Source organism: Brachybacterium ginsengisoli, assembly GCF_002407065.1.
Classification (GTDB): domain Bacteria; phylum Actinomycetota; class Actinomycetes; order Actinomycetales; family Dermabacteraceae; genus Brachybacterium; species Brachybacterium ginsengisoli.
Window position 1 is genome coordinate 623571 of sequence record NZ_CP023564.1, and the last position, 57671, is coordinate 681241.

The 57671-nt window shown below is 72.5% G+C and carries 42 protein-coding genes and 1 riboswitch (2 of these 43 cut by a window edge); of the genes, 23 read left to right on the top strand and 19 right to left on the bottom strand.

What is annotated here, in order from left to right; genetic code table 11:
• A protein-coding gene (locus tag CFK41_RS02690) for an MFS transporter (protein WP_227873274.1) crosses the window boundary here: on the top strand, positions 1-1088 show its 3' portion. 154 nt of this gene lie to the left of the window's left edge; only the last 1088 of its 1242 coding nucleotides appear in the window; its start codon lies off the left edge, out of view; it ends in the stop codon at positions 1086-1088.
• An 87-nt stretch (positions 1089-1175) separates the two neighbouring features.
• Here the strand turns inward: CFK41_RS02690 and CFK41_RS02695 are convergent, their stop codons facing one another.
• Positions 1176-2507, bottom strand: a complete 1332-nt coding sequence (locus CFK41_RS02695; protein ID WP_096798286.1) for an LPXTG cell wall anchor domain-containing protein — start codon at positions 2505-2507, stop codon at positions 1176-1178.
• Positions 2508-2641: 134 nt separating this feature from the next.
• On the opposite strand from CFK41_RS02695, the gene CFK41_RS02700 reads away from it, so the two are divergent.
• Genes CFK41_RS02700 through CFK41_RS02710 form a run of 3 tightly spaced genes read left to right on the top strand, consistent with a single transcriptional unit; the run spans position 2642 to position 7787 of the window.
• Positions 2642-3682 (top strand): AAA family ATPase, encoded by a 1041-nt coding sequence (locus CFK41_RS02700; RefSeq protein ID WP_096798287.1) that lies wholly within the window; start codon positions 2642-2644, stop codon positions 3680-3682.
• The gene (locus CFK41_RS02705; protein WP_096798288.1) at positions 3679-5034 is read left to right on the top strand and encodes a DUF58 domain-containing protein; all 1356 of its coding nucleotides are present in this window, start codon (positions 3679-3681) and stop codon (positions 5032-5034) included. Before CFK41_RS02700 ends, CFK41_RS02705 begins: the two co-directional genes overlap by 4 nt.
• On the top strand, positions 5031-7787 hold the full coding sequence (locus tag CFK41_RS02710) for a transglutaminase family protein (RefSeq protein WP_096798289.1): 2757 nt from the start codon (positions 5031-5033) through the stop codon (positions 7785-7787). The genes CFK41_RS02705 and CFK41_RS02710 overlap by 4 nt, the downstream gene beginning before the upstream one ends.
• 52 nt (positions 7788-7839) lie before the next feature.
• On the opposite strand, the gene CFK41_RS02715 is transcribed toward CFK41_RS02710, so the two are convergent.
• The 7 genes from CFK41_RS02715 to CFK41_RS02745 all read right to left on the bottom strand — a co-directional run bounded on the left by CFK41_RS02715 (position 7840) and on the right by CFK41_RS02745 (position 16960).
• Positions 7840-8952 (bottom strand): ROK family transcriptional regulator, encoded by a 1113-nt coding sequence (locus tag CFK41_RS02715; RefSeq protein ID WP_169928778.1) that lies wholly within the window; start codon positions 8950-8952, stop codon positions 7840-7842.
• A 259-nt stretch (positions 8953-9211) separates the two neighbouring features.
• Positions 9212-10822, bottom strand: coding sequence for an extracellular solute-binding protein (locus CFK41_RS02720; protein WP_096798291.1), 1611 nt, complete (start codon positions 10820-10822; stop codon positions 9212-9214).
• Entirely contained in the window at positions 10819-11580 is a 762-nt protein-coding gene (locus CFK41_RS02725) for a DUF624 domain-containing protein (RefSeq protein ID WP_096798292.1), read from the bottom strand. Before CFK41_RS02725 ends, CFK41_RS02720 begins: the two co-directional genes overlap by 4 nt.
• Entirely contained in the window at positions 11577-12545 is a 969-nt protein-coding gene (locus CFK41_RS02730; RefSeq protein WP_096798293.1) for a carbohydrate ABC transporter permease, read from the bottom strand. The genes CFK41_RS02725 and CFK41_RS02730 overlap by 4 nt, the downstream gene beginning before the upstream one ends.
• Positions 12546-12549: 4 nt before the next feature.
• Complete coding sequence (locus CFK41_RS02735; RefSeq protein WP_096798294.1) at positions 12550-13542, bottom strand: ABC transporter permease; 993 nt, start codon at positions 13540-13542, stop codon at positions 12550-12552.
• On the bottom strand, positions 13542-14768 hold the full coding sequence (locus CFK41_RS02740; protein ID WP_096798295.1) for a Gfo/Idh/MocA family protein: 1227 nt from the start codon (positions 14766-14768) through the stop codon (positions 13542-13544). Before CFK41_RS02740 ends, CFK41_RS02735 begins: the two co-directional genes overlap by 1 nt.
• Before the next feature lie 746 nt (positions 14769-15514).
• On the bottom strand, positions 15515-16960 hold the full coding sequence (locus CFK41_RS02745) for an NAD(P)/FAD-dependent oxidoreductase (RefSeq protein WP_151904810.1): 1446 nt from the start codon (positions 16958-16960) through the stop codon (positions 15515-15517).
• 596 nt (positions 16961-17556) lie between these two features.
• Between CFK41_RS02745 and CFK41_RS02750 the strand changes: the two genes are divergently transcribed.
• The 5 genes from CFK41_RS02750 to CFK41_RS02770 all read left to right on the top strand — a co-directional run bounded on the left by CFK41_RS02750 (position 17557) and on the right by CFK41_RS02770 (position 25756).
• Complete coding sequence (locus tag CFK41_RS02750; protein WP_169928779.1) at positions 17557-20034, top strand: bifunctional metallophosphatase/5'-nucleotidase; 2478 nt, start codon at positions 17557-17559, stop codon at positions 20032-20034.
• Between the two features lie 193 nt (positions 20035-20227).
• Entirely contained in the window at positions 20228-22975 is a 2748-nt protein-coding gene (locus CFK41_RS02755; protein ID WP_169928780.1) for an ExeM/NucH family extracellular endonuclease, read from the top strand.
• Positions 22976-23060: 85 nt separating this feature from the next.
• Positions 23061-24425 carry an APC family permease gene (locus CFK41_RS02760; protein ID WP_096798298.1) on the top strand — a complete coding sequence of 455 codons (1365 nt, stop codon included), beginning with the start codon at positions 23061-23063 and terminating at the stop codon, positions 24423-24425.
• Positions 24426-24690: 265 nt separating this feature from the next.
• Positions 24691-25089, top strand: coding sequence for an ArsR/SmtB family transcription factor (locus CFK41_RS02765; RefSeq protein WP_096798299.1), 399 nt, complete (start codon positions 24691-24693; stop codon positions 25087-25089).
• Between the two features lies 1 nt (position 25090).
• Complete coding sequence (locus CFK41_RS02770; protein WP_096798300.1) at positions 25091-25756, top strand: SRPBCC domain-containing protein; 666 nt, start codon at positions 25091-25093, stop codon at positions 25754-25756.
• Positions 25757-25773: 17 nt separating this feature from the next.
• Here CFK41_RS02770 and CFK41_RS02775 read toward each other — a convergent pair whose 3' ends face one another.
• From CFK41_RS02775 to CFK41_RS02790, 4 genes are all read right to left on the bottom strand, one after another.
• Positions 25774-26535, bottom strand: a complete 762-nt coding sequence (locus CFK41_RS02775; protein ID WP_096798301.1) for a class I SAM-dependent methyltransferase — start codon at positions 26533-26535, stop codon at positions 25774-25776.
• A gap of 80 nt (positions 26536-26615) precedes the next feature.
• Positions 26616-27311, bottom strand: a complete 696-nt coding sequence (locus CFK41_RS02780; RefSeq protein ID WP_096798302.1) for a hypothetical protein — start codon at positions 27309-27311, stop codon at positions 26616-26618.
• Positions 27312-27485: 174 nt separating this feature from the next.
• Positions 27486-28994 (bottom strand): dihydrolipoyl dehydrogenase family protein, encoded by a 1509-nt coding sequence (locus CFK41_RS02785; protein WP_096798303.1) that lies wholly within the window; start codon positions 28992-28994, stop codon positions 27486-27488.
• 74 nt (positions 28995-29068) lie between these two features.
• Positions 29069-30538, bottom strand: coding sequence for an NAD-dependent succinate-semialdehyde dehydrogenase (locus CFK41_RS02790; protein ID WP_096798304.1), 1470 nt, complete (start codon positions 30536-30538; stop codon positions 29069-29071).
• A gap of 394 nt (positions 30539-30932) precedes the next feature.
• Here CFK41_RS02790 and CFK41_RS02795 point away from each other — a divergent pair, with 394 nt between their 5' ends.
• Positions 30933-32645, top strand: coding sequence for an HNH endonuclease signature motif containing protein (locus CFK41_RS02795; RefSeq protein ID WP_151904652.1), 1713 nt, complete (start codon positions 30933-30935; stop codon positions 32643-32645).
• 68 nt (positions 32646-32713) lie between these two features.
• On the opposite strand, the gene CFK41_RS02800 is transcribed toward CFK41_RS02795, so the two are convergent.
• The 4 genes from CFK41_RS02800 to CFK41_RS02815 form a co-directional block, all read right to left on the bottom strand.
• Positions 32714-33361, bottom strand: a complete 648-nt coding sequence (locus CFK41_RS02800) for a thiamine phosphate synthase (RefSeq protein WP_096798306.1) — start codon at positions 33359-33361, stop codon at positions 32714-32716.
• Entirely contained in the window at positions 33358-34134 is a 777-nt protein-coding gene (gene thiM, locus CFK41_RS02805) for a hydroxyethylthiazole kinase (RefSeq protein ID WP_096798307.1), read from the bottom strand. The genes CFK41_RS02800 and thiM overlap by 4 nt, the downstream gene beginning before the upstream one ends.
• Positions 34131-35483 (bottom strand): MFS transporter, encoded by a 1353-nt coding sequence (locus CFK41_RS02810; RefSeq protein WP_096798308.1) that lies wholly within the window; start codon positions 35481-35483, stop codon positions 34131-34133. Before CFK41_RS02810 ends, thiM begins: the two co-directional genes overlap by 4 nt.
• Entirely contained in the window at positions 35480-37141 is a 1662-nt protein-coding gene (locus CFK41_RS02815; RefSeq protein WP_096798309.1) for a bifunctional hydroxymethylpyrimidine kinase/phosphomethylpyrimidine kinase, read from the bottom strand. The genes CFK41_RS02810 and CFK41_RS02815 overlap by 4 nt, the downstream gene beginning before the upstream one ends.
• Positions 37132-37224: riboswitch (TPP riboswitch) on the bottom strand. It overlaps the preceding gene by 10 nt.
• Before the next feature lie 135 nt (positions 37225-37359).
• Between CFK41_RS02815 and CFK41_RS02820 the strand changes: the two genes are divergently transcribed.
• From CFK41_RS02820 to CFK41_RS02835, 4 genes are all read left to right on the top strand, one after another.
• On the top strand, positions 37360-38112 hold the full coding sequence (locus CFK41_RS02820; protein WP_096798310.1) for an alpha/beta hydrolase family protein: 753 nt from the start codon (positions 37360-37362) through the stop codon (positions 38110-38112).
• Between the two features lie 59 nt (positions 38113-38171).
• A complete protein-coding gene (locus CFK41_RS02825; protein WP_096798311.1) occupies positions 38172-39335 on the top strand; it encodes an exonuclease SbcCD subunit D in 1164 nt (387 codons plus the stop codon).
• A complete protein-coding gene (locus CFK41_RS02830; protein WP_096798312.1) occupies positions 39332-42400 on the top strand; it encodes an AAA family ATPase in 3069 nt (1022 codons plus the stop codon). The genes CFK41_RS02825 and CFK41_RS02830 overlap by 4 nt, the downstream gene beginning before the upstream one ends.
• Positions 42401-42562: 162 nt before the next feature.
• Positions 42563-43543: a beta-ketoacyl-ACP synthase III gene (locus tag CFK41_RS02835; protein ID WP_096798313.1), complete on the top strand. Its 981-nt coding sequence runs from the start codon at positions 42563-42565 to the stop codon at positions 43541-43543.
• 40 nt (positions 43544-43583) lie between these two features.
• On the opposite strand, the gene CFK41_RS02840 is transcribed toward CFK41_RS02835, so the two are convergent.
• The gene (locus CFK41_RS02840) at positions 43584-44258 is read right to left on the bottom strand and encodes a VanZ family protein (protein WP_096798314.1); all 675 of its coding nucleotides are present in this window, start codon (positions 44256-44258) and stop codon (positions 43584-43586) included.
• A 277-nt stretch (positions 44259-44535) separates the two neighbouring features.
• On the opposite strand from CFK41_RS02840, the gene CFK41_RS02845 reads away from it, so the two are divergent.
• Genes CFK41_RS02845 through CFK41_RS02860 form a run of 4 tightly spaced genes read left to right on the top strand, consistent with a single transcriptional unit; the run spans position 44536 to position 49866 of the window.
• Positions 44536-45045, top strand: a complete 510-nt coding sequence (locus tag CFK41_RS02845; protein ID WP_096798315.1) for a DUF456 domain-containing protein — start codon at positions 44536-44538, stop codon at positions 45043-45045.
• Complete coding sequence (locus tag CFK41_RS02850) at positions 45042-47165, top strand: ABC transporter ATP-binding protein (protein ID WP_096798316.1); 2124 nt, start codon at positions 45042-45044, stop codon at positions 47163-47165. The genes CFK41_RS02845 and CFK41_RS02850 overlap by 4 nt, the downstream gene beginning before the upstream one ends.
• Positions 47162-49054 carry an ABC transporter ATP-binding protein gene (locus CFK41_RS02855; RefSeq protein WP_096798317.1) on the top strand — a complete coding sequence of 631 codons (1893 nt, stop codon included), beginning with the start codon at positions 47162-47164 and terminating at the stop codon, positions 49052-49054. The genes CFK41_RS02850 and CFK41_RS02855 overlap by 4 nt, the downstream gene beginning before the upstream one ends.
• Positions 49051-49866 (top strand): class I SAM-dependent methyltransferase, encoded by an 816-nt coding sequence (locus tag CFK41_RS02860; RefSeq protein WP_096798318.1) that lies wholly within the window; start codon positions 49051-49053, stop codon positions 49864-49866. Before CFK41_RS02855 ends, CFK41_RS02860 begins: the two co-directional genes overlap by 4 nt.
• Before the next feature lie 6 nt (positions 49867-49872).
• On the opposite strand, the gene CFK41_RS02865 is transcribed toward CFK41_RS02860, so the two are convergent.
• Entirely contained in the window at positions 49873-50553 is a 681-nt protein-coding gene (locus tag CFK41_RS02865; RefSeq protein ID WP_151904653.1) for a DUF6318 family protein, read from the bottom strand.
• Between the two features lie 141 nt (positions 50554-50694).
• On the opposite strand from CFK41_RS02865, the gene CFK41_RS02870 reads away from it, so the two are divergent.
• The 5 genes from CFK41_RS02870 (at position 50695) to CFK41_RS02890 (ending at position 57288) form a co-directional block, all read left to right on the top strand.
• Positions 50695-52431, top strand: coding sequence for an ABC transporter ATP-binding protein (locus tag CFK41_RS02870; protein ID WP_096798320.1), 1737 nt, complete (start codon positions 50695-50697; stop codon positions 52429-52431).
• Positions 52431-54503 (top strand): ABC transporter ATP-binding protein, encoded by a 2073-nt coding sequence (locus CFK41_RS02875; protein WP_096798321.1) that lies wholly within the window; start codon positions 52431-52433, stop codon positions 54501-54503. Before CFK41_RS02870 ends, CFK41_RS02875 begins: the two co-directional genes overlap by 1 nt.
• 72 nt (positions 54504-54575) lie before the next feature.
• Positions 54576-55508, top strand: a complete 933-nt coding sequence (locus tag CFK41_RS02880; protein ID WP_096798322.1) for an ABC transporter substrate-binding protein — start codon at positions 54576-54578, stop codon at positions 55506-55508.
• The gene (locus CFK41_RS02885; RefSeq protein WP_096798323.1) at positions 55505-56497 is read left to right on the top strand and encodes an amino acid ABC transporter permease; all 993 of its coding nucleotides are present in this window, start codon (positions 55505-55507) and stop codon (positions 56495-56497) included. Before CFK41_RS02880 ends, CFK41_RS02885 begins: the two co-directional genes overlap by 4 nt.
• On the top strand, positions 56497-57288 hold the full coding sequence (locus CFK41_RS02890; RefSeq protein ID WP_096798324.1) for an amino acid ABC transporter ATP-binding protein: 792 nt from the start codon (positions 56497-56499) through the stop codon (positions 57286-57288). The genes CFK41_RS02885 and CFK41_RS02890 overlap by 1 nt, the downstream gene beginning before the upstream one ends.
• A gap of 37 nt (positions 57289-57325) precedes the next feature.
• Here the strand turns inward: CFK41_RS02890 and CFK41_RS02895 are convergent, their stop codons facing one another.
• On the bottom strand, positions 57326-57671 hold the 3' portion of the coding sequence (locus tag CFK41_RS02895) for a hypothetical protein (protein ID WP_096798325.1). 338 nt of this gene lie beyond the right edge of the window; the window shows 346 of its 684 coding nt (coding positions 339-684); its start codon lies beyond the right edge, outside the window; its stop codon occupies positions 57326-57328.

The following is a 57671-nucleotide window of genomic DNA, read 5'->3' on the forward strand; positions in this document are numbered from 1 at the left end:
TCCAGGTGATCAGCCACTGGCTGCCGTTCCTGCTGTTCTCGGTGCTGTTCGGCGGCCTGGCCGAGAAGTACGACTGCCGCCGCATCATCCAGGTCGCCCAGTGCCTGTTCGCGTTCGTGTCGCTGAGCTGGGGGCTGCTGCTCCTCACCGGGACGCTGGAGATGTGGAGCGCGTGCGTGCTGCTGGTGCTGCACGGCATGGCGGGCGCACTGTGGGGTCCGGCGGAGCAGCTGATGCTCCACGACTTCGCCGAACCGGCCGAGCTGCCCAGCGCCGTGCGCCTGAACGCCACCTTCAAGAGCCTCGGCGTGCTCGCCGGGCCGGTGGTGGGCTCGGTGCTGCTGCTCGCGCTCGGGCCGACGGGCGGGATCTTCGCGAACGTCCTGTTCTACCTGCCGATGACCCTGCTCATGCTCCGCACCCCGTTCACTGGCCACGTGCGTAGCGGCCATGTGCGCCGGGAGCGGGTCTCGATCCTGGACACCCCGCGGGTGCTGCGCACCGTCGGCGGGGACAAGGTGCTGGTGGGGATGATCGCGCTGGCCGGCCTGATCGCGGTGTGCGTCGGGGCCTCGCTCCAGGTCGCGATGCCGAACTTCGCCGAGGTGCTCGGTGCGGGCGAGGAGGGCGGGATCGGCTACGGCGCCCTGCTGTTCGCCAACGGGGTCGGGGGAGTGGTGGGCGGCTTCCTGCTCGAGGCCACCGGGATCCTCCGGGCCGACGTGCGCGGCGCGGTGGTCGCCGCGGTGATGTTCGGGCTGACCTCGCTGGTCGTGGCCACCACCACGCACTATCCGGTCGCTCTGATCGCGCTCGTGATCGGCGGGGTCGCGAACCTCGCCGCCACCTCGATCGGCCAGGCGCTGGTGCAGCTGCGCGCCCCCGCGGACCAGCGCGGCCGCGTGGTGGGCGTCTACTCGATGATCGGCAGCGGCATGCGCACCGGCAACGGCATCACGCTCGCCTGGCTCGGGGCCCTGCTCGGGGTGAGCGGCGCGGTCGCGGTGGGCGGGCTCGCGCTCGCCGTCGGAGCGCTGCTCATCGGACTGCTCATCGCGCTGCAGACCCGGCGGGGCCTGGCGGCCTGAGCGGGCGCGTGCCTGCGGGCGGAGGCCGCCTCGCGCTCAGTCCTGCCGGCTGCTGAGTCCTACCTGCTGCTGAGTCCTGCCGGTTGCTCAGTCCTGTCGGCGCCGGTGGTGCCAGAGCAGCCCGGCACCGCTGAGCAGCGCGATCCCGGCGAGACCGGCGGGGACGCTGACATCCGTGCCGGTCTCGGCGAGCTCGCCGCCGCCGTCGGACGCGGCGCCGACACCGGAGGCATCGCCGCCCTCGGAGGCTCCGCCGCTCGAGGAGCCGTCGCCCGTGCTGTCGTCGCCCGACGTCCCGGCGTCGGACGCGGCGGGAGCGGTCCCCACCGCGCCGCCGGAGACGCCGTGGGCGAACTCGGAGGCGACCAGGACCGCGAGCGCGGCCTGCTTCTTCTGCGCGGCGGCGTGCTTGGGCGGTGCCGGCGGGAAGTCGGAGGTCCCGGGGGAGGAGGGCACGGAGGTCTCGGAGTCCGGGACCGAGGGGCTCGGACGGTCGGCGGCCGACGGATCCGGCTCGTCCTCGTCCTGCGCCTCGTCCCCCGTCTCGGAGGAGGGGGAGTCGGGGGAGGAGGTCGAGGAGTCCTGGCCGTCACCGGGCCGGGTGCTGCCTGTGTCTCCGCCGTCAGGGGCGTCGGTGCTGCTGTCGGAGCCGTCGTCACCACCCGTGCCGGGGCCCGTGCCGTCGCTGCCGGTGTCGTCGTTCCCGGTGTCGTCGTTCCCGGTGTCGTCGTTCCCGGTGTCGTCGTTCCCGGTGCCGCCACCGGTGCTGGAATCGTCGCCGGGGTCGGTGCCGTCCCCGTCGCCGGAGTCGCTGTCGTCGTCTTCGGTGCTGTCGCCGGCGCCGGGCTCATCGGTGGTGTCGTCGCCCTCGTCGGGCGGCGGGGTGCTCGGCTCCTCGGAGGCCGGAGGAGTGCTGGGCTCCTCGGTCGGCTCGGTGGTGGGGTCCTCCGTCGGCTCCTCGGTGGGCTCCGACGGCTGATCCGTCGGAGGATCGGTCGGGGGATCCTGCGGCTGCTGCGAAGGGTCGACCGTGAAGGAGGTGTCGGCCGTCTCACCGATGACGGTGATCACCGCGGTGTAGTCCCCGGCGACCTCCGGCTCGAACGAGGCGGAGACGGACTGCGAGGATTCGGTCTGCACCTGCTTGACCTGGCGCGAGGCGTCATCGCCCTGGATGAAGATCTCGATCTGACCCTGCTGGCGCGGGGGGAAGCAGTCGCCGGAGACCTCCACGGTCCCATCCAGCGTCGTCGACGTCGCGGATGCGCTCGGGGCGGCGTCGGGCGCGCAGTCGGTGACCTCTGCCGCAGCGGGCGCTGTCGGGCCCGCCAGCACGATGGCCGGCGCTCCGGCGCACGTCAGGGCGAGCGCGAGTCCGGCACCCAGACGGACGGTGGCCTGTCCACGGCGGATGGACATTCGAACTCCTCAGCACGGCAGATTTGACCCGTCATACTGTAGGAGCCATTCCCTTGATTTATCGCCTGGGCAGTTCATCAGGTGGCAAATTGTTGTTGAACACCCGTGCCGGCGTCGGATCGAAGGAGCTCGACATGACCCAGGACGACCTCGCTGTCCAGGCTCCGCAGGACCCGACCGACGCGCACTCCCGCAGTGCACCCCCGACGCTCACCGAGTCCCAGGTGCAGGAGATCGCCGCCGAGGCGGAGGGCATCATCGCGGAGATCGCCACGATCGTCGAGGGCAAGGACGAGGTGGCCCGCACCGCCGTGCTCGTCCTCCTGGCCGGCGGCCATCTCCTCATCGAGGACATCCCCGGCGTGGGCAAGACGATGCTCGCCAAGTCCTTGGCCGCCTCTCTCGGCGCCGCGCGCCACCGCATTCAGTTCACTCCCGACCTCCTGCCCGGCGATGTCACCGGTGCGAGCGTGTTCAACCAGGCCACGGGAGAGTTCGAGTTCCGACCCGGCGCGGTGTTCACCCAGATCCTGCTGGCCGACGAGATCAACCGCGCCTCCCCGAAGACCCAGTCCGCGCTGCTCGAGGCGATGGAGGAGCGGCAGGTCAGCGTCGACGGCACCACCTACCCCCTCGCCGAGCCGTTCATGGTGGTCGCCACCGCGAATCCCGTCGAGATGGAGGGGACCTATCGCCTGCCCGAGGCGCAGCGCGACCGGTTCCTCGCCCAGACCTCCATGGGCTACCCGGTCCCGGGCGCGGAGGCGCGCATGCTCGCCGCCCAGACCGGCCCGATCCGCGAGGGCGATCGCGACGTGATCGACGCCGTGGTCACCCGCACCAGCCCCGAGCGCATCGCCGCCCACATCGCTCAGGTGCGCGGGGTGTTCGCCTCCCCGCTGATCCTCGACTACGTGGTGCGGCTGGCCCAGGCCACCCGGTCCCACCCGCAGGTCACCCTCGGCGCCTCGCCGCGCGCCGCCGTGCACCTGGTGCGCGCCGCGAAGGCGAAGGCCGCCCTGGCCGGGCGAATCTTCGTCACCCCGCAGGACATCGCCGACGTGATCATGCCGGTGTGGCGCCACCGCCTGCACCTGACCCCGCAGGCCCTCTCCCGCGGCGCGAGCGCGGAGGACCTGGTCGACCAGGTGCTGCGCGGCACCCCGCAGGCATGACCGCGCGCCCGGGGACGATCCTGCGCCCCACGGGGCGCGGAGGTGTGGTGCTCGGGCTGTGCCTGGTGCTGTGGGTCCTGGGCGACCTGGCGCGCGTGAACCCCGCCCGACAGATCGCCGCCGCCCTGCTGATCATGCTGGTGATCGGCGCGATCGGGATCCTGGTCAGCAGCGTCGGGCTGCGCCCGCGCCGCTATCTGGTCGATGACGCGGTGCCCGTGGGCGGCAGCGCCCGGGTGATGCTCCTGCTGGAGGGCACCCCGTGGATCACGGTGGTGCCGCTGGGCCGCGGGATCGTGCGCGAGGACCTGCCCGTGGAGCTCGGCGACCAGGGCGACCTCCCGCTGGCGGCGCGGATGCCGCACGTCCTGCGCGTGGGCCGACGCGGGCGGCACGACCTGGGCCCCTACTCGATCATCGTCCGCGACCTGCTGGGGCTGTTCCACCTGCGGCGCACCGTGGACGACGGGCTGCATCTGACCGGGCTGCCGGTGGTGGGGACGATGGAGCCGGCCGCCGAGCAGGTCACGGGCATCAGCCGGGAGGGGGCGATCGGCGCGATCGCCTCGCAGGGCGTCGGCGAGATCAGCCCCATCCCCCGCCCGTACGCCAGCGGTGACGACATCCGTCGCATCCACTGGCGCGCGAGCGCCCGCACCGGGCAGCTGATGACCCGCGAGGACGAGCCCTCGGTCGGGCAGAGCGCCGTCATCGTGCTCGACACCTCCCAGCGCGAGAACCCCTCCGGCGAGGTCGAGGACGCCCTCGTCTCCCACGCAGCGACCGTGCTCGACGCCCTGGGCCTGAACGGCTGGGAGGTGCGCATCGTCGACGCCTCCGGCGACGAGATCACCCGTACCGGCCGCCGCCGCGGCATCCCCGGGCCCTCCCCGCTGGGCAGCGAGGCCGACGCCGTCGAGCAGCGCGCCTCCCTGCTCGCGCTCGCCGACGTCGACTTCGACGACGACGCCTCCGGCGGCATCGGCCACGACCACGCGGCCGGGCACGCCGCGCTCGCGATCGCCCTCGGACCCGACGACGGCGACCCCTTCTCCGGCCTCGAGCTGGACCGCTTCGCCGGCCGTGCCGCCCACCGCACCGCGATCGCGCTGCGACCCGCCCTCGAGGACCAGGGGGAGGTGCCTGCATCCACCCCGCCCGCCCGGCGCATCGGCCCGGGGGACGGGGAGGACTTCGGCCGCGCCCACGAGCAGCACCGCGCCGAGCTCGCGGCCGTCCGCGACCGCCACGCCCCCGTCCGCTCCCAGCTCGGCGCCTGGACGCTGGTGCGCGGCACCGCCGCCGACTCCCTCACCGCGCTGCTCACCGCCGACGAGGAGACGGCGCGATGAGCCCCCTGATCGGCCGTCCCAGCCTCGAGGGCACCCATCTCGCCGGCCGGGCCCTGCTGCTCCTGGTGGCCCTGCTGCTGGCCGCGGCCCCCGCCTCCCAGCTGCTGGCCGGGTCCTCGTGGCTGATGCTGACCCTGGTCGCGGCCGCGCCCGTGATCCTCGGCGGCGTCGTGCTGCGCACCGTGATGCGCCGCCAGATGCTGGTGCCGCTGGCCCAGGCGGGCCTGCTGCTCCTGCTGCTGGTGGTGGTCGAGACCGTGCTGGGCCTCGCGCGCTGGCAGGACGGACCGGTCGCGGTGCTCGGCGAGCAGGCAGCGATCGTCTCGAGGGGGGTGCACGAGCTCGCCTCGGGCATCGCCCCGCTGACCCTCGGCGCTCCGGGGACCCTGATCCTGGTGGCGCTGATCGGCCTGGTGACCCTGCTGCTGGACCTGATGTTCCTGGACCTCGGCTGGCACACCCCCACCGCGCTCGCGATGATGAGCTCCCTGCTGATCCCCGCCCTGCAGCAGCCGGCCGGCGGCGAGTGGTGGCAGATCGCCGCCCCCGTGCTCGCCGGGGCGATGATCTTCGCGACCCGCACCATCCACGCCGACCCGCGCTACCTGCGCGGCGACCGTCGGCCGCAGGCGGGGCCTCCCGCGCACCCCGGCCGGACCCTGGGCGCCGTCACCCTGTGCCTGGTGCTGGTCGCCGCGCTGACGCCCGCGGTCGGATCCGCCCTGCCGCAGCTGGCACCGGCGCGGATCGCGCTGAACATCGACCTGCTCAGGCAGTGGCAGGACCCCGGCGGCCCGTCCCTGGGGCCGGTGATGATCGACGACGACATCTCCGTGCGCCGCTCGCTGCTCCAGCAGCAGGACACGGAGGTGCTGCGCTACACCAGCACCGCCGAGGAGCCCTCCTACCTGCGCCTGCGCACCCTGAATACCTTCGATGGCGAGGTGTTCCGCTCGGACGTGGCGGGCGAGAGCCTCGAGGGAGCCCTCCCCGCCTTCAGCGATGCGCGGGACGACGGCCTGGCCGCGAGCGGTGGCACCGACGACTTCGTCCGGACCGACGTGGAGATCCGCAGCTACGCCGGGAACCGGCTCCCGGTGCCGGAGAACGTGCGCTCCCTCCACGGGCAGGACATGTCGCTGAACCGGGCGCTGCAGGTGCTGCCCGCCAACGGAGAGGTCGCGATCGGGAACGTGCCCTCCGGCCTGCTGGGCCAGCACTACACGATCGAGTCCGAGCCGGCCACCGCCACCGCCGAGCAGCTGCGCGCGGTGAACCCGGCCCAGTTCGAGCAGCCCTTCGACAGCGGATACACCTCGAGCGACGAGGTGCCCGCCGCGGCCACCGAGCTCGCCGACCAGATCGTCCAGCAGGAGGGGACCGGGACCGGCTATGACACCGCCGTCGCCTTCCAGGACTACTTCCGCAGCACCTTCGCCTACTCGCTCACGGTGACCTCTCCGCCGGGGCAGGACCCGCTGGAGTCCTTCCTCCAGGACCGGGTGGGCTACTGCGAGCAGTTCGCCGCCGCGTTCGCGCTGATGATGACCTCGCAGGGCTATCCGACCCGGGTGGTCATCGGCTTCACCGCGGGCACCCAGGAGGGTGACGAGTGGTCGGTCACCGCCAAGAACGCCCACGCCTGGCCCGAGGTGTGGTTCGGCCCGCAGTACGGCTGGGTCCGCTTCGAACCGACGCCGGCCGCGGCCGCCAACGGCGTGAACACGCCGCAGAGGACGGAGTCGGACACCCCGGAGGAGGGCACCGCACCCACCACCGAGGCCCCGACCACGGAAGCCCCCACCACGGAGCCCTCCAGCGAGGAGGAGACCACGGAGGAGACCACCACGGAGGACCCCGCGGCCGCCCAGGCCTCCGACGGCGGCGGCATCGGCCCCTCCGAGCAGACCGTCCAGCGTGTCAAGTGGGGAGTCGTCGTGGTGATGGCGGCCGGGGGACTGCTCGCCGCCGCGGCCGCCGTGGTGGTGGTGGGCCTGCGTCGCCGACGACTGCGCGCCCGCGACGAGCGCTGGGCCGTGCTGCAGGAGGGCGCGGCGCCCGGGGCGGGCGCATCCGCGGCAGGCGGGGAGGGAGCGTCCGCGGCAGGCGGGGCGGGAGCGGGAGCCTCCGCACTGGCCGTGGAGCATCGGTACCGCGGAGCGGGGGAGCTCGCCTGGTCCGAGCTCGGCCGCGAGCTCTCCGTGCGCCGGGTCGCGATCCGCTGGCTGATGATGACCGGGGCCTGGGGAGCGACCCCCACCCCGCTGGTTCTGGACACGGCCCTGCCCCCGCATCGTGCCCTCGAGGACCTGCTGGGGCAGATCGACCGCTCGGGCATCGAGGTCACCGCCGAGCATCGCGCCGCCGCGGGCCGCATCGCCGACGCCTTCACCACCGCCCGCTACGCGGCGCCCCTGCCCGCAGCACCCACTGCCGTGCCGGCCCACGGAACCCCGTCGACCGTGTCGGAGTCACGAACAGGGGCGAATGACGCGGTGATTCCCCCCGGTTCGTCACCCTCGCAGGGTGAGGGCGGGGGCCGCACCGTGCCGGAGTCACGAACAGGGGCGAATGGGCCCGGGAATGCCCCCGGTTCGTCACTCTCGCCGGACGGGAACGGGGACGTGGTCGGGGACGGGGACGGGGACGTGGTCGGGGTCGGGGACGCCGGGTCGACGGCTCCTGAGCGCGCGCAGCACCCGCTGCGTCGGGACGCGGACCTGCTCATCACCCTGATCCGCTCCGTGCGCTGAGGCCCGGGGCAGGCACGGAGCCCCGGGGCCCGATCCCGCGCCGTTCCCGCGCTCACCCCTCGAGCGCGTACTCCTTCTCCTCGAGCGCGTCGAGGGCCAGGCGCGCCGCGCCCAGCGGCACCGCGTCATCCCCGAGCTCGGAGAGCACCACGGCGGGGACGTTGATGCACATCGTCTCCAGCTGCAGGCGCACCGCCTCGAGGAAGGGGCGACCGCCCACGGTGAGCTCTCCGGCGATCACCACGAGCTGCGGATCGAGCACCGAGACCAGCACCGAGGCCGCTCGGGCGGTGTGGTGGGCCAGGTGCGCGGCGAGGCGCGAGGCCTCCTCCTCGCCCTCGGACGCGGCGCGGAAGACGTCCTGCGCGGTGCGGCCGGCCTCGTCGAGCACCGCGGCGGCGTTCCAGGTCTGGTCCTGCAGCAGGCGGCCCAGCTCGGCCGCGGCACCGGAGCGGCCGTGGTGGGCGCGTCCACCGAGCACGATGCCCTGGCCGCTGGGCCGACCGGACAGGATCAGCGCGACGTCGTCGGCGTAGCGTGCGGCGCCCTGCCACTTCTCGCCGAGCGCCGCGAGGGTGCCGTCGTTCCCGGCGACGGCGTCGCGCCCGTACCAGCCGCGCACCGTCCCCACCAGGTCCAGGCCGGTCCAGCCCGCGATCTGGCTCGAGCGCAGCACCCGGCCCTCGGGGCCTACCACTCCGGTGGTCGCGACGCCCACGCTCCACACCGGGCCCGCCTGCGAGGTCGCCGTCTCGGCGAGGGCCCGCGCCCGGGCCAGCCGCTCCGGGGCGGGCACCGACGGCGGGACCTCGGTCCGCTCGCGCGCGACCACCTGCCCCTCGAGGTCGGTGACGACGGCGCGCACCTGGTTCGGCGTGAAGTGCAGGCCCAGGACGTAGCCCGCCGTGGCCCGGAACGCGTAGCGCCGGGCCGGACGACCCGAGCCGCCCGTGGCCGGGGCGTGCTCCTCGAGGAGCCCGCGCTCGGTGAGCTCCTCGAGGACGGCCGAGAGCGTGGCCCGGGACAGCCCGGTCAGCGATCCCAGGGTCGAGAGGGTGATGTCGGGGTGCGAGCGCAGCGTCGTCAGGACCGTCCTGCGGTTCAGGTGCCGCACCAGCGTGGTGTCGGCGCCGGCGCGCCGGGCACCCGGATCGCTGGGGGTCATGTCGTGCCTCTCCGTGGTCGATCGGGACGCCGCGAGGGGCGTCCCGGTGGGCATCCGCGCCGCCCCGTCCCGACCGGGGCGCGCCTCGACGCGGCGCGGCCCGGAGCGGGTCCGGAGGGCGGCTGGGTCCCTCCGGGCTCACGGTACCGTCGCCGGTCATGGCCTGGAGGGATCACGGTCGGCGGCGTGCGAGGCGCGCACGCCGCCGACCGCGTCGGGCCGGTCCGTCGGCCGGACGGCATCCCGCCCGGCCCGGGGCTCAGCTGCGGCGCTCGTGCGCCGTCTGGTGGGTGGCCACGTAGTCCGCCAGGCCGATCGTGTCGAAGGTCGCCAGGTGGTCGTCCCACTCGTCGAGCGAGCGCTCGCCGGTGATGAACGCGGCGACGGACTCGTCGGCATACTTCGTGATGTCGTTGCCCATGGTGGTGATGTTCTGGGACTCCTCGGCGGAGAAGGTGAACGCCGGCCAGACCTCCTTGAGCGCGAAGGGCTCGACGACCTTCGCCCCCTCGGTGGACTGCTCGGAGGTCTCCACGCCGCGGAACCAGTCGCCGGTGGCCCAGCCCGGGTACCAGCCGCCCAGGTACAGGGCGTGCTCCTGGAGCCCCTCGTCGATCGACGCGGCCTCCGTGATCGCGGGCAGCAGCTCCGCGCGGCCGTCGACCATCTCGTAGCTCTCGCCCTCGACGCCCAGGAAGAACAGCTTCGCGCCCTCCTCGCTGTACCAGAAGTCCATCCAGCGGGCCATCTCGACCGGGTGCTCGCAGTTGTCGGTCATGACGAAGTTGCCGATCGAGGACAGCTCCGAGCGCACCGCGTGCCAGGCCGGCTCATCGCCCGCGCTGCGCACCAGGGGCTTGAGGGCGGCGTAGCTCTCGCCCACCTTCCCGAAGTACCCGGCCGGCGCCTGGATGGCGCACGAGCCGAGCTTCCCGTCGGTGCCCGCGGCGGTGAAGGCCGCGAAGTCCGTCGCGAAGATGTCCTGCTGGAGCAGGCCGTCGGCGTAGAGGCCGTGGAGGAAGGTGAGCATCTCCCGGTAGCCGTCGCTGGTGGGGTAGTAGCGCACGGCGCCCGTCTCCGGATCCAGATCCACCGCGGCGCCGGCGTCGGTGCCCTGGTTCGCGATCCCGAAGGTGCCGTAGAGGCTGGCGAAGATGCTGCCGAGGCCCTGCCCGCCCAGCGGGACCGCGCCCTTCTGGGTGCCCTTGACCTCCTCGAGGAAGGCGCGGTACTCGTCGACGGTCTCGGGGGTGCTCATCCCGGCGGCGTCGAGCCAGTCCTGGCGCGCCCAGAGCTTGGTCTGGTAGCGCAGCCCCAGGGTGGTCGGGTCGTAGATGCCGGGCAGGGAGTAGATGTTCTCGTCCGGGAAGGTCAGGCCGGTGCGCAGGGCCGGGGTCTCCTCCAGACGGGCCTTGAGGTTGGGCATGTACTTCTCGATCAGGTCGTTCAGCGCGACGAACACGCCCTGCTCGCCGTACTTGGCGATGTCGCCGCCGGGGACGCCGCTGCGGTAGAAGGCCTCCGGGTAGTCGCCGCTGGTGAGCATGAGGTTGCGGCGCTCGGCCGTGGCCTCCTCGGCGACCAGTCCCCAGTCCACCTCGATGTTCGTGATCGACTGCGCCTCCTTCGCGGCGGCGATCGTGTTCCAGTCCTCGGCGGTGGTGTTCGGCCGACGGCTCATCAGCGAGATCTTCACCGGCCCGTCGACGATCGGCATGCCCTCGGTGTTGATGTTGTCGTCGGGGTTGTCGATCTTCTCGGAGGTGTCCGTGCTCTCGGAGCCGCCGCCGCAGGCCGCGAGGGCCGCGGAGGAGGCGAGGACGGCGGAGGTGGCCAGAACGGTGCGGCGGGTGAACGGGGAGATGGTCATGATGTCCTCTCGGAGACGTGCATCGGGTGGGGTGCGTGGTCGGAGTCGGTGTCGGTGTCGGTCTGGTGGTCGTGGTCGGTGTCGGTCGGTGGGAAGCGGGGAGGCGCCGACGCGCTGCGGGGCAGCACGCGCTCGAGGCACCGGGCGGAGGCGGCGAGGGGGATCGCGACGCCGAGCACGGGCAGCAGGCCCGGCCAGCCGGAGGCCAGCAGCAGCACCGGCCAGCCGATCCAGATCGTCATCAGGGCGAGGGTGAGCACGGGCCGGCTCATCCCGAGCGCGAGCCCGGCGGCGAAGAGGTGCGAGGTCCGGGTCAGGGGTGCGCCCCGGCCGTCGGTCCGCTCGATCACCAGGGCCAGATAGGGGAGCGTGGCGGCGAGCAGCAGCGCCGCCAGCAGCACCAGGCCCTGCGTGATGGCCGCCGGGATCGGGGCCTGCCCGCGGGAGAGCCACCAGGTCAGCGCCAGGGACGCCGTGAGCGCGAGCGCGAGCAGGCCGGCGGGTGCGGCGAGGCGCCGGTGCCGGTGCCAGCAGGCGGACATCGTGCCGCGCACGTCCACCTCCCGCTCGCCGCGAGCCCAGGCGCTCGCCACGGCATGGGCGCCGACGGTGGCCGGGCCGATGCCCAGCAGGATCCCGCCGCGCAGGGTGAAAAGCGTCCACCACAGGTTCAGCCACACCAGCTGCACGGCGCGACGCAGCAGGGCGTCCAGCCCGCCGACGAGGGCGCCGGCGGCGCCGCGCGTCGGGGCGCTCATCCCTTCACCGACCCGATCAGCACGCCCTGGGTGAAGAAGCGCTGGAGGAAGGGGTAGATGATCAGCAGCGGCAGCGACGCCAGGATCATCACCGCGTACTTGATCAGCCCGGCCAGGCGCACCTGCTCCACGATCGAGCCCGCGTCGCCGCCCTGCCCGGCCCCGCCTCCGGCGGAGGGGTCCTGGGAGACGATCAGCAGCTCGCGCAGCACCAGCTGCAGCGGGAACTTGTCCCGGTCGCTGAGGTAGATGAGCGCCTTGAAGTACTCGTTCCACAGGCCCACCCCGTGGAACAGGCCGAGGGTGACGATGATCGGCAGGGACAGCGGCAGGGCGATCCGCACGAAGGTCTGCAGGTCGCTCGCGCCGTCGACCTTCGCGGCCTCCCCGAGCTCCTCGGGGACCGTCTGGGTGAAGAAGGCCCGGCCCACCAGGATCGACCAGGCGCCGACGGCCCCGGGCAGGATCACCGCCCACATGGTGTCCAGCATCCCCAGGTTCCGCACCAGCAGATAGGTGGGGATGATGCCGCCGGAGAACAGCATCGTGAACAGGATGTACCAGGTCACGAGCGTGCGCCCGACCATGTGGCGGCGGGAGAGGGCGTACGCGCAGGGCAGCACGAGGGCCAGATGGACCGCCACTCCCACGACCGTGTAGACGATCGAGTTGCGGTAGCCGATCCAGATCGCCGAGTGGCCGAACACCCGCTCGTAGCCGGCCGTGGTGATCTCCACCGGCCACAGCCACACCTTCCCGGACTGCACTGCCAGGGGATCGCTGATCGAGGCGATGACCACGAACCACAAGGGGTAGCCGATCACCAGCACGATCAGCACCACGAAGACCACGTTGAGGCGGTCGAACCAGGTGTCGTCGCGGCTGCCCACCGCCTTGTGGATCACACGGGACCCGTCGAGCCGGTCGGTGGCGAGCCGGTCGCGGGGCTCTGTCGTCGTCGTCATGGGGTCACCACAGACTGTTCTCGGAGAATCTACGGGCGAGGTGGTTCACGGTGATCAGCAGCAGGATGTTGATGACCGAGTCGAACAGGCCCACGGCCGCGGCGTAGCTGTACTGGCCCTGGAGCAGGCCGGTCTCGTAGACGAAGGTCTGGATGACGTCCGCCGTCTCCGCGTTGAGGTCGTTGGTCATCAGCAGCACCTTCTCGAAGCCGACGGACATGAAGCTGCCGAAGTCGAGGATGAGCAGGATGACCACCGTGGGCATGATGGCGGGGAGGTTCACGTGGCGGATCCGTTGCAGGCGGTTGGCGCCGTCGACCTCCGCGGCCTGGTGGAGCTCGGGGTTCACGCCCGCGAGCGCGGCGAGGTAGATGATCGTGCCCCAGCCCAGCGACTGCCACACGCCGGACCACACGTACAGATGCCGGAACCAGGCCGGGCTCTGCATGAACTGGATCGGGTCGATGCCCACGAGTCCCAGAACGTGGTTGATCAGGCCGGTGTTGGGGTCGAGGAAGGCGAACAGCATGCCGACCACCACCACGGTGGAGACGAAGTGCGGCGCGTAGGTGAGGGTCTGGGTGAACTTCTTGAAGATCCGGCTGCGCAGCTCGTTGAGCGAGAGCGCCAGGATGATCGGCAGCGGGAAGAGGATCAGCTGGTAGACGCTGAGGATCAGGGTGTTGCGCAGCAGCCGCCAGAAGTAGAACGAGCTGAAGAAGCGCTCGAAGTTCTCCAGGCCCGTCCAGGGGCTGCCGGTGATCCCGCGGGTGGCGATGAACTCCTTGAACGCGATCTGCACGCCGTACATCGGCACGTAGTTGAAGACCAGGAAGAAGACCAGCGCAGGGGCGGCCAGGAGGTAAAGCTGCCAGCTCGCGGCGAAGCCCCGACGCAGGCGGCGCCGGCGCGAGGGCGGGGCGGGGCGCACCGCGGCGGTGCCCGACGGGCCCGGCGCCGTCGGCGGCGCCTCGGAGGCGGGGGATAGGGCGGACATCAGCCCACCAGCTCCCCGGCCCCGAGCACCGTCCGCCGCAGCGGGTCGATCTCGACGCCCTGGCCGGTGCGCGCCGAATCCTGGAGCGCCATCGCGCACAGCACCGCGTCGATGCCGTCCTCCAGATCGGCGCGGGGGACGACGTCCTGCCCGGCGGCGAGGCGCCAGAAGGTGTCGCAGAGGACCTCGTCGCCGCCGTGGTGGCCGCTGGCCCCGATCTCCACGCGCTCGCTCTCGGTGCTCATGCTCGATCCGCCGGCGGGATCGGGGAACGACAGCTCGATGCTCCGTGCGCTGAGATCGCCCTCGAGCAGCCCCTCGGTGCCGAAGATGCGCAGCCGACGGGTGGAGCGGGGCTGGGCCATGACGGAGGTGAAGGTGGCCATCACACCCGAGGCGAACTCGATCGTCGCGACCTGGCGATCGGGCAAGCCGGAGGGCGAGTAGGGGGAGTGCTGCATCGTCTCCTGCAGCGCCGCACGCTCCGCCTCGGTGCCGAAGTCCATCTCCGCCGTGCCGGCGGAGGGCTGGAACCGCGCCAGCTGCTCGCCCTCGGGCCGCGGGCGGAAGACGCGCGCCGAGGCCATCGACTGGACCCGCACCGGTCGGGAGTCGAGCACGTAGCCGAGCACGTCGAGGTCGTGGCAGCACTTCTCGAGCATCCAGCCGCCGGAGCGGCCGACGTCCTGCCGCCAGCCCTGATACTGGACCATCGTCAGCCCGGTCCCGAGGTTCTCGTCGGCCTGCACGGCCAGGACCTCGCCCAGGCGGCCCGAGCGGACGATCTCCCGCACCCGCTGGTAGAAGGGCGTGTACCGCAGCACGAAGCCGACGACGGTGCGGCCCGATTCCCGGGCGCGGTCCGCCCGCCACAGGGCGGTCAGGCCCTCGAGGGTGGTGGCGACCGGCTTCTCGACCAGGAGGGGCAGTCCGCGCTCCATCGCCGCGATCGCATAGGGCACGTGGCGGTCGTTCGGGGTCGCCACGATCACCGCGTCCAGCTCGCGCTCCCGGATCATCTCGACGCCGTCGTCGAGGAGCTCCGGGGTCGCGGAGAAGAGCTCGGCGAACGCCTCGCGCTGGGACCGGTGTGGATCGGCGATCGCCGCGAGTCGCACCGCGTCCATCATATCGGACGGCACATTACGTAAGTAGGAGGCCGCGCGCTGGCCGGATCCGACGAGGCCTACCCGCACGGAATCGGGCGCAAAAACAGGGCTGATCATGGGTTGAGTACCTTGCGTCGAGCATCCGCGGACGCTCCGGCGGATGTGGCGTGCCTCATTATGTGAGGACGTGCTCAAAACCTAGAAGGGGTGCTGGGGGCTGTCAACCCCCTCCGGTGCACTTCCTGGCCGTCGGCCGTGGGGAGCGAGGTGAGCGTGGGGAGATGTTCTTCCGGGCGTCACCCGGAGGTGGGTCGGCGTTCAGGGGCGACCGGGGCGTTCGGGTGTTCGGGTGTTCGGGTGTTCGGGTGTTCGGGTGTTCGGGTGTTCGGGCGTTCCGGCGTTCGGTCGCGCGAGAGCGCCCCACCTCGGCGCGGGCCGATGTTGGGCGGGGCGCGGGGAGGAGGGGCTTCGCGAGGTGGAGAGTGCCGTCGGCGGCTGGCCGAGGCCGGCGAGCTGATCCGCAGATGTCGCCGGTCGATGTGTTCCGGCCGCTCCCCGCACGAGGGTGACGAATCGGGGCGATTGGGGGCGCGATAACCCCCTGTTCGTCACTCTCGCAGCGTCAGGGGAGCCTGGACCCGGCCCGTCCCCGGGTGAGAGTGACGAATCGGGGGGGGCGATAACCCCCTGTTCGTCACTCTCGCAGCGTCAGGGGAGCCTGGACCCGGCCCGTCCCGGCGCGAGGGTGACGTATCGGGGTGCTTGGGGGCGCTATAGCCCCGTGTTCGTCACTCTCGCGGGGGCAGGCGCTCATGAGCCCACCCGCCGCGGCGAGGGGAGGGGGCCGGCTCAGCGCCGCGCGGTCAGTCCTTCGTGGGCTCCGCGACGTCGGCCGCGCCCGGGGCGTCCTTCGCCGCGGTCTTCGCGGCGGGCCCGGTCGTGCCGGCGTTCGCGCCGAACATGCGGTTCGGGGCCTGCTCCTCGAAGATCTTCGCCGCGCGCAGCGAATCCACCTCGCCCACCACGGGGTTCGGCTGATGCGTGGCGCGGGTGCCGCCGTACAGCGAGACCAGGTTCATCGCGACGGCACGCTGGTTGCGGTGCCCGAGCATCTTCATGACATGCACGCCGAGCCAGGCGGCCCAGCCTGCCGAGCCCGAGAGCCCGCCGAGGACCGGGATCTCCGCGATCGCGGCGTGACGTCCGATGGTCGCCATGGTGCCCAGATCGAGGTAGCGGAACTTCTTGCGCGGCTTGCCGGCGACCTCTGCGGCGATCGCGCGGGCGGCGGCCTGACCGGACTGGATGGCGGGCTGCGCGAGCTGGGGGAGCGGCTCGTCCTGACCGGCGATGTCGCCCGCGGCGTAGACGCCGGGGAAGCCCTTGACCTGGAGGTAGTCGTCCACGGCGAGGCGTCCGCGCTTGTCCTGGGGGAAGCCCCACTCGGACACGGACTCCGGGATCGCGACGCCGGCCGCCCAGATGGTGATGTCGGATTCGACCACCGAGTCGTCGTCGAGGATCACGTGGTCGTAGCCGACCTCCTTCACCCCGCGACCGAGCTGGAGCACCACGCCGCGGTCCCGCAGCTCGTCGGCCGCGTACTGGCGGTACTTGGTGGAGAACTCCTTGAGCAGCTCGTCGCCGCGCTGCAGCACGGTGACCTGGAGGGTGCCGGGATCCATCTCCGGGTAGAGGATGTCCAGCTCCTGCATGCGGAAGTCGGCCAGCGCCCCGGCGATCTCCACGCCCGTCGGCCCGCCGCCCACGATGCAGACGTTCAGCTTGTCGTGGGTGATGTCGCACTCGCGGCTGGAGCGCTCCAGCTCCGAGAAGATGCGGTCGCGGATCGCCAGGGCCTGGCTGCGCGTGTACATCGGCATCGCGTGCTCCTCGGCGCCCGGGGTGCCGAAGTACGTGGTGGTCGCGCCGTTGGCGACGATCAGGTAGTCGTAGGAGATCTCGTGCTGGCCCTTCTGGCCCTCGTCCAGGCGCACCACCTTGCGCTCGGGATCCACGCCCTCGACCTCGCCCTGGCGGTAGCGCATGTTCGGGACCTTGAGGGAGAGGCCGCGCAGGAACATGGTGACGTCGCCCGGGTTCAGACCGGCGGTGGCGACCTGGTACAGCAGCGGCTGGAACGTCTTGTAGACGTTGCGGTCGATGAGGGTCACACGCACCCGGGCGTCGCGGAGGGCGCCCACGGCGTGCGCGCCGGCGAAGCCGCCGCCCAGGATGACCACGTGCGGCCAGCTCGCGCCGTCCTTCGCGGGGACGGTGGGTCGACGGGAGACGAAGGGCAGCGGCATGACCATGGGGAGGACTCCTTGAGCGGCGCTTGGGCGGCCCGGCCGCGGCTGGTGGCCGTTCGGGTCGCTGTCCGCGTCTGGAAGTGGGAGGGAGCAACGGAGCGAGCGGGCTGGGGGCGGTGCCGGGTCCCCTCCGAGCCGGTGCCGAGATCGTCGGCGGGTGGCAGCGGGGCGGGGTCGAACGGACCGTCCGAAGTCCTCGCCGATGGTACCCATTCCGCGGCGACGGGGCCATGACGACGCCTCGCCGCTGGTACGAGGTCACACGGAAAGCGATGCCCCGGCCCGTCGGGTGGCGGTGGAGGGTCCGGGAGGGTCCGCCGCGGCATCTCGAGGGTGCTCCAGCGGCAGCTCGCGGACCTGCCGCCGGGTCCTCGCGCGGCGCTTCCCGGGGCCTCCGAGAGGCCCGCCCCGGATCACGGGAAGGTCACGATATCTCCTGCTGGGAGCGGGAACTGGCGCCCTGACCACCGGCGAGATGAACTGTCGATGACATATCGGTACCGGGTTGTCGAAAACTCCGGCGCATGCGGCGGAGATGGGGTGAGATGGACCCGCTCGCCTCGAGCCCTCCCCCTGCCCCCAGGAGCATCCCCATGCTGGACACCCCCGCGCGCCGGATCGCGCGCGGCGCGAGCGCCGGTCTCGGCGCCGCCGCACTCGCTGTCGCCTCCGCCGTCGTCCCGGTCGGTGCCGCCGCCGCCGAGATCGGCGACGAGGTCACCTTGATGACCATCAACGACTTCCACGGCGCCCTCGGCGGCGCCTCCGACCTCGCCTGCACCGTCGAGACCGTGCGCCAGGATGCCCAGGAGTCGTTCCTCCTCTCCGCCGGGGACAACGTGGGCGGCTCCAGCTTCGCCTCCGCCGTGCAGAACGACGAGCCCACGATCGACGTGCTCAACGCGCTGGAGGTCGACGCGAGCGCGATCGGCAACCACGAGTTCGACCAGGGCCAGGACGACCTGAAGAACCGCATCGAGGGCCGCACCGACTTCCCGGACCTCGCCGCGAACGTCTACAACGCAGACGGAACGCGTCTGATGGAGCCGTACACGGTCATCGACGACGGTGGCGTCAAGGTGGCTGTCGTCGGCGCGGTCACCACCAAGACCGTCGGCAAGGTCAGCCCCGCCGCGATCGAGGGCCTGGACTTCCGCGACCCGGTGGACGAGGTGAACAAGGCCATCGGCGAGCTGGAGGCCGACGGCGTCGAGTATGACATCCTCGTCGCCTCCTACCACGAGGGCGCCAGCGCGAACGCCGAGCCGGGCGTCGCCCCGAAGAACACCGACCCCATGTTCGACAAGATCGTCGCCGAGACCGATCCCGAGGTCGATGCGATCTTCAACGGCGACTCCCACCGCGTCTACAACTTCAACGCCGACGTCCCCGGCCAGGACGGCGAGGTCCGGCCCGTGATCCAGACCGGCTCCAGCGCCGAGAACCTCGGCGTGGTCTCCCTCGCGCTCGGCGAGGACGGCGACTGGGACGTCGTCGGCGAGCCGGAGAACCGGCCCACGGCCCAGGGTGATGCGGGCTGCGCGATCTCCACCCCCGTGACCGAGAAGGTCGACCAGATCGCGCAGGACGCGATCGCCGAGGCCGACGTCATCGGCGCCCAGCCCGTCGGCTCCGTCGCCACCGACGTCACCACCTCGTGGGACGACACCAAGGCCTCGTACGTCGACGGGGTCCGCACCGCGGACGCCCCCATCGGCAACCAGGCCACCACCAAGGGCGACAACCGCACCCGCCACTCCGCCGCGGGCGACATGCTCGCCGACTCCATGAAGTGGTACCTCGAGGACGCCGGCCTCGCCGGCGACGACGAGGTCATCGGCTTCATGAACCCCGGCGGCATCCGCGCCGAGCTCTGGTACGACGCCGCCGGCGCCGAGGGCGACGGCGTGGTCACCTACGCCGAGGCCAACTCCATGGTCCCCTTCGGCAACACGCTGAACGCCGGTGAGGTCACCGGCGACCAGTTCATCCAGATGCTCGAGGAGCAGTGGCAGCGCACCGCCGACGGCGGCGCGGTCGACGAGGGCGACGAGTCCTTCCTGGCCTTCAGCGTCTCGAACAACGTCGAGTACGTCTTCGACTCCACCCGCGAGCGCGACGACCGCATCATCGACGTGCGCATCAACGGCGAGTCGATCGACCCCGACGCGACCTACACGATCGTCACCGCGAGCTTCCTCTTCGAGGGCGGCGACAACATGTGGGCGCTCTCCGAGGCGCACAACGTGCGCGACTCCGGCGTGCTGGACCGCGATGCCTTCCTCCAGTACCTCCAGTCCGAGGACGGCCAGAACCTGGAGCCGAGCTACGCGCAGCGCCAGATCGACCTGCAGATCCTCGACGGCGGCGAGTACGACTCCGAGGCCGGCGTGGACCGCGACCCGGTGCTGCGCATCGGGAACGTCGAGTCCCAGAGCCTCGGCGCCCCGGAGATCGAGACCGTCCAGGTCGACGCCGGCGAGTACGGCACCTTCGAGGCGCCCTACACGCTCGACGAGGAGACCGGCCGGCTCTACGCCGACGTCACCCTCACCGACTGGATGTGCGTCCCCGAGGGCACCCAGGTGCCGCTGACGATCACCGCGGTCCCCGAGACCGGCACCGAGATCGTCACCGAGATCGGCTCCTTCACCTGGACCGCGGGCGGCGCCCCCGACGAGTGCGACACCGCCACGCCCCCGCCGGGCGACGACGATGACGACGAGCCGACCACGCCCCCGGCCACCGAGGAGCCCACCACCCCGGCACCGGGCGACGGCGACGACCAGGGCGATGGCCAGGGCGGCGACGACCAGGGTCAGGACCAGGGCGGCGACGACCAGGGCGAGGACGAGGCCGGCGGCCCCGCCGTCATCGCCGACGGGAACGGCGACGACGCGGACGACCCCGCCGACGTCATCCCCGCCGAGGACACCACGGCGGGCGGCTCGGACCGCTCCGACCTGGCCCGCACGGGCGTGGAGGTCGGCCCGATGGTCGCGGCGATCGGCGTCATCTCGCTCGCCGGCGTCGCGGCGCTCGGACTGCGCCGTCGCATGACGCGCCGCTGACCCGCACTCACCACCGAGGGGTCGGACCCCGCCCGGGTCCGGCCCCTCCATCATGCGGGCGCTCGCTCTGATCTGCCCGTGCCCACCTGCTCCTCCCGCCCGCCGTCCGTCCCCGACCGCTCGTCACCCCACCGTCGGCCGCAGACCCCGCGACCGTCGGCCCCACCCCCCCCCTGAGAACCCAGGAGCTCCCATGAGCAGCACCGCCCACGGACCCCGCCTCCGCTCGCGTCTCGCGCGCGTCGGCGGCGCGACCGCCGCCCTCGCCCTCGGCCTGAGCCTCGCGCCCGGCATCCTGCCCTCCGCCCTGGCGGCCGCCGTCGCCCCCGGCGACCTCCAGATCAACGAGGTCTATGGCGGCGGCGGCAACTCCGGCGCCGCCTTCCAGAACGACTTCGTCGAGCTGGTCAACACCTCCGACGCCGACATCTCGATCGACGGCTGGTCCCTCCAGTACGCCTCGAAGACCGGCGCCTTCAACAACTCCCTGAGCCTCACGGGCACCGTCCCCGCCGGCGGCACCTTCCTCGTGCAGCTCGCGGCCGGCAACGGCAACGGCGACCCGCTGCCCGCCGCGGACCTCACCGGCGGCATCAACGCCTCCGGCACCGGCGGCGTGTTCGCGCTCTCCGACGCCGAGGGGAAGCTCGCCTGCACCGGCACCACCTGCGCCGAGGACCCGGCCGTCGTGGACCTCGTGGGCTGGGGCGGCGCCTCGACCTTCTCCGGCGAGGCCCCCGCGCCCGCCACCACCAACGCGACCTCCGTTGCCCGCACCGCCGCGACCGGCGAGAACTCGACCGACTTCGCCGCCGGCGCGCCGACGCCGACCAACGCCGCGGGCGAGGGCTCCGGCGGGGAGGGCCCCGTCGATCCGGGCGACCCTGAGGAGCCGCCGGCCGACGCCGCCGAGGCGAGCATCGCCGAGATCCAGGGCACCGGCGCGGCCAGCCCGCTGGTCGGGAAGAACGTGATCACCGAGGGTGTGGTGACGGCGGTCTACGCCACCGGTGGTCTGAACGGCTACGTCATCCAGACCGGCGGCACCGGCGGGGCGCTGGACTTCTCCACCCACACCGGCTCCACCGCCGTGTTCGTCTACTCCTCTGCCACGGCCGGTCAGGTCGCGATCGGCGACTCGGTGCGCGTGACGGGTGAGGTCGCCGAGTACAACGGCTCCACCCAGATCACCGTCGGCGCGAGCGGCCTCGAGAAGCTCGAGCAGCCGCTGGAGCCCGTCGAGCCCGCCACCCTCGAGGGCGGCTTCCCCACCGAGGAGTCGCAGCGCGAGAGCCTCGAGCACATGCTGTACCTGCCGGGCGAGGGTGACTTCACCGTCACCGACATCTACAGCACCAACAAGTACGGCGAGATCACCCTCGCCATCGGCGACGAGCCGCTCCAGCAGGCCGGGGACATCATGGCCCCGGGTGCCGAGGCCACCGAGTACTTCGAGAGCCGCGAGAGCCTCAAGGTGCTGCTGGACGACGGCCGCACCACCAACTTCCAGAGCACCCCCACCTCGCCGATGAGCTGGCTGACCACGGAGGAGCCCGTGCGCGTGGGCGCCGCGGCGACCTTCACCGAGCCGGTCGTGGTCGCCTACTCCTTCGACCAGTGGCGCCTGAACACCACCACCCCGTGGACCTCCTCCGACTCCGACGGGGTCGACTTCGAGGACACCCGCCAGGACGCCCCGGACGAGGTGGGCGGCGACGTGAAGCTGTCCACCTTCAACGTGCTGAACTACTTCACCACCCTCGGCGAGGACACCCCCGGCTGCGAGCCCTACACGAACATGAACGGCGAGGGCACGAACGTGCGCGGCGGCTGCGACCTGCGCGGCGCGTGGGGCGCCGACGACCTCGAGCGCCAGCAGTCCAAGATCGTCGACGCGATCTCCGGCACCGGCGCGGACGTGGTGGGCCTGACCGAGATCGAGAACTCCGCCCGCATCGACGGCGACCCCGACGAGGCCACCGCGACGCTGGTCGCGGCCCTGAACGAGAAGGACGGCGCGGGCACCTGGGACTACATCCCCACCGACCCGGCCTACCAGGCGCTCGGCCTCACCGGCGGCCAGGACGCGATCACGAACGCGATCATCTACAAGCCGGCCGAGGTGGCGCCGCAGGGCGAGGCGCAGATCCTCGCCGGCGACCCCGCGTTCGACAACGCCCGCGAGCCGATCGGGCAGGCCTTCGTGCCGCTCGAGGGCAGCGGCGAGGAGCAGGTCCAGGGCGAGCCGTTCTTCTTCTCCATCAACCACTTCAAGTCCAAGGGCTCCGCGGACGCCGAGGACTCCGGCCTGCCGGCCGATCCGGTGCAGGGCAACTCCCGCACCTCCCGTCTGCAGCAGGCCGAGGCGCTGCTGGCCTGGAGCGAGGAGACCGCTGCGGGGCTCGGCGTCGAGGACGTCTACCTGGGCGGTGACTTCAACGCCTACACCCAGGAGGAGCCGCTGCAGATCTTCTACGACGAGGGCTTCGTGAACCTCGCCGAGACCCACGACCCCGGCAGCTGGTCCTACAGCTACGGCGGCATGGTCGGCTCGCTCGACCACGTCATCGCGAACCCCTCGGGGGCGGAGCGCGTCACCGGCGCGACCGACTGGCAGATCAACGGCGCCGAGTCCGTGATGACGCAGTACGCGCGCTACCAGAACAACATCACCGACCTCTACGAGTCCGGCCCCTTCGGCTCCTCCGACCATGACCCGATCGTGGTGGGCCTGGCCGGCGGCTTCTCCGAGGAGGAGCCCGGCAACGGCGGCGACAACGGGAGCGGGAACGGCAATGGCAACGGGAACGGGAACGGGAACGGGAACGGGAACGGGCCGCGCGAGAACGACAACCGCGGCCCGGGGAAGAACAACGGCACCCCCGGCGGCAGCAACAGCGGCATCGGCCACGGCGCCGGTGGCAAGGGCGGCAAGGGCTGATAGGTCACGTCCTGCATGATGAGGGCGTCGGCGGTGCACACCGCCGGCGCCCCGCCGTTTCCAGTTCCCGTCTGAACGGATCACGATGACCAGCACCTCCGGCGCTCTCGCGCGACGCCTCGGCCTGCGCGACGCGGTCGTCATCGGCCTCGCCTCGATGATCGGCGCGGGGGCCTTCGTGTCCCTCGGCGCCGCTTCGGACCTCGCCGGCGCTCTCGCCCCGCTCGCGGTGCTCCTCGCGGCCGGGGTCGCGCTGTGCAACGCCACCTCCACCGCGCAGCTCGCCGCCCAGCACCCGGCGTCGGGCGGCACCTACCACTACGGCCGGGAGCAGCTCGGGCCGTGGTGGGGCTTCCTCGCCGGATGGTGCTTCGTGCTCGGGAAGATCGCCTCCTGCGCCGCGATGGCGCTGGTCATCGCCGCCTACCTGGTGCCCGAGCCGGCGCAGCGGATCGTCGCCGCGCTCGTGGTCGTGGTGCTCACCGGCGTGAACCTGGTGGGCGTCACCCGCACCGCCGCCCTCGCCCGCGTGCTGGTGAGCGTCGCGCTGGTCGCGCTGGTGCTCACCGGGGCGCGGCTCGTCGGCGGCGTGCTGCTCGGGGCGGGGGGCTCGGCGGGCTCCGACGCGGCCGATGCCGGCGCGGCGATCCCCGGCCCGCTCGCGGGGTCGGCCGCGGGCCTGTGGGACGGCGGGCTGGCCGCCGTGCTCGGCGCCGGTGCGGGCGGTGCGGCCGGGATCGTGCTCGCCGTGGCCCAGGCAGCGGCGCTGATGTTCTTCGCCTTCGCGGGATACGCCCGTGTGGCGACCCTCGGCGAGGAGGTCGTCGAACCGCGTCGCACCATCCCGCGCGCGATCCTGCTGGCCCTGGCCGTCGTGGCCGCGCTGTACCTGGCACTGTCGGTGGTGCTGGTCCTCGTGGGTCCGGCGCCGGGGGCGGACGGCTGGGGACCGGCGCCGTTCCTCACGGCGCTCGATGCGGTCGGCGCCGGGGGAGCGTGGCACGCGGTCATCACCGTCGGCGCCGTCGCCGCGGCCACCGGGGCGCTGCTCGCCCTGGTCGCCGGGATATCCCGCACCGCCCTCGCGATGGCGCGCGAGCGGGACCTGCCCCCGGTGCTCGCCCCCGTCAGCCCGCGCTTCTCGGTGCCGCAGCGCGCCGAGCTCGCCGCCGGGATCGCGGTGGTGCTGCTGGTGCTGCTCGCCTCGGACGTGCTCGTCGCCATCGCCGCCTCCTCCTTCGGCGTGCTCCTCTACTACGCGATCGCGAACCTCGCCGCGCTCACCCAAGTGGGGCAGTGGCGGCTGTTCCCGAAGGCGATGCAGGTGATCGGCCTGGTCGGCTGCCTGCTGCTCGTCGCGGCCCTGCCCGGCCGCACCATCGTGGCCGGGGCGGCGCTGGTCCTCGCCGGCGTCGCGTACCGGGGCGTCGTGCTGGCCGTGCGCCGGTGAGTCCGGCCCGGGCCGGCCGCGCGCCGTCCCCGCGGCTGGCCGGCCGCCTACCTGGCCACCCGCCGGGCCGGCCGTACCCCGCCGTACCCCGCCCCAACCCGCCGCAACCCGCCGTACCCGCGGGTAAGGCGCGGTTCTGAACCAGAATCTGGATCAGGACCGCGCGTGACCGACGGGTAACCGGGTGGGACGACGGTGCTGATCCAGCACCTGCCTCTCATGCATAACCCTTGACTTATATGGATAGCGGCGGGAGGATGCGGGCATGCACGCGCTCGATGTCCTCGGCGACCCCGTGCGGCGGAGGATCCTCGAGCTCCTCGCCGACGACGGGGAGCGCGGCGCGGGCGAGATCGGCGAGGTCGTCCAGCAGGAGTTCGGGATCAGCCAGCCGGCCGTCTCCCAGCATCTGAAGGTCCTGCGCGAGCAGGGCTTCGCGACGGTGCGCGCCGAGGGCAGGCGCCGCCTCTACGCGCTCGACGCCCGCGGACCCCGCGAGGCCCGGGACTGGCTCAGCCCCTTCGAGCGCTTCTGGCTGCCGAAGCTCGACGCGCTCGGCACCGAGCTCGCCCGCGGGAAGCGCCAGCGGCGCCTCGCCGCCCCCACCGACCCCGCGCCGGGCACCCCGCCCGCCGCGACCACGAACCCCACGAAGGAGACCTGACATGGTCGACGTCCCCACCCAACTGCAGTCCGTCACCCGCACCTACCGCGTCGACGAGCGCGAGGGCGACCCCACGCACGTCCAGTCCCTCGAACAGACCTACCCGGCCGCGATCGAGGACGTCTGGGAGGCCGTCACCACCGCCGAGCGCATCCAGCGCTGGTTCCTGCCGATCAGCGGTGATCTCCGCGTCGGCGGGCGATACCAGTTCGACGGCAACGCGGGCGGCGAGATCCTCACCTGCGAGCAGCCCGCCGACGGCGTCGCCGAATACGCCGTGACCTGGGAGATGATGGGCTCGGTGTCCTGGCTGACGGTCCGACTGGCGGCCGACGGCGAGGACTCCACCCGCTTCGAGCTCGAGCACACCTCCCGCACCGCCGACATCCCCGCCGAGATGTGGGAGACCTTCGGCCCCGGCGCCACCGGCGTGGGCTGGGACGGCGGCCTGTTGGGCCTGTCCCTGCATCTCGGCGCCACCGAGGGCTCCCTCGCCCCGAGCGAGGCCGCGGAGTGGGCGGGCACCGACGAGGGCCGTTCCTTCTACCGCGGCGCGGCCGACGGCTGGGCCGTTGCCCACACCGCTTCCGGCGAGGACGCGGACGCCGCTCAGCAGCGGGCTGACGCCACCTACGGCTTCTACACAGGCACCGGCCAGGAGGGCTGACCCTCCCGGGTCGCCGCTCAGACGGCCCGGGCGAGGACCACGTACTCCCGCCCGGGCCGGTCCGGGGCGTCGCGGATCTCCTGGACCGCGAAGCCCGCAGCGGTGAGCGTGGATCGCAGCTCCGCCTCATCGCGCCAGCGCAGCGTGGAGGTGGAGAAGAGGACGGAGCCGTCCTCGAAGGTGAACTCGTCGGAGAAGGTGACCAGCGGCAGCGCCACCTCGAAGGTGCGGGGCCGCGCCACCACGCGGCCGATGCCCGGCACCTCGTGCACGGACTCGCCGTCGTCGGCCTGCCATGCCTCCCAGGCCCGGCGCTCCGGCCGGCGGCTCTCGAACACCAGCGTCCCACCCTTGCGCAGCGCGCCGCGGATCGCTCGGAGGTTCTCCGCCCACGCCTCCTCCGTGAGGAACACCTGGGCGACGTTGCCCGTCATCACGGCGGCATCGGCCGCGAGGCGGGGGAGGTCGGCGGCGGTGCCGTGGATCCAGGTCACCGCCTCCGCGCCGGGCTTGGCGCGGGCCACCTCGAGGGAGGCGAGCGCCGGGTCCGCACCGGTGACCTGCAGGCCCTCCGCCGCCAGCAGCGTGGCGAGCGATCCGGTTCCGCAGCCCACGTCGATCACGGTGCGGGCGCCGAGCTCGACGAGGATCGCGCGGTAGTGGTCGAGGTCGTCGCGCTCGCCGTCGAAGACGTCGTAGCAGGCGGCGAGGCGCGGCTCGGCGTAGATCGCGTCGGGTCCGGGCTGGTCGGCGGGTGCGGGGGAGGGGGTCTGCGGCATGCGGTCGACGGTACGGTCACGCGGCCGACGGGGCGAGCGGATTTCTGGTCCATCCCCGCCCCCACCGGACGGCGCCTCCCTCAGACCAGCGAGGTCCAGGTGGTGTCCGCGTCGATCAGCCAGTGGTTGCGCAGGGTGAGCGCCCGCTCGGTCGCCGCGAGCGCACCGGCGATCAGCAGCGAGGTGTTCGCCCAGACGGGCAGCTGGATCGGCGAGGTGAAGGTCCCGACCCGCTCGGCGACCGGATCCAGGCTCGTGACCAGCTCGAGCGTCTGCGGGACCATGAGCACCAGCCCCACCAGCAGCAGCACCACCGCGACGGAGCCGATGAGGGTGCTGGCCGCGGGGTGGCGCCGGCCGAAGCGCGCCCGGCGGCCCTCGAGGGAGCGGGGGTGGGGCCGCAGCGTGGTGCCCTTCCGTTCGCCTGTGGCGACATGGTGCATGCGGGTCAGCCCGTAGGAGCTGGTGGCCACCTCGATGACGCCACCGGGCACCTCGAAGGCGACGGGCGGGTTCGCGATGTGCACCTGGCGACCGTCGCGGTAGAGCGCGACCGGGGCATGCCGGGCGCCCTCGGCGATCTTCCCGCCCTCGAGCTCGGTGGCGAGGTGGCGCACGTCCACGGTGTAGTGGGAGGGTCGCCCCGCCTGCTCGTCGGGATCGAGGAAGAACAGGGTGCGGGTGAAGAGCTGCCACCAGCGCAGATCCTTCATCGCGCTGCCGTCTCCGGGCTTGGCGCGGCCGATCTGACGGGCGCGCCGCAGACGCTGGAACATGGTCCTCCTCAGGCGGGGCCGGTGCGGTGGCTGACCCCTCCATTGGAGCTGATCCGACGTCGCGGGGACCAGTGCGATCTGTCATCTCCTCCCTAGGGAGGACCTCACATCCGTCGGTCGTCGGCAGTCGGCGGTCGGTGGTCGCTTTCGGCCCTCGGCGGTCAGTCGTCGCTGTCAGCCACGACGCAGCTCCACCGGCAGCTCCTCGAGCAGCCGCAGCCACAGCTCGGAGACGGTGGGATAGCTCGGCACGGCGTGGCGGAGCACGTGGACCGGCACCTGGCCCACGATCGCGATGGTCGCCGCGTGGATCAGCTCGGAGGCGTCGGGCCCCACGAACGTGGCTCCGACCAGCATCGTCGTGGAACGGTCCACGACCAGCTGGGCGGTGCCGGTCACGTCGTCGCGCAGCAGCGCGGAACCGGCCGCGCCGGCGAAGGGCACTCGCGCGGTGACCACGTCGTGGCCCTCCTCCCGTGCCTGCTCCTCGGTGAGGCCGACGGAGGTGGCCTGCGGATCGGTGAACACCACCTGGGGGACCGGGACCTGCTCGGGCACCGGCTCGAGGGCCTCGCCGGTCGCGCCGGCGCGGATCGCCTGCCCGATCACGCGGGCGCGGTACTTGCCCCAGTGCGTCAGCGGCGCCTCCCCGCTCGCATCGCCCACCGCGTGCAGCCACCCGGGGAGCGGGGAGCCGGTCGCGTCACCGGCCGCGGCGTCTGCCGCGGCGTCGGAGGGGGCGCCGGCGGCGAGCACGTCCTCGGCGCTCAGCCCGATCGTCTCGAGGCCGAGGTCCCCCAGCGCGGGCCGACGTCCGGTCGCGGCCAGGACCTCGTCGGCCGAGATCTCGCGTCGTCCGCGGGAGTCCTCGACCTGCAGGGTCACCCGCCCGCCGTGGACGCGGCCCAGCCCGGTGGCGCGCGCCTCCTCCCGGGAACCGGAGACCACGGAGGTGCCGAGCTCGACGGTGACGCCCCGGTCCCGCAGCGCCTCCAGCACGTGCTCACCGGCGAAGGGTTCGAGTCCGCTGAGCAGGGAGTCGCCGCGCACGAGCAGGGTGACCTTGGTGCCGAGTGCCGCCATCCAGGTCGCGGCCTCCACCGCGACCACGCCGCCGCCGATGATCACCAGCTCGCCCGGCACCTCCTGCACGCCGGTCGCGTCGCGCGAGGTCCACGGCGCGAGATCCCGCAGCGGTCCGGGCACCACGGCCTCGGAGCCGGTCGCGATCACCACCGCGCGGCGGGCGAGGATCCGGGTGGGGCCTGCGCCTGCGGACTCGTCGGCCGCCTCGACGAGCACCTCGCGCTCGCCGACGATCCGGCCGTGCCCGCGCACCACCTGCAGCCCCGCGCCCTCGGCCCAGCTCACCTGCCCGGCGTCGTCGTAGTGGGAGACCCAGGTGTCGCGGCGCGCCAGGAGGGCGTCGCGGTCGAGGCTCGGCGCGACGAGTCCCGGCAGGTGGGCGGCGGCGTCCGCGACGGCGAGCGGGCGCAGCAGCGCCTTGGACGGCATGCAGGCGTAGTAGGAGCACTCGCCGCCCAGCAGCTCGCCCTCGACGATCGCCGCGGTGAGGTCGGTGCCCTCGATCGCGTACTGCGCGACGTTCTCGCCGACGGGGCCGCCGCCGATCACGATGACGTCGACGGTGATCTCGGCGGGGGTGGTGGTCTCGTGTGCCATGACCGTGACGCTACGCCGTCGCGCCGCCCGCGTCACTGCCTGCCGGGGCCCGATCCGCCGGGCCTCCGGACCGCTCAGAACGGGTCGGGCGTGAGGGTGTACTTCGACTGGAGGTATTCATGGATCCCCTCGGCACCGCCCTCGCGGCCCAGGCCCGACATCTTCCAGCCGCCGAAGGGTGCCGCGGCGTTGGAGACCACGCCCATGTTCAGGCCCATCATCCCCGTCTCCAGGCGTTCGATCATGCGCTGACCGCGGGCGAGATCCTGCGTGTACACGTAGGAGACCAACCCGTACTCGGTGTCGTTGGCCAGGCGCACGGCCTCGTCCTCGGTGTCGAAGGGGACGATCGCGAGCACAGGGCCGAAGATCTCCTCGCGCAGCAGCGAGCTGCCGGGCCGGACCCCGGTCAGCACCGTCGCCTCGAAGAAGGTGCCTGGTCCGTCGATCCGCGAGCCTCCGGTGGTGACCTCCGCGCCGCGCTCCACGGCATCCTCCACGAGGGAGACGGCCTTGTCGACCGCGTCCCCGTCGATGAGCGGGCCGATGCTCACGCCGTCCTCGGTGCCGCGTCCCACACCGAGCGCTGAGACCTCCTCGGTGACGCGGCGGGCGAACTCCTCGGCCAGCGAGCGGTGGACGATGAAGCGGTTCGCAGCGGTGCAGGCCTGGCCGATGTTGCGGAACTTCGCGAGCATCGCCCCCTGGACCGCGGCGTCGAGGTCCGCGTCCTCGAAGACTACGAAGGGCGCGTTGCCGCCGAGCTCCATCGAGGTGCGCAGCACGCCCGGCGCGGCCTGGGCCAGCAGCGAGCGCCCCACCTCGGTGGATCCGGTGAAGGAGAGCTTGCGCAGCCGCGGATCGGCGAGGATCGGCTCGGAGACCGCGCTCGAGGAGCGGGAGGTGACCACGTTGACCACGCCGGCGGGCAGACCCGCCTCCTCGAGGAGCTTCACGAACGCCAGGGTGGTCAGCGGCGTCAGCTGCGCGGGCTTGATGACCACGGTGCAGCCGGCCGCGAGCGCGGGGGCGATCTTCCGCGTCGCCATCGCGAGCGGGAAGTTCCACGGGGTGATGAGGTAGCAGGGGCCCACGGGGTGCTGGGAGACGATCATCCGCCCGGTGCCCTCGGGCGTCGCGCCATACCGGCCCTGGACCCGCACCGCCTCCTCGCTGAACCAGCGCAGGAATTCGCCGCCGTAGGTCACCTCGCCGCGGGACTCCGCCAGCGGCTTGCCCATCTCGAGCGTCATGAGCAGCGCGAACTCCTCGGCCCGCTCGGTGAGCAGGTCGAAGGCGCGGCGCAGCAGCTCGCCGCGCTCCCGGGCCGGGGTCGCCGCCCAGTCGGGGAAGGCGTCGGCCGCGGCGTCGATCGCGGCCTGGGCATCAGCCGCGGAGGCGGAGGCGATCGTGCTGATCACCTCGCCGGTGGCGGGGTCGCGCACATCGAGGGTCTCGTCGCCCTCCGCCGCGCGCCAGCGCCCGTCGATGAACAGCTCGCCGGGGACTCCGGCCAGCAGCTCCTGCTCACGGTTCTCGGTCATGGCACTCCTCCGGTCGTCGTGGTGCGGATGGTCGCGCGGCGGCGTCCGTCGTCGAACTCCGCCGGGCCTCCAGTGTGCTCCAGGAGGAAGATCCCGGCCATGCGACGGTCGGGAGGTCCCGTTCTGATGCCGTCCCACGCTACGCCGAGCGCGGCTCCGTCCTGCGGAACGGTGCGCGATGTGGATAACCCCTCTATGTGGAGTAAAGAATGCGCTCGGAGAACTCTTGTGGAAGCTCGGGTGCAAACACTCCGGTGTTGTCCACAATCCTCTCCGAGCCTTTCGGTCGTCGGACGCTCTCGGTAAAATCAAGGTATCGAAGGAGCGGAGATGCTCGCCGTGCACGGCCCGTCCGGGTCGTGGTCCAACGCAGGGCGGTCGGGGGTGAGAGGGAATGAGTGCAGTGGAGGAGCGGCCGACGCCGTTCGGGGACGACGGCCGCGACGACGCTGCGGCGGCCGGCGCGGAGGAGGCGTTCCTCGAGTCACTGCCTCCGCGTCTGCGCGAGGTCCGCGCGCGCCGGGAGCTGACCCGTGACGACCTGCCTCGCCGCGGGGACAGCATGGACGACCCCCAGCTCAGCGCTGCCACGCAGCGGGTATGGGATGCGGAGAGGGCCGAGGCTCGCTGCCTGGCGGAGAAGCATCGCGCCCTGGCCGATCTCTACGAGCATGAGGGTGAGTACGAGGAGATCTGCGAGGTCGACTCCGTCGATGCCGCCCGTGCGGGGCTCGCGCTGAGGGTCACCAGCGGTGCCGCGACGTGGCAGCTGCGAGACGCCTATCAGGCGGTGCACCTGTTTCCGCGCTGCCTTGATCGTCTGGAAACCGGGGGGATGCCGACGGCCTGGTTCCAGAAGATGCTGAGGACTTCCCGCCCCCTGTCGGATGATTCTCGCAGGAAACTGGATATCGCCGTCTCGTCCTGGTCGCCGGATATCAGTCCCGAACGCTTCTTCACCCTGCTCAAGGCGCTCATCGCCCTGCTCGAACAGCGCGAGAACCGGCCGGACCCCGCGGCCGGCCTCCGCCGCATGGTGGAGCTCTTGCCGAGCGTCGAACCGGGGGTGGGGACGATCCAGGTCAGCGGTCCGATCCCCGACGTCCTCGCGCAGTGGAAGAGGCTCGACGAGTGCGCCCGCGCCGTCCAGGCCGCTCAGCGCGCCGCGCTGAAGGAGGGCACCGAGATCCCCCACGACCCCGACGGACGGGTCCTGGAGACAGGGCGGGCGCTGCCCCTGCACGAGCTGCGCTTCGCGCTGCTCGCCGGCGCCGACCTGGACCTCGAAGGAGTCGCGGTGCCGGCGGGGCGGTTCCGCCTGAACGTCATGGTTCCCGCGCTCACGCTGCTCGGAGCGTCGGACGAGCCGGGCATGCTCGACGGCACGATCCCGCTGCCGCCGTCGATGGCGCGCTCGCTCGCCGGGGGCGAGGGTGCCTGGTACCGGGTCCTCACCGACCCGACCAGCGGCGCGTTCCTGCCTCTACCGGCAGACAGGTACGTCCCCACCGCGGCGATGCTCGAGCATCTCCGGATCCGCCACAGCATGTGCGCGGTCCCGGGATGCACTCGGAGCACCTCGTGGGCCTCGGAGTGCGATCACATCGAGGAGTGCCACCGGGGCAATCCGGAGGTCGGAGGCCCGACGGAGGTCGAGAACCTTCACCTGCTGTGCTGGCAGCACCACCTCGACAAGACCACCGGCCTGCTGGACCCCACCCGCCTGCCCAGCGGCCGCACCGAGCCAGGCCGCACCCGGTGGGCGATCGGCCGGCACGGGGACGCCGTCACCGTGATCGATGACCTCGACACCGCGAGCATCCGGATCGCCGAGGACCTGGCCGACGCCTGGAGCTGCTTCCTGCGCGGCATCCGTTCCGCCGAACCCTTCGCCGACTCGGGTGCTGACCCGGTCGCCGACCCCGTCGCCGGCCCTCCGCCACCAGCTCCGGAACCGGACCGCGCCGGCCGCGTGATCCCGATGACGCCACCACCCGGCGACGACAGCGGACCTCCGCCCTCTCACCCGTCGCGAGACCGACGACCCCGTGGCAGCACCGAGATCCCCGAGGGGCCCTGGGGCGAGCACGGACCCCCACCCTTCTGACCGGTCGGCGTCGACCCCGGCGCACCACGCGGTGCCCCGGGGGCATCGGCGTGCCCTCGATCAGCAGCTCACGGTTCCGCGAATCCGGTGAGGACCTCGCGCACCACGGCGGCAGGGTCCGAGGCTGCCATCACCGCGCGCACCAGGGCCACCCCCGCCACCCCGGTGCCCGCCAGTGCGGCGGAGTCGGCGGGCGTGACGTCCCCGATCGCGACGATCGGCAGCGAGGATGCCGCGACCAGGGCGACGTACCCCTCGACGCCCAGCGGCGGTCGACCGGAGTCCTTCGTGGGCGTACGCCGGAAGGGACCCGCACCCAGGTAGTCGACCTGGTCGCGCACCGCTTCCGCCGCACGGACCAGGTCGAGCGTCCCGGTGGTGAGACCGATGATCGCCTCGGGGCCGAGCAGCGCCCGGGCGTCGGCGACCGGCAGATCGTCCTGGCCCAGATGCACCCCATGCACCGGCGCACCACGCAGCCGGGCCGCGAAGGCGATGTCCGCCCGGTCGTCCACCAGCACCCGGGTGACCGGATTCGCCGCCCGGACAGCCTCGGCCACCGCGACGACCAGCCCCAGAAGCTCCCTCGCGGTGGCCTCCTTGGCGCGCACCTGGACCACCCCGGCACCCTCCGCCGCGGCCTCCGCCGCGACCTCGACCGTCCGGCGGCCCGTCCCCGAGGTGACGAGATAGCAGCGCAGATCCAGAGCGTTCATCGTCCCACCTCGTCCAGTGCGTCCAGCAGATGCATGCGGAAGCTTCCCGGCCCGGTGGCTCGCCCGGCGGCCAGCTCCCCGGCCAGGTCCATCCACACGGTCGCGGCGAGAGCCGCCTCGAACGGATCGGGATGCACCGCGGCGCAGGCCGCGGTGAGGGCACCGAGCAGGCAGCCTGTCCCGGTCACACGCGCCAGCAGCGGCGAACCGCGCTCCACACGAACCCGTCGGCCACCATCCAGGACGAGGTCCACCTGCCCGGAGACCGAGACCGCCCCGCCGGTGCGGGCGGCGATCACGCTCGCGGCGTCCTCCGCGGCGTCGGCGTCGGCCGTGGAGTCCGCACCTCGGCCACCCGGACCGGCTCCCACCAGGGCCATCACCTCGGAGGCGTTGCCCCGCACCACGGCGGGACGGGACTCCACCAGGCGCCGCGCGAGCGGGGTGCGCACCGGCGCGAGGCCGATCGCGGTGGGGTCGAGCACCCAGGGACGGCCCTCCTCCACCGCCACCTCCACCGTGGCGGGAATGCCCTCCATCGCGTCGGTGCTCAGCGTGCCGAGGTTGATGGAGAGCGCGTCCGCGAGAGTGGTCACCGTCGGCGCCTCGGCCAGGGTCTCGGTCATCATCGGCCGGGCCCCGGCGGCCAGCAGACCGTCCGCGACCAGCGACATCGACACCGTCGCGGTGAGGCAGTGCACCAGCGGCGCCCGCTCCCGCACCGCGGCAAGGACCTCGGCGACCGGCGCGAGATCCCGGTCCTGCCCGGTCATCGCGCACTTCCCGCGGCGACCGTGTCGAGATCCGCATCCAGCTTCCGCGGAGCGAGGCGGGGACCGGCCGCGGCGCCGCCCATCAGCAGCAGCCCGCCCAGCACGATGAGCGCCAGCACCGTGCCGTGGCGCCCCAGCACCGGCTCGAGCAGCGGCACGTAGAAGGGGTAGAGCGCCGGCAGCACCAGCGAGAGGCTGTACCCCGCGCCGTAGCCGGTCGAACGCAGCGAGGTGGGGAACCGCTCGGAGAGATAGGCGGCGATCGGGCCGTACGCGGAGACGGTCACCACCTGCAGCAGCGCAGCGCAGGCCGCGGCGGTCACCAGGGTGGGCGCGGTGACGGCGAGCCACCACAGCAGCGGTCCCGCGACCGTCGCGGCCCCTCCCCAGAGGATCAGAAGACGGCGTCGCCCCACCAGGGTGGACAGATGTCCGGCCACCGCCATCACCACGGCCTGCGCCACGGAGGCCAGCCCCATCACCACCGGCACCGCGATCGGGGCCAGCGGGGCATCGGTGGTGAGACGCTCGGTGAGCAGCAGCACCGTGGTGTAGGTGAGCAGCCACAGCCCCGTCATCAGGGCGAACACCTGCCAGAACACGCGCGACCAGGAGCCGGAGAGCAGGCTGCGCAGGCCAGGGTCGGCACCGTCGGCAGGAGCGCTCGGCCGCCGACGGAACAGCGGCGCATCGACCACCTGGCGCCGGTAGTACAGCAGCATCCCCAGCGAGAGCAGCGACCCGAGCGCGAACAGCACCCGCCAGCCCCAGGCCGCGTAGTGCTCCGGGCCCAGCAGCGCGAGCAGGCCCGCGACCGCGAAGGCCACGAGCGCCTGCGCCCACGGCGCCATCGACAGGATCAGACCGCTCATCAGGCCGCGCCGCCGCGGCGCCGACCACTCCATGGCCAGAGGGATCGCAGCCGAGTACTCCCCGGCCACGAAGATCCCGCACAGGAAGCGCAGCAGCAGGATCAGGGCGACCGTGCCGGCGCCCAGCAGCTGATGCGTGGGGACGGCGGCGATCGCGAGGGCGCACAGCGCGGTGCCGGCGATCGCGATCCTGGTGGTGCGCGTGCGGCCCAGACGGTCCGAGATCCGCCCGAACACCACGCCGCCGACGGGCCTGCCCATCAGCATCGCGATGATGATCAGCGCCCCGGTGGACGCCGTCGCACCGGGTCCCGCGATGACGAGCATCGCCGGGGCCAGCGCCGTGACCGGCAGGAACACGTGGATGTTGTCGACCAGGTTCCCGGCCACCCCGGCACGCAGCGCGGCCCGGCCCTCCGGCGGCAGGGCACGATCGACGGAGCGGTCGGAGGCGACGGATGCGGCGGGGAGGCTCATCGGGACACCCCCGCCGTCTGGAGCGCCGGTGCGTCGGCCCAGGCACCGCCGGGATCCACCCGCCGTGCCTGCTCGAAGAACTCCAGCTCATGGCGGCAGGCGAGCAGGAAGGCGCGGGCCGCCTCTGCCCGGACCTCGGGCGCGGCGGTATCGAGCTCCTGCTCCACCACGGCCAGCGCGCCGCGCACCCCCGCGACGAAATCCGGGTCGCGATAGGTCAGCAGCCAGGCCGCATAGGGGTGATCCGGCGCGACATCCGGCAGATCCGCCCCCACCTGGGCGTAGAGCCAGAAGCAGGGCAGCGCCGCGGCGGCGGCCACGACGCTCGGGGAACCGAGCGCGTGGGCGAGCAGGAAGTCGGTGTAGGCGCTGGTCACGGGGCCGACGGGAATGGTCGCCGCCTCGCTGCGACCGGCCGACCAGTCACGGTGCAGCTCCATCTCCACGGCCAGGCAGTTCCGGGAGGAGGCGGCCCAGAACTCGCGGGCCTCGGTGCGGGCGGAGGTCTCGGCGAGGGCGGCCAGTGCGCGGGAGTAGCGCACCAGGTAGTGCGCATCCTGCGCGAGGTAGAAGGAGAACTGCGCCTCGGGGAGGCAGCCGTCCACCAGTGCCCGCACGAACCCGGACTCGGAGATCTGCTGCGCCAGCGGCGCTCCCGCTGCCCACAGCGCCTCTGTCCAGGGGCCGACGGGCGCGACCGCCGCCGGGGTGGCGGGACCGTCGGCCGGTGCCACCAGCAGCTCCGGGACCTCCCAGCGCTCCGCGACGGCGTCGGCCGGGAGCCAGGGCGCGGCGGAGCCCGCCGCGGAGAGCCGACGGGAGCGGTGGGAGTGGTCGACCGGGCCATGCCCGCCGCCCACCTGCAGCGCCGCGCCATGGTCGACGGCCTCGTGCAGCCAGTCGGTCACCCAGGCCAGCGCCGCGGCGGGGGAGTGCCCACCGCCCAGGCGCGTGGCGAGAGCGGCGGCGAGGGAGCAGCCCGTGCCGTGGGTGCTGGTGGTGTCCACCCGGGTCGAGGGCACGCGGTGGCGGGAGCCGTCGGCGCCCACCCAGGTGTTCGCGACCTCGCGGTCCTCGAGATGGCCCGTCTTCACGATCACGCTCACGCCGGTGCGCTCCGCCCACTGCGAGGCCTGATCGAGGGCTTCGCGCTCGGTGCGGGCGCGGGGCGCTCCGGTGAGCACCGCGAGCTCGTCGATGTTCGGGGTGACCACGGTGGCCAGGGCGCAGAAGCGGATCATCGCCCGCTCCGCCTCGGGCTCGAGCAGGCGGTCGCCGCTGCTGGCCACCATCACCGGGTCGACCACCAGCACGCGCGGCGGATGCTCCCGCACCCAGGTCTCGACCGTCTCGATGACCGCGGCGGTGCCGAGCATGCCGGTCTTGACGGCCTCGAGGGCGACGTCCTCCCCGACCGCCTCCAGCTGCGCGGTGAGGATGCTCGTGGGCGGGACATGGATGTCGCGCACGCCGTGCGTGTTCTGGGCGACCACTGCGGTGATCACGGCCATGCCGTACCCGCCGGCGGCGGTGATCGACTTGAGATCCGCGGCGGTGCCGGCGCCCCCGGTCGGATCGGTGCCGGCGATCGAGACCACTCGCGGCAGCGCCGGACGATCGAGGGCAGGCGGAAAGAGGGTGCAAGGATCCGAGCTCATGCGGACATCCCTTCGCTAGTACGAACTAGATCAGGTTCCACGGGTGTGATCTCAGCGCCGACGGCGCACCCCGTGTCCACCGGCGAGTGTAGGTCAGGGGCCACGACGGCCGTCAGCGATGGTCACAGAGGGACATCGTGCGGAGGGATCCGGCTCCGGTGCGTCATCGCGGTGCTACGGTGCAGCGATTCAGACGGATCCGGAAGAGGTGCTGAGCGATGGCCGAAGCAGTCCGATTCCCGAGCTCCCGAGGCCCGGAGCTCGCGGGCGTGCTGGAGACGCCTGAGGGCGAGGCCCGCGGCTGGGGCCTGGTGATCCACGGATTCACCCTCGGCAAGGACTCACCGGCGGCCTTCCGGATCGCGCGCGGTCTCGCGGCCGAGGGCATCGGCATGCTGCGCTACGACTGCCTGGGCCTCGGCGACTCGGACGGCGAGTGGGGAGACGGGTCCTTCACCGTGAAGGTCGACGACACCGTGCGCGCCGCACAGTTCCTCGCCGATCGCGGCACCCCGCCGGAGCTCCTGATCGGCCACTCCTGGGGCGGCGCGGCCGCCATCGTCGCCGCCCAGCAGCTGCCGAGCGTGCGCGCCGTGGTCACCATCGGCGCCCCCTCGGACCCGGCGGGCGTGGAGCGGCACTACGACTCCGTGGCGGACCGCGTGGTGGAGGAGGGCACGGCCCCGTGGCTGATCGGCGGCCGGAAGCTGACCCTGAAGCGGGACTTCGTGGAGGACGTGCGCGGGTCGGAGCTGATCACGCAGGTGCGCACCCTGGATCGTCCGCTGCTGGTCATGCACTCGCCGACCGACGCCACCGTCGACGTCGACAACGCCAGCGCGATCTTCCGCGCCGCGGAGCACCCGCGCAGCTTCATCTCGCTGGAGGGCTCCGACCACTTCCTCACCGCGGAGGGCCAGGCCGAGCGCGCCGCCCGGATCATCAGCGCCTGGGCCGATCCGTACCTGTAGGCGTCCACACCGAGGCGTCGGATCCTTCGCGTGTGGGCTCCCGCTCGTAGGCTCGGGGCATGAAGATCCTGCACACCTCGGACTGGCACCTGGGCCGCACCCTGCACAAGGTGGACCTGCACGAGCACCAGGCCGCCTTCCTCGACTGGCTGGTCGAGCTGGTCCAGGCGGAGCAGGTCGACGTGGTCGTGGTGCCCGGCGATGTCTACGACCGCGCGGTGCCCGCCGTGAGCAGCGTGTCCCTGCTGGACCGGGCGCTGGCCCGCCTCGCGGACACCGGCGCCACCGTCGTGCTCACCTCCGGCAACCATGACTCCCCGGAGCGTCTCGGCTTCGGGCGCTCGCTGATGCGGGCCGGCATCCACCTGCTCACCGACGTGCCGGGGATCGAACATCCCGTCATCGTCGAGGACGAGCACGGAGAGGTGCTCTTCTTCGGCCTGCCCTACCTCGAGCCGGACCGTGCGCGCACCGAGCTGGTCGCCGAGGGCGAGCCGCCGCTGGCCCGCAGCCACGAGGCCGTCACCCGTGCCGCCCTGGACCGCGTGCGCGAGCGCGCCGCCGCGCATCCCGGCGCCCGCACCGTCGTGCTCGCCCACACCTTCGTCAGCGGAGGCGAGGCGAGCGACTCCGAGCGCGACCTCGCCGTCGGCGGCGTCGACTCCGTGCCCGCCGGGGTGCTCGGCGGCATCGACTACCTGGCCCTCGGCCACCTGCACGGCTGCCAGGACCTCTCGCGCACGGTCGGCGCACCCGCCTGGTACTCCGGCTCCCCGCTGGCCTTCTCCTTCTCCGAGCGGAACCACCGCAAGTCCGTGCTGATGGTGGAGCTCGGCGCACCCGGCACCACGGCCGAGGTGCGCCGCCTCGAGACCCCCGTGCCGCGTCCTCTCACCGAGCTGCGCGGCACCCTCGAGGAGATCCTCGCCCGCCGCGACGAGCACGGCGGGGACTGGATCAAGGCCGTCGTCACCGACCCGGCCCGTCCTGCCCACCTGCAGGAGCAGCTGCGTGAGGCGTTCCCCCACCTGCTCCTGACCGAGTACGCGCCCGAGGGCCGCGAGGCCCGGGACGCCACCCCCGTGGTGCGGCGCGAGCAGAACCCGCTGGAGGTGATGGACGACTTCCTCGCCCACGTCACCGGAGCGGCACCCACCCCTGCCGAGCACGACGTCTTGGACCGCGCCTACACCGCGGTGCGCCGCCAGCAGGAGGCCTCGTGAAGCTCCACCACCTGCGCCTGACCGGCATCGGCCCGTTCGCCGGAACCGTCGAGATCGACCTCGCCGCCCTCGGCGCCAGCGGCATGTTCCTGCTCGAGGGCCCCACCGGCTCCGGCAAGTCCACGATCCTCGACGCGATCGTCTTCGCCCTCTACGGGCAGGTCGCCGGCAGCGCGAGCAGCGGCGACCGGATCCGCTCGCAGTTCGCGCCGCCCACCGAGGCGAGCGTGGTGGACCTGGTGTTCGAGACCGCCTCGGGGATCTTCCGGGTGCGACGCCAGCCCGAGTTCCAGCGACCCAAGATGCGCGGCACCGGCACCACCAAGGAGCAGGCCAGGGCCGTGCTGTGGCGGATCGGCTCGCCGCAGCTGATCGCCGACGTCATCGCCGACACCGCCGGCGGGGGCGGCGGCGTCGAGGCGATCGCGTCCCGCATCGACGAGGTGGGTCGCGAGATCCAGCTCGCCGTCGGGCTGAGCCGCGAACAGTTCACGCAGACGGTGCTGCTGCCGCAGAACGAGTTCGCCCGCTTCCTCCGGGCCGGCACGGGGGAGCGCCAGGCCGTGCTGCAGCGCGTCTTCGGCACCGAGACCTACGCGCGCGTCGAGAAGCAGCTCGAGGAGATGCGCAAGCAGGCCCGGCGTGAGGTCGACGCCGCCCAGCAGACCCTCGGCACGGCCCTCGCCCGCTTCACCGAGGCGGCCGCACTCGAGGACGAGCAGGTGAGCCTGCTCGAGGAGCACGCCGCCGCGCTGCGCCTGGAGCCCCTGGCCGCGCTCGCCGAGGAGCATCTCGTCGCGGTCACCTCCCGGGCCGACGGGGCGGCGGCCGCCGCCGAGCGGGCCGGGGCCGCCGAGCAGACCGCCCGCACCGCCGCCGAGGACGCCCAGACCGCGCGCCGACGCATCGACCGCCGGCGCGAGCTCGACACCCTCTCCGCACGGCTCACGACGGAGAAGCCCGCCGTCGAGGCCGCGCGCAGCCGCCTGCAGCAGGACGAGACCGCCCGCCCCGTCGTCGAGGTGCTGCGCCGCCGGGACACCGCCTCCGCCCGGGCCGCGACCGCCGTCGAGGCGCTCGCCCAGCTCGCCACCGCCACCCGGCCGAAGCACGGCGAGGTGGTGGACCTGCTCGAGGGGGAGGACCCCGCGTCGCAGCTGGTCGCCGAGGCCGACGAGGAGACCGCCGCCGCGGGTGCTCTGAAGGAGCTCGTCGAGCTCGAGACCGCCCTGCCCGCACGGGAGCAGCAGCTCGCGGCTCGACGTGAGCAGCTCGTCGCCTCGACCACGGCCGGCGCAGCGCTCACGGAGCAGCTCGAGAAGCGGCCCGCCCAGCGCGCCGAGCAGGTCGCCGCCCGCGATGCCGCGCGTGAGGGCGCCCGCGCCCTCGGCGATGCCCGCCTCGCCCTGCGCGCCGCCGAGGAGCGCCAGCAGGCCACGACCGCCGCCGACGCCCAGCAGAAGCAGGTCGGGGCCGCCCGCGAGAAGGCCGCCGCCGCGCTCCGCATCGCCCAGGAGCGGGCCGCGACGGAGACCGATCTGCGCAGCCGCCGCTTCGCCGGCATCGCCGCGGAGCTCGCCGTGGACCTCGCCGACGGGGACGCGTGCCCCGTCTGCGGCGCGCTCGAGCATCCCCGCCCCGCCGGCGCCGCCGAGGACGCCGTCACCCCCGAGCAGGTCGGGGCCGCCGAGACCGCCCGACGCGCCGCCGAGGCCGAGCACTCCCGCGCCGAGCAGGCCCGGGCCCTGGCCGCCCAGCAGCTCGACCGGCTCCGCGAGGCCGCCGGCGAGCTCACCGCCGAGACCGCGAAGGCCGCCGTCGACGCCGCGACCGCCCAGGTCACCGCCGCCCGGCGAGCCGAGGAGACGGCGACCCGGCTCGAGACCGCTCTGACCGCCTTCGACACGGAGACCGAGACCCTCACCCGTCGGCGGCAGGAGGACGCGCTCGCCCTCGAGCGCGAGCGGACCGCGCTCACCGCCGCCGCGGACGCCCTCGAGACCGACCGCACCCGGATCACCGAGGCCCGCGGGGAGGACGACTCGATCGCCGCACGTCGCCGGGCCCACCTCTCCCGCGCGCGGGCCGCGAGCGCGCTGCGGGAGTCGCTGCGGGCCCGGGCCGAGGCGGAGCAGCGGGCGGCCGAGCTCGCCGAGGACGCCCACCGCTCGCTCGCCGCGAGCGGGCTCGCCACTGCCGAGGCCGCGCAGGCCGCCGTGCTCCCCGCCGAGGAGCGCATCCGCCTGCAGAAGCAGGTCCAGACCCGCGCCGTCGAGGAGTCCCGTCTCGCCGACGGCCTGGCCGAGGAGGGCATCGCCGACGCCCTCGCGAGCGACGAGGCCCGCGAACAGGCGGAGGCCGCCCGGACCGCCGCCGCGGAGAGGCTCGCCGCCGCGCAGACCGCTTCCCGCGAGGCCGCCGGGGTCGCCGCCCGCCACCGTGGCATCGCCGAACGGGCCGCCGCCGCCCGCGCCGCGCTGGCCACCGCATCGGCCCAGGTGCGCACCGTCAGCGAGGACGCCGGCATCACCGTGCGCGTCGCCGACCTCGCCACCGGCCGCTCGAGCGACGGGGAGCGCGTGCAGCTCTCCACCTATGTGCTCATGTGGCGGCTCGACGCCGTCATCGAGGCCGCCAACCAGCGCCTGGCCCTGTTCTCCGGCTCGGACCTCGAGCTGCTGCGCGACCGGGGCGCCCGCGGCGCACGGAAGACCGGCCTGGACCTGCTGGTCCTGGACCGCCGCACCGATCAGGCGCGCGTGCCCGAGACCCTCTCCGGCGGCGAGACCTTCTTCGTCTCGCTCGCGCTCGCGCTGGGCCTGGCGGACATCGTCATGGGAGAGGCCGGGGGAGTGCAGATGGAGACCCTCTTCATCGACGAGGGCTTCGGGAGCCTGGATCCTGAGACCCTCGAGACCGTGGTGCGGGAGATCGGGCGCCTCGCCGAGAGCGGCCGCACGATCGGCATCGTCAGCCACGTGGGCGACATGAAGGCCCAGATCGCCGAGCAGATCCATGTGCGGCGCGGCGCGGACTCCCGCTCGACGCTCAACGTCACCGCCTGAGGAGACCGAGGCTCTCCTCGACGCCCGGGTCCGCTCGACCCCGCGGGCGGTGACGCTGGCGGAATCCCCGCGCCCGAAGTAGGTCACACATGGGTCCGCCGGACCCACGAGCGGCGCCCGCGGATCTACCATCGTTGCGACCCCCCGACGGCAGGAGCCCTCATGACCGCGACACCCCGCCCCTTCGCCCTCCCGGCCCCCGTGGCCGGTTCGCGGATCGTCGGAACCGGCCACTACCGCCCCGAGCGAGTGATGACCAACAAGGACCTCGAGCAGCTGGTCGAGACCAGCGACGAGTGGATCCGCCAGCGCACCGGCATCGAGGAGCGCCACATCGCGGCCGACGACCAGGACGTCGCCGACCTCGCCGCCGTCGCCGGCCGGGCCGCGATCGCCGACGCCGGGCTCGACCCCTCCGAGATCACCCAGGTGATCGTCGCGACCTGCTCCAACTACGAGCGCTCCCCGAGCGCCGCCGGCCGCGTCGCCCAGCTGCTGGGCCTCTCCGCCCCGGCGGCCTTCGACGTCGGCGCCGCCTGCTCCGGCTTCGAGCACGCCCTCGCCGTGGCGGACATGTCCCTGCGCGCCGGCGCCTCCACGGCGACCCTGGTGATCGGCGCGGAGAAGCTCTCCGCGGTCACCGACTACTCCGACCGGACCACCTGCATCCTCACCGCCGACGGCGCCGGGGCCATGGTCCTCGTGCCGAGCGAGGAGGCCACCATCTCCCCGGTGGTCTGGGGCACCGTCCCCGAGCTCGCCGACGCCGTGACCATCGGCGGCGAGGGCCCGGCCTTCTCGCAGCAGGGCCGTCAGGTGCTCGGCTGGGCGCTGCGCGAGGCGCCGAAGCTGTCCCGGCAGATCGTCGAGGCCGCGGGCCTGACCATGGAGGACATCGACGTGTTCGTGCCCCACCAGGCGAACCTGCGCATGATCGAACCGCTCGCCGCCTCGCTCGGGCTGCGCGAGGACGCGATCGTCGCCGACGACATCATCACCTCCGGCAACACCTCCGCCGCGACCATCCCGCTGGCCATCTCCCGGATGCGTGAGGCCGGCCAGATCCCCTCTGGGGCGACCGCGCTGCTGGTCGGCTTCGGCGGCGGCTTCTCCTGGGCCGGTCAGGTGGTGCGCCTGCCCTGAGCGGCAGCGCTCGAGGTCGGCGGACTCCCGATCGCCGTGCTCAGAACCAGCGCCGCAGGAGATCCTCGACCGGGTCCGCGTCCGTCGCGGAGCCGGGTGGGCCGTCCCGGTGACGGTCCTCCCGAGCGAACAGCGGCACCCGCCAGCGGGTCAGCACCGGAGCGAGCAGCGCTCCGAGCGCGGCTCCGGCGGTGTTGGCCAGCAGGTCCTCGATGTCCGCGATCCGCACCCCGCACGGGTAGAGGCCGAAGGCGCCCGTGTACTGGGTGATCTCGATCAGGGCCGAGAGCAGCATCGACATCGCGACGGCAGTCGTGGTCTCGAGCCGGAACACCCCGCGCAGGATCAGGCCCAGCGGCAGGAACAGGGCCATGTTCAGCAGGATCTGCAGCACCGTGAAGCTGGTGGCGAGCTCCAGCAGGCCGGCCCCGCCGCGCTGCATCGCCAGCACCTCGGCCAGGGTGTGGAACGGGTCCAGGCGCACAGCGCCTCCCGAGCGGCTGCGGCAGGTCACGGCCACGTCATAGGCCGGAGCGACCGTCAGGCCCGCGAGCGACATCGTGTACAGGCAGATCGCCGCGACGGCCACCAGACGCGAGGGGCGCACCCGACCGAAGCGACGCCGCTGCAGCTGCATCGCGGGCAGCAGGATCAGGGCGAACACGCCGAGACCCCCGGCGACGCCCACCACGACCAGCTGCAGCAACTCGCTCACCCCGGCACCGTACGGTCCCGGGCCGGGCGGGACCAGTGCTCCGCCCCGTCGTCGAGGCGACCCTCACCCGGTCTCGTCCCGCGACCATCGTCGGGCGATCGCGAGAGCGCTGTCCCGATAGGATGGACGCGGCCCCGCTCGCGGGGCCGTCATCGCTCCCGCACCCCCGCGCCCCGCACCGTCGCCGTCGTGCCGCGTAGTGTCGTGTCGTCGTGAACGCTCACATCCCTCGGCCCCGCACCGGCCGCCGCCCGCTCCCGCGCCTCCCGGAGGACCCGTGGACTCTCTCACCGCCCAGATCATCGTGACCGTCGTGGTCGGCCTCGCCTACGTGGTGGGCCTGACCGGGATCGTGGTCCCCGTGCTGCCCGGCACGGTCACCCTGGTCATCGCGACCCTCGTCTGGGCCATCCTGATCGGCGGCTGGACCGGCTGGGTCGCCTTCGCGATCGTGCTCGTGCTCGGCGCGATCGGCATGACCACGAGCTACGTGCTCACCGGCCGTCGCCTGCAGGCCGCCGAGGTGCCGATGTGGCCGGTCTACGTCGGCATCGCCTCCGGCATCGTCGGCATCTTCGTCATCCCCTTCCTGGGCCTGCCGATCGGTTTCCTCATCGGCCTGTACGTCTCCGAGGCGGTGCGGCAGAAGGACTGGACGAAGGGCTTCACCTCCGCCTGGATCGCGATGAAGGCCCTCGGCCTGGGCATCCTCATCGAGTTCTCCCTCGCCATGCTCTCCACGATCACCTTCGCGATCGCCGTCGTCGTCCACTTCGTCTCCGCATGACCCGCATCGACGCCCCCGCCCCCCGCACCCCGTCCGTGCCCCCGCGCCAGCACCCCGCCGTGCTGGTCCCGGGGCTCAAGCGCCTGCTCACCGGGTCCTGGGAGATGCGCCGCTGGTTCCTGCTCGCGGTGCTCGGCGCGATCGCCTTCGCCCTGCTCCAGATCGCGACCTCCGCCGTGATCGGCCGCGTCACCGAGCAGGTCATCGTGCCCTCCTTCCAGCGCGGCGAGGCCGCTCCCGCCCTGCTGCTCGGCGGCGGCGCCGCGATCCTCGGCATCGCGGTGGCCCGCGCCGTCACCGTCATGGCGCGGCGCATCTTCGCCGCCGCCGCCCAGTACGACCTCTTCCGCCTCTACCGCGAGCGGATCACCGAGGTGTACGCGAAGGTGCCGCTGCTGTGGCACCGCCGCCAGGCCACCGGCACCCTGCTCAGCTCCGTCTACTCCGACGTCGAGGCGACCTTCTTCGCGATGGCGCCCTTCCCCTTCGCGCTGTCCACCATCGTCATGCTGGTCTATGCGACGGTCGTGGTGGCCCGCATCGACCCGGTGATCCTGCTGGTCATGCTCGCGCTGATCGTGCTTCTCATCATCCTCAACGTGCTCCTGCAGCGCTTCGCGACCCCCATCGCGATGCGCTCCCAGCAGCTGCGGGCCGAGGTCGCGGAGATCGCCCACGAGTCCTTCGACGGCGCGAACGTCGTGAAGTCGCTGGGCCGCGAGGACGTCGAGGAGCGGCGCTTCACCCGTGCCGCCGACGACCTGCGCGAGACCGGCATCCGCTTCGGCTACATCCGCGGCTGGTTCGACCCCGCGATCGACGCCCTGCCCAACCTCGGCATCCTCGCCGTCGCGGTGCTCGGCGCCTGGCGCATCGGCGAGGGGCACCTGACCACCGGCCAGCTCGTCGAGGTCGCCTACCTGTTCACGCTGATGTCGCTGCCGATCCGCTCCTTCGGCTGGGTGCTCGGGGATCTCTCCCGCACCGTCGTCGGCGGCGGGCGCGTCCAGCAGATCCTCGACGTCCCCGAGGAGCGCACCTACGGTCCCGACCCCCTCCCGGACGGCCCCGGCGTGCTCGACATCCAGGACGTCTCCTTCGTCTACCGCGACGACCCCGCCCAGGTCATCCTGGGCCGCGGCGCCCGGGCCGAGCAGCAGGTCGTGCGCGAGGGCCATGCACTCCACGGCGTGAGCCTGCACGCCGACCCGCACGCCGGCACCCGCGTTCTCGCCGTCGTCGGCACCACCGGCTCCGGCAAGTCCAGCCTCGCGCTGCTCGCGGCGGGTCTCGTCGAGCCCACCTCCGGCACCGTCCGCCTCGACGGGGCGGAGCTGCGCTCCCTGACCGCCCAGGCGCTCACGGCCGACGTGGCCCTCGTGCTCCAGCAGGCCTTCGTCTTCGACGCCACCGTGCGCGAGAACGTCACCCTCGGCGAGGACATCGACGAGCACACCGTGCGCTGGGCGCTGCGCGTCGCCCAGGCCGAGGCGTTCGTCGACGCCCTGCCCGACGGGCTCGACACCGAGCTGGGGGAGCGGGGCGGCTCCCTCTCGGGCGGCCAGCGCCAGCGCATCGCCCTGGCCCGCGCGCTCGCCCGCCGGCCCCGGCTGCTGATCCTCGACGACGCCACCAGCGCCTGCGACCCCAGCGTCGAGCTCGCCATCCTCGACGGGATCCGCCGCGAGATGACCGCCTCGACCCTGCTGCTGATCGCCTACCGCAAGTCCACGATCTCCCTCGCGGACCAGGTCGTCTTCCTCGACCACGGCCGCGTCGCCGACGCCGGCACCCACGAGGACCTGCGCGGACGCAGCGAGGGCTATCGCGCGCTCGTGGACGCCTACGACGAGGCCGCGATCTCCCACAACCTGCTCGAGGCCTCCCATCCCCAGCCCAGCGACGGCCCGGACCCCGCCGTCGCGGTGCCCGCCGAGCGCGAGCGCACCGTCACCGGAGCCATCGAGATCCACGGCTCCGGCCGGTACCGCCGCGAGGAGGTGTTCGGGGACGACCGCGAATGCGATGTCCCGACGAGCACCGGCGCGGTCCCCGTCGTCCGCCCCGGTGTCGACGCCCCCGAGCAGTCCGATCCGACCGATGAGGAGGCCGGCCGATGACCGCCGCACCCGCCGCCCGCAGCGCAGCGAGCTCCTCGGCGCTCGGCGGCGAGACCGCCGTCGACGAGGGCGCCCTGTCCACGATCCGCCGCGGACTCGCCCTCACCCCCGACCTGCTGCGAGGCCTGTGGATCACGCTGCTGCTCGCCGTCATCGCGACCGCCGGCAAGGTCGTGGTGCCGATCGCGGTGCAGTCCATCCTGGACCGCGGGATCATCGAGCCGGAGGTCCCGGACCTCGCCTACGTGGCCGGCGCCGCAGGGCTCGCCGCCCTCGTCCTGCTCGCCACCGCGACCTGCAACGTGCTGATGAACCGGCGCCTGTTCCGCCTGGCCGAGCACTCCCTGGCCACGCTGCGCAAGCGCGCCTTCCGCCACATCCACGACCTCTCCCTGCTCACCCAGGGCACCGAGCAGCGCGGCGCGCTGGTCTCCCGCGTGACCAGCGACGTCGACACCGTCAGCCAGTTCATGAGCTTCGGCGGGATCATGCTGGTGGTGATGAGCTTCCAGCTCGTGCTCGCCACCGGCGTGATGGCCTTCTACTCGTGGCCGCTCGCGCTCGCGGTCTGGATCTGCTACCTCCCGATCCTGGTGATCATGGGGTCCCTGCAGAAGCGGATCCGCGCCCGCTACCAGGTGGTGCGCACCAAGGTCGGCGCCATGCTCGGCGCCGTCTCCGAGTCGCTCGTCGGCTCCGCCACCGTGCGGGCCTACGGCACCGAGGACCGAACCCGTCGCGCCCAGGTGGACCGCATCGGCGAGGTGCGCAACGCCCAGTTCGCGGTGCTGAGACCGCAGTCCGTCTCGTTCTTCCTCTCGGAGACGGCCGACGGACTCGCCACCGCGGTGGTGGTCGTGGTCGGCATCGTGCTGGGCACCGGGGTGCTCGGCGTGGACCTGCCCGGCGGCGACCTCACCGCCGGCGGCGTGATCGCCTTCGTCTTCCTGGTCTCGCTGTTCAGCCAGCCCGTGCGGATGGGCATCGAGATGCTCTCCGAGGCGCAGAACGCCGTGGCCGGCTGGCGTCGCGTGCTCGGCGTGCTCGACACCCCGGCCGACGTCGCCGACCCCGCGGGCGCGATCGACCCCCGCACCGGGGAGCGCGTCGAGCCGGTGCCGGGCGCGACGGTGCTGCCCGAGGGTCTGCTCGACATCGAGATCTCCGACCTGCGCTTCGCGTACCCCACGGGCCCCGAGGTGCTGCACGGCATCGATGTGGACATCCCGGCCCGCTCCCGCATCGCGATCGTGGGGGAGACCGGCAGCGGCAAGACCACCTTCGCGAAGCTGCTCACCCGCATGATGGATCCCGCCTCGGGCGGCATCCGCATCGGCGGGGTGCCGCTGCACCTGGTGCCCTACGAGTCGCTGCGCTCGCGCGTGATCATGGTGCCGCAGGAGGGCTTCCTCTTCGACACCAGCGTGGCCGGGAACCTGCTCTACGGGCGCCCCAGCGCGACCGAGGAGGAGATGCACCGGGCCCTGGACGAGCTGGGTCTGGGCACCTGGGCCGAGGAGCTGCCCGAGGGTCTGGACACCCCCGTCGGCCAGCGCGGCGAGTCCCTCAGCGCCGGGGAGCGGCAGCTGGTGGCGCTGGCCCGCGCCTACCTCGCCGATCCGGACATCATCGTGCTCGACGAGGCGACCAGCGCCGTCGATCCCGCGGCGGACGTCCGCCTGCAGCAGGCCATCGACGGCCTCGCCCGCGGCCGCACCACGATCACCATCGCCCACCGGCTCTCCACCGCCGAGCGGGCCGACCGGATCATGGTGCTCGACCACGGCGACCTCGCCGAGCACGGAACCCACGCCGAGCTCGTCGAGCTCGAGGGCGGCATCTATGCGGGGCTGCACCAGTCCTGGGTCGCGCATCGGGCGCAGCGATGAGCGAGCGGGACGCCCCCGATCCGCTGCACCCGCCGGTTCCGCCGATCTCCGCCCGGGATGCTCCGCGCTTCGGGACCGACGAGCGCAAGCAGACCCTCGCCGCGGCCTTCCAGGGCCAGGGCGCGGACTACGACCGGCTGCGCCCCGGATACCCGGACGCGGTGCTGGACGAGATGCTGGCGCACTCGCCGCGCCGCGCGGTCGACCTCGGCGCCGGGACCGGGAAGCTCTCCGGGGCGCTCGCGGAGCGGGGTCTCCAGGTGACCGCCGTGGACACCAGCGCCGCCATGCTCGAGATCGCGGCGAGCGGCGGGCCGCTGATCACCCGCGTCGCCGCCGCCGAGTCGACCGGGCTGCCCGCTCGGTCCGCGGAGCTGGTCACCGTGGCGCAGGCCTGGCACTGGTTCGACGACGCGGCCGCCTCGACCGAGGTGGCGCGGCTGCTGACCGACGACGGCCTGCTCGCGCTGGTGTGGAACATGCTCGACGTGACGATCCCGTGGGTGCATCGCCTCTCGCGGATCATGCACGCCGGGGACATCCACCGCGAGGACTTCCTGCCGGTCGTGGGCCCCGAGCTCGAGCTGGTGCGGCGGGGCGTGCACGACTGGGAGGACCCGATGCCCACCGGCGACGTCATCGACCTCGCCCGCACGCGCAGCTACGTGATCACCGCCCCGGAGGAGCGCCGGGCGACGGTGCTCGCGAACCTCGACTGGTACCTCCACGAGCACCTCGGCCACGCTCCCGGTGAGGTCATCGGCGTCCCCTATCGCACCGACTGGTTCCTCTACCGCCCCACCGGCGCCTGACCTCGCTCAGCCCGCGGCGCCGCCGCTGTCGCTCGCGCCGCCGCCGTCGGAGGCCTGGCCCTCGGGCGGGGCGATGGTCATGTCGGTGACGCGCCAGCGGTCGCCGTCCCAGGCGACGGTGGCGATGAGCTGCCCGGTCACGGAGTCCAGCGGGGTGGCCTGGAGGTTCGGGTCGTCCACGAGGACCGACTCCTCCTGGGTGAACTGCGCGACCACGGTGCCGGTCGCCGGTGGCTCGCCCTTCCCGGAGAAGGTCGTCGAGTGCACCTCGAAGGCGCCGTCGACGAGATAGCCGCCCTGATCGGAGAGCAGCTCGGCGTTGTCCAGGAAGCTCACGCACACCTGGCAGCCCGGGTCCACGGAGTCCTGCCACACCGAGACGTCGCCGCTGCTCATCATGTAGTCGTAGGTCTGCAGCAGGTAGGTGACGGTCGCGCGGGCTCCGTCCTCGCTCTGATCGGTGAGACCGGCCGGCGCCTCCGGCTCGGGCAGATCGGGGCGGGGCGGCTGGTCGGCGGGGTCGGCCGTCGGCCGGTTCTCGGGGTTCTCTGGGTTCTCGGCCGCGGTGGTCCCGGGCTGGTCTCCGTCGCCCGGACCCAGCAGCTGACCGATCCCGAAGACTCCCGCTGGGACCACCAGCAGGAGAGCGAGCACGATGACGACGATGCGTTGGACGGGACGATTCACGCGGTCCACCGTAGACGACATCGCTGGTTCCGCCCTGCGCGGATACGACAGAAGTCGGATGTCCGGTGTCGGCCGGAAAGCCTATGCTTCCGAGGTCGCCCGGAGACGTCTCGGTCGGAGCGGCCTCTCGGAAGGAATCTCGTGACCCTGCTGCGCCTCGTGCTCAGGGCCATCACGCCGTACTGGATCTGGGTGCTCCTGGTGGTGCTCTTCCAGATCGTCGGCGTGCTGGCCGCCCTCTATCTGCCCACCCTGAACGCCGACATCATCGACGAGGGCGTCGCCAAGGCCGATGTCCCGGTGATCTGGCAGCTGGGCCGGCTGATGCTGCTCATCTCCTTCGGCAACATCATCGCGCTGGTCGCGGCGAACTACTTCGCGGCCCGCTCCGCGATGAGGGTGGGCAAGGACCTGCGCTCGAGGGTGTTCTCGCAGGTCGCCTCCTTCTCCCCGCGCGAGCTCGCCGAGTTCGGCACGCCCTCGCTGATCACCCGCTCGACGAATGACGTCCAGCAGGTGCAGATGCTGGTCTTCTTCTCCCTGAACATGCTGGTCCAGGCCCCGGTGACGGGTATCGGCGGCGTGATCCTGGCGCTGCGCGTCGAGCCCGGGATGGCCTGGCTGATCGCGGTGATGGTGCCGGTGATGCTGGTGGCCGTCGGCATCCTGATCTTCCGCGCCGCACCGCTTTTCAAGCAGATGCAGGGCAAGATCGACGACATCAACTCGGTGCTGCGCGAGCAGATCACAGGCATCCGCGTGCTGCGCGCCTTCGTGCGCGAGGATCGCGAGCGCGAGCGCTACGGCGTCGTGAACGGCCAGGTCACCGACCTCAACCGCCGCATCGGCCTGCTGATGATCCTCATCAACCCGATCATCATGTTCATCCTGAACGTCTCCAGCGTGATGGTGCTGCTGGTCGCGGCGCCCCGCATCGACTCGGGCCAGATGGAGGTCGGCTCGATCACCGCCTTCATCGCCTACCTGATGCAGATCCTCATCGCGGTCATGATGGCGACCTTCATGACGATGATGATCCCCCGTGCGATGGTCTCCGCCGAGCGCATCTCCGAGGTGCTGGACACCGAGACCAGCGTCCACCAGCGCACCGACGGCGTGCGGGACATCGACGGTCCGGTCGAGCTCACCTTCGAGGACGTCTCCTTCACCTACCCGGGCGCCGAGCGCCCGGTGCTCGAGAACATCTCCTTCTCCGCCCGCGCCGGGCAGACGGTCGCGATCATCGGCGGCACCGGCGCCGGCAAGACCACGCTGATCAACCTGGTGCCGCGCCTGATGGACGCGAGCGAGGGCCGGGTGCTGCTGAACGGCCACGACGTGCGCGACCTCGACGCGCGCGTGCTCTGGGACCGGGTGGGCCTGGTCCCGCAGCGCCCCTACCTGTTCTCCGGCACCGTCGCCTCGAACCTGCGGTTCGGGAACCCCTCGGCCGACGACGAGCAGCTCTGGCACGCGCTCACCGTCGCGCAGGGGCGGGACTTCGTCGCCTCGATGCCGACCGCGCTCGACTCCCCGATCGCGCAGGGCGGCACCAACGTCTCCGGCGGGCAGCGGCAGCGGCTGTGCATCGCCCGGGCCCTGGCCGCGACGCCCTCGCTGTACCTCTTCGACGACTCCTTCAGCGCGCTGGACCTCACCACCGATGCGAAGCTGCGGGCGGCCCTGGTCCCCGAGACCCGCGATGCGCTGATGCTGATCGTCGCCCAGCGCGTCTCGACCATCACCGGCGCGGATCTGATCCTGGTGCTGGACAACGGCCGGATCGTCGCGCAGGGAACCCATGGCGAGCTCCTCGAGAGCTCCGAGACCTATCAGGAGATCGTCCGCTCGCAGGGCGTCGAGGAGGAGGTGGCCTGATGAGCGACTCAGAGCAGCACACGCAGAAGCCCGTCGCCGCGGCGGGCGACGAGGCCTCCACCGCCGCCGAGATCGCCTCGGAGAAGGACGCCGCCCGCGGGCTGCGCCCCGGCCAGAGCGCCCGGAACTTCTGGCCCTCGACCAAACGCCTGGTGCGCGAGATGGGCCCCGAGCGCCTCTACCTCTTCGCCGCGATCCTGGTCGGGTTCGTCTCCGTGGCCTTCTCCGTGGTGGGACCGCGCATCCTCGGCCACGCCACCGACCTCATCTTCACCGGTCTGATCTCGAAGAACCTCCCCGCGGGCGCCGATCCGGCCGACGTGATCGCCGGTCTGCGCGCCGACGGCCAGGACACCTTCGCGGACATGCTCTCGGGCATGACCCTCACCCCCGGCGAGGGCATCGACTTCGTCGCGCTGCACCAGACCCTCGCGCTGGCCGTCGGCCTCTTCGCCGTCTCGGCGCTGCTGATGTGGTTCCAGGGCCTGGCGCTGAACCGCATCATCTACCGCATGGTCTCGCGCCTGCGCCGCGAGGTGGAGGAGAAGCTGCACCGGCTGCCGCTGGCGTACTTCGACCGGATGAAGCGCGGCGAGATCCTCTCGCGGGTCACCAACGACATCGACAACATCCAGAACACCCTGATGAACACCGTCACGGGCCTGGTGAACTCGATCCTCATGGTGATCGGCGTGCTGATCATGATGTTCACGATCTCCTGGCAGCTCTCGCTCATCGCGCTCGCGGTGATCCCGGTGGCCCTGCTGGTGACGGGCATCGTCGGCAAGCGGGCGCAGAAGCTCTTCGCCCAGCAGTGGGACGCGACCGGCGTGGTGAACTCCGAGGTCGAGGAGGCGTACACCGGGCACTCCCTGGTGACCGTCTTCGGCCGACGCGACGAGGTCGCCGCCCGCTTCGAGGAGCGCAACGAGACCCTGTTCCGCGCCACCTTCGGCGCCCAGTTCGTCTCCTCCCTGATCATGCCGCTGATGATGTTCGTGGGGAACCTGTCCTACGTGGCGATCGCGATCGTGGGCGGGCTGCGGATCATCTCCGGCCAGCTCACCCTCGGCGACGTGCAGGCCTTCATCCAGTACTCGCGCCAGTTCACCCAGCCGCTCTCGCAGGTCGCCTCGATGGCGACGATGCTGCAGTCCGGGGTGGCCAGCGCGGAGCGCGTCTTCGAGCTGCTGGACGCCGAGGAGCAGGAGTCCGAGACCACGGTGACCACGGCCGCGGCCGGCATCCGGGAGGGCCGGGTCGAGTTCGAGCACGTGCGCTTCTCGTACACCCCCGAGCGCGAGCTGATCCGTGACCTGTCCCTGGTCGCCGATCCCGGGCACACGGTCGCGATCGTGGGGCCGACGGGTGCCGGCAAGACCACCCTGGTGAACCTCGTGATGCGCTTCTACGAGGTGGACGGCGGTCGGATCACGATCGACGGGATCGACATCCGCGACCTCACCCGCGCCCAGCTGCGCGAGCGCACCGGGATGGTCCTCCAGGACACCTGGCTGTTCAAGGGGTCGCTGCTGGAGAACATCCGCTACGGGCGACTGGACGCGAGCGACGAGGAGGTCATCGAGGCGGCTCGCGCCACCCACGTCGACGACTTCGCGCGCCAGCTCCCCGAGGGCTACGACACGGTCGTGGACGACGACGAGACGACGCTGTCCGCCGGCGAGAAGCAGCTGGTCACGATCGCCCGCGCGTTCCTGGCCCAGCCGAACCTGCTGATCCTCGACGAGGCCACCTCGAGCGTGGACACCCGCACCGAGGTGCTCGTGCAGCAGGCGATGAACCGTCTGCGCTCAGGGCGCACCAGCTTCGTGATCGCCCACCGCCTCTCCACCATCCGCGACGCGGACCTGATCCTGGTGATGGAGGCCGGCGACATCGTCGAGCAGGGCGACCACGAGGAGCTGCTCGCCCAGGGCGGGGCCTACGCCCGGCTGTACCGCTCGCAGTTCGAGGGCGCCGCGGTGGACGTCGACGCCGAGGCGGAGCTCTCCGGGCACGGCGCCGAGGACGAGGTCGCGACCACCACCGGCGAGATGTCGCTCGGCGGCTGAGGCCGGGGGCGCGAGGGGTGAAGCACACCTCAGTGTTTGGTTTTCATACAGCACTGTGAATACTATTCATCGGTGACTTCGTATCGCCCTCGCCGCCGCGCCCTGCTGCGCGCGGCGCCCCTGGCTCTGGCCGCCGCCGCGCTGACGCCGGCGCTCGCCTCGTGCACCCGTGCCTCGGAGACTCTGGACGCCGAGTCGAACGCCGTGCCCGAGGTGGACCTCAGCGGGATCGAGGAGGTCCCGGAGATCTCCGCACTGCTCCCCGCGTCGATCCGCGAGCGGGGCGAGCTCGTCAACGGGGCCGCGCTGAACTACGCGCCCGGCGAGTTCGTGGGCAGCAGCGGCGAGGCGATCGGCTACGACATGGACATCCTCGCGGCGATCGGCGAGGTCCTCGGGCTGCGCACCCGCACCGAGGCCGCGGTGTTCGCGCAGATCATCCCCGCCGTCGGCTCCACCTACGACGTCGGCATCTCCAGCTTCACCATCAACGAGGAGCGGCTCGCGGCCGTCTCGATGGTGTCCTACTTCCAGGCCGGGATCTCCTACGCCGTGAAGGCGGGCAACCCGTACGGCATCCATCCCGACGATCTCTGCGGCCAGCGCGTCGCACTCCAGGTGGGCACCTATCAGGAGGAGCTCTCCCTCGAGCGCTCCCAGGAGTGCCGCGACGAGGGCGACGCCGCCTATGATCTGCTCGCCTACGCCTCGAACTCCGATGCGGCGACCAACGTGGCCGGCGGCAAGGGGGACATCCTCATGGCCGACTCCCCGGTCACCGCGTACGCCATCGCCCGGTCCCGTGGCACCCTCGAGCAGATCGGCGAGATCGAGGAATCCGCTCTGAACGGCATCGTCGTCGCCAAGGACCAGCCCGAGCTCGCCGAGGCGATCCGCGCGGCGCTGCAGCATCTCATCGACACCGGCCACATGGAGCGGATCCTCGCTGCATGGGGCAACGACGCAGGCATGATCCCGACCGCGGAAGTGAACCCCCAGCCGTGACCACCACCCAGCCCCCCGCCCCTGACGACCCGTCGGTCCCACCGCCGGCCGCCGCACAGGGCGTCACCCCGCTGCGCGTCAAGGCCGCCCCGCGCCCCGGCACCTGGATCTCGGCCGTGATCGTGGCCCTGCTGGTGCTGGGCCTCGTCTCCTTCCTGGTGACCAACCCGGTGCTCGAGTGGGGCACCGTCGCGACCTACCTCCTGGACGTCAAGGTCATCCAGGGAGTCGGCTGGACCCTCCTGCTCACGCTCCTGTCGATGGTGCTCGGCACCGTCGTGGCGCTGACGGCCGCGATCATGCGTCGCAGCGACAATCCCGTGCTGCGCGGCGTGAGCTGGGCGTACATCTTCGTGTTCCGCGGCATCCCCGTGTATACCCAGCTGGTGTTCTGGGGCCTGTTCACCGTGATCGTCCCGAAGATCGTGGTCGGCGTGCCCTTCGGCCCGGAGCTGCTGAGCTTCTCCACGCGCGATCTGCTCACCGCCTTCTGGGCCGCGGTGATCGGCCTGGGCCTGAACGAGGGCGCCTATCTCGCCGAGATCATCCGCTCGGGCCTGAACTCGGTGGACAAGGGCCAGACCGAGGCCTCCAAGGCGCTGGGCATGAGCAACGGGCGGATCCTGCGCCGCATCATCGTGCCGCAGGCGATGCGTGTGATCGTGCCGCCGTTGGGCAACGAGACGATCGGCATGCTGAAGACCACGTCGCTGGTGCTCGCCGTGCCCTTCACCCTCGACCTCACCTTCGCCACCAACGGCATCGCCAACAAGCTGTTCACGCCGATCCCGCTGCTGATCGTCGCGGCGCTGTGGTATCTCGCCATCACGAGCGTGCTCATGGTGGGCCAGCACTACCTCGAGCGCCACTTCGGTCGGGGCTTCGACGCCCGCACCCCCGCCAGGGGCGGCGGCAGGCGCTCCCGCCAGGCGGCCGTGAACAGCGCCGGGACCACTCCGCAGAACCCGCTCCCGGAGGTGGAGCTCTGATGACGAACACCCCTGAGCAGACCCGCGCCGTGATCGCGGTCGAGGACGTCCACAAGATGTTCGGCGACCTGCACGTGCTGAAGGGCTGCGATCTCGTCGTGAGCGCCGGGGAGGTGGCCGTGCTGGTCGGACCGTCGGGCTCGGGCAAATCCACCCTGCTGCGCTGCATCAACCAGCTCGAGGAGCCGACCGCCGGGCGCGTGCTCGTGGACGGCGAGGTGCAGGGCTACCGGCCCGAGCCGCTGCCCGACGGACGCTGGCAGAAGCTCAGCTCTGCCCAGATCGCCGTGCAGCGGTCGAGGATCGGCATGGTCTTCCAGCGCTTCCATCTGTTCCCCCATCTCACGGCGCTCGGAAACGTCATGGAGGCCCCGGTCCAGGTGCGCGGGCTGTCCAAGGCCGCGGCGGAGGAGAAGGCGCGCACCCTGCTCGAGCGGGTGGGCCTGGCCGATCGCGCCGACCACTACCCCTCCGAGCTCTCCGGCGGTCAGCAGCAGCGCGTCGCGATCGCGCGGGCTCTGGCGATGGACCCCGAGCTGATGCTCTTCGACGAACCCACCAGCGCCCTGGACCCGGAGCTGGTCTCCGAGGTGCTCGCCGTGCTGAAGGATCTCGCGGCCGATGGCATGACCATGGTCGTGGTCACCCACGAGATGGGCTTCGCCCGTGAGGTCGCCGACCAGGTCGTGTTCATGGACGAGGGCCGCATCCTCGAGCGCGGCACCCCCGAAGAGGTCATCGACCACCCGCGCTCCGAGCGGCTGAAAGGCTTCCTCGCCTCGGTGCTGTGACGAGGCGGCTCTCCGGGCCGCCGGGGCGGCCCCAGGGTCAGGCGGCGGGGATCTCGAACTCGCCGCGGAACTCGGGGACGGTCGCGTCCTCGCCGAGGATCTTCATCTCGGGCCGCACGTACGCGCCGCTGAGGGTGTCACCGGTCTGCTCGACGTAGATCGGGATGTACCCGGCGCCGCCGCCGTCCCGGCGGGAGGCGCCCTCGAAGTTCTCGAAGCCCGCGGCGGCGAGCTCCTCGTCCGCGGTCGAGGCGTAGTTGACCTCCTCGCCGCCGTCGTCGAGCACGAAGTCCTGCTGGCTGATGACGCCGCCGAACTGATCCCCGGCCGTCACCTCGACCTCGAGGTAGATCATCTCGCCGTCGGGGTTGTCGGAGGCCAGG

What these genes read in the sequence shown, in the direction of transcription:
- CFK41_RS02695 (WP_096798286.1), bottom strand. Translation starts at nt 2,507, where the DNA reads ATGTCCATCCGCCGTGGACAGGCCACCGTCCGTCTGGGTGCCGGACTC.
- CFK41_RS02700 (WP_096798287.1), top strand. Translation starts at nt 2,642, where the DNA reads ATGACCCAGGACGACCTCGCTGTCCAGGCTCCGCAGGACCCGACCGAC.
- CFK41_RS02705 (WP_096798288.1), top strand. Translation starts at nt 3,679, where the DNA reads ATGACCGCGCGCCCGGGGACGATCCTGCGCCCCACGGGGCGCGGAGGT.
- CFK41_RS02710 (WP_096798289.1), top strand. Translation starts at nt 5,031, where the DNA reads ATGAGCCCCCTGATCGGCCGTCCCAGCCTCGAGGGCACCCATCTCGCC.
- CFK41_RS02715 (WP_169928778.1), bottom strand. Translation starts at nt 8,952, where the DNA reads ATGACCCCCAGCGATCCGGGTGCCCGGCGCGCCGGCGCCGACACCACG.
- CFK41_RS02720 (WP_096798291.1), bottom strand. Translation starts at nt 10,822, where the DNA reads ATGACCATCTCCCCGTTCACCCGCCGCACCGTTCTGGCCACCTCCGCC.
- CFK41_RS02725 (WP_096798292.1), bottom strand. Translation starts at nt 11,580, where the DNA reads ATGAGCGCCCCGACGCGCGGCGCCGCCGGCGCCCTCGTCGGCGGGCTG.
- CFK41_RS02730 (WP_096798293.1), bottom strand. Translation starts at nt 12,545, where the DNA reads ATGACGACGACGACAGAGCCCCGCGACCGGCTCGCCACCGACCGGCTC.
- CFK41_RS02735 (WP_096798294.1), bottom strand. Translation starts at nt 13,542, where the DNA reads ATGTCCGCCCTATCCCCCGCCTCCGAGGCGCCGCCGACGGCGCCGGGC.
- CFK41_RS02740 (WP_096798295.1), bottom strand. Translation starts at nt 14,768, where the DNA reads ATGATCAGCCCTGTTTTTGCGCCCGATTCCGTGCGGGTAGGCCTCGTC.
- CFK41_RS02745 (WP_151904810.1), bottom strand. Translation starts at nt 16,960, where the DNA reads ATGCCGCTGCCCTTCGTCTCCCGTCGACCCACCGTCCCCGCGAAGGAC.
- CFK41_RS02750 (WP_169928779.1), top strand. Translation starts at nt 17,557, where the DNA reads ATGCTGGACACCCCCGCGCGCCGGATCGCGCGCGGCGCGAGCGCCGGT.
- CFK41_RS02755 (WP_169928780.1), top strand. Translation starts at nt 20,228, where the DNA reads ATGAGCAGCACCGCCCACGGACCCCGCCTCCGCTCGCGTCTCGCGCGC.
- CFK41_RS02760 (WP_096798298.1), top strand. Translation starts at nt 23,061, where the DNA reads ATGACCAGCACCTCCGGCGCTCTCGCGCGACGCCTCGGCCTGCGCGAC.
- CFK41_RS02765 (WP_096798299.1), top strand. Translation starts at nt 24,691, where the DNA reads ATGCACGCGCTCGATGTCCTCGGCGACCCCGTGCGGCGGAGGATCCTC.
- CFK41_RS02770 (WP_096798300.1), top strand. Translation starts at nt 25,091, where the DNA reads ATGGTCGACGTCCCCACCCAACTGCAGTCCGTCACCCGCACCTACCGC.
- CFK41_RS02775 (WP_096798301.1), bottom strand. Translation starts at nt 26,535, where the DNA reads ATGCCGCAGACCCCCTCCCCCGCACCCGCCGACCAGCCCGGACCCGAC.
- CFK41_RS02780 (WP_096798302.1), bottom strand. Translation starts at nt 27,311, where the DNA reads ATGTTCCAGCGTCTGCGGCGCGCCCGTCAGATCGGCCGCGCCAAGCCC.
- CFK41_RS02785 (WP_096798303.1), bottom strand. Translation starts at nt 28,994, where the DNA reads ATGGCACACGAGACCACCACCCCCGCCGAGATCACCGTCGACGTCATC.
- CFK41_RS02790 (WP_096798304.1), bottom strand. Translation starts at nt 30,538, where the DNA reads ATGACCGAGAACCGTGAGCAGGAGCTGCTGGCCGGAGTCCCCGGCGAG.
- CFK41_RS02795 (WP_151904652.1), top strand. Translation starts at nt 30,933, where the DNA reads ATGAGTGCAGTGGAGGAGCGGCCGACGCCGTTCGGGGACGACGGCCGC.
- CFK41_RS02800 (WP_096798306.1), bottom strand. Translation starts at nt 33,361, where the DNA reads ATGAACGCTCTGGATCTGCGCTGCTATCTCGTCACCTCGGGGACGGGC.
- thiM (WP_096798307.1), bottom strand. Translation starts at nt 34,134, where the DNA reads ATGACCGGGCAGGACCGGGATCTCGCGCCGGTCGCCGAGGTCCTTGCC.
- CFK41_RS02810 (WP_096798308.1), bottom strand. Translation starts at nt 35,483, where the DNA reads ATGAGCCTCCCCGCCGCATCCGTCGCCTCCGACCGCTCCGTCGATCGT.
- CFK41_RS02815 (WP_096798309.1), bottom strand. Translation starts at nt 37,141, where the DNA reads ATGAGCTCGGATCCTTGCACCCTCTTTCCGCCTGCCCTCGATCGTCCG.
- CFK41_RS02820 (WP_096798310.1), top strand. Translation starts at nt 37,360, where the DNA reads ATGGCCGAAGCAGTCCGATTCCCGAGCTCCCGAGGCCCGGAGCTCGCG.
- CFK41_RS02825 (WP_096798311.1), top strand. Translation starts at nt 38,172, where the DNA reads ATGAAGATCCTGCACACCTCGGACTGGCACCTGGGCCGCACCCTGCAC.
- CFK41_RS02835 (WP_096798313.1), top strand. Translation starts at nt 42,563, where the DNA reads ATGACCGCGACACCCCGCCCCTTCGCCCTCCCGGCCCCCGTGGCCGGT.
- CFK41_RS02850 (WP_096798316.1), top strand. Translation starts at nt 45,042, where the DNA reads ATGACCCGCATCGACGCCCCCGCCCCCCGCACCCCGTCCGTGCCCCCG.
- CFK41_RS02855 (WP_096798317.1), top strand. Translation starts at nt 47,162, where the DNA reads ATGACCGCCGCACCCGCCGCCCGCAGCGCAGCGAGCTCCTCGGCGCTC.
- CFK41_RS02860 (WP_096798318.1), top strand. Translation starts at nt 49,051, where the DNA reads ATGAGCGAGCGGGACGCCCCCGATCCGCTGCACCCGCCGGTTCCGCCG.
- CFK41_RS02875 (WP_096798321.1), top strand. Translation starts at nt 52,431, where the DNA reads ATGAGCGACTCAGAGCAGCACACGCAGAAGCCCGTCGCCGCGGCGGGC.
- CFK41_RS02890 (WP_096798324.1), top strand. Translation starts at nt 56,497, where the DNA reads ATGACGAACACCCCTGAGCAGACCCGCGCCGTGATCGCGGTCGAGGAC.